57 protein-coding genes, 1 tRNA gene and 2 pseudogenes (2 of these 60 cut by a window edge) are annotated in these 57,671 nt (G+C 33.8%); 22 read left to right on the plus strand and 38 right to left on the minus strand.

The window, feature by feature from the left end; all coding sequences use genetic code 11:
* From IPN31_08300 to IPN31_08325, 6 genes are all read right to left on the minus strand, one after another.
* Positions 1-340 carry the 5' portion of a hypothetical protein gene (locus tag IPN31_08300; protein MBK8681890.1) on the minus strand. It extends 254 nt beyond the left edge of the window, so 340 of the gene's 594 nt are visible here — the first part of the coding sequence; the start codon lies at positions 338-340; its stop codon lies beyond the left edge, outside the window.
* A gap of 4 nt (positions 341-344) precedes the next feature.
* Positions 345-1,886 (minus strand): AAA family ATPase, encoded by a 1,542-nt coding sequence (locus IPN31_08305; protein MBK8681891.1) that lies wholly within the window; start codon positions 1,884-1,886, stop codon positions 345-347.
* Positions 1,873-3,255: a restriction endonuclease subunit S gene (locus tag IPN31_08310; GenBank protein MBK8681892.1), complete on the minus strand. Its 1,383-nt coding sequence runs from the start codon at positions 3,253-3,255 to the stop codon at positions 1,873-1,875. Before IPN31_08310 ends, IPN31_08305 begins: the two co-directional genes overlap by 14 nt.
* A 221-nt stretch (positions 3,256-3,476) precedes the next feature.
* The gene (locus IPN31_08315) at positions 3,477-4,928 is read right to left on the minus strand and encodes a putative DNA binding domain-containing protein (protein ID MBK8681893.1); all 1,452 of its coding nucleotides are present in this window, start codon (positions 4,926-4,928) and stop codon (positions 3,477-3,479) included.
* Between the two features lie 228 nt (positions 4,929-5,156).
* Positions 5,157-5,375 carry a hypothetical protein gene (locus IPN31_08320; GenBank protein MBK8681894.1) on the minus strand — a complete coding sequence of 73 codons (219 nt, stop codon included), beginning with the start codon at positions 5,373-5,375 and terminating at the stop codon, positions 5,157-5,159.
* A gap of 41 nt (positions 5,376-5,416) precedes the next feature.
* The gene (locus tag IPN31_08325) at positions 5,417-8,212 is read right to left on the minus strand and encodes a DEAD/DEAH box helicase family protein (GenBank protein MBK8681895.1); all 2,796 of its coding nucleotides are present in this window, start codon (positions 8,210-8,212) and stop codon (positions 5,417-5,419) included.
* A 415-nt stretch (positions 8,213-8,627) separates the two neighbouring features.
* On the opposite strand from IPN31_08325, the gene IPN31_08330 reads away from it, so the two are divergent.
* The 3 genes from IPN31_08330 (at position 8,628) to IPN31_08340 (ending at position 13,226) form a co-directional block, all read left to right on the plus strand.
* The gene (locus IPN31_08330; protein MBK8681896.1) at positions 8,628-11,066 is read left to right on the plus strand and encodes a ligase-associated DNA damage response DEXH box helicase; all 2,439 of its coding nucleotides are present in this window, start codon (positions 8,628-8,630) and stop codon (positions 11,064-11,066) included.
* A 58-nt stretch (positions 11,067-11,124) separates the two neighbouring features.
* Complete coding sequence (locus tag IPN31_08335; GenBank protein MBK8681897.1) at positions 11,125-11,289, plus strand: hypothetical protein; 165 nt, start codon at positions 11,125-11,127, stop codon at positions 11,287-11,289.
* Positions 11,290-11,354: 65 nt separating this feature from the next.
* Positions 11,355-13,226, plus strand: a complete 1,872-nt coding sequence (locus IPN31_08340) for a M1 family metallopeptidase (protein MBK8681898.1) — start codon at positions 11,355-11,357, stop codon at positions 13,224-13,226.
* 11 nt (positions 13,227-13,237) lie between these two features.
* Here IPN31_08340 and IPN31_08345 read toward each other — a convergent pair whose 3' ends face one another.
* A complete protein-coding gene (locus IPN31_08345; protein MBK8681899.1) occupies positions 13,238-13,426 on the minus strand; it encodes a hypothetical protein in 189 nt (62 codons plus the stop codon).
* A gap of 216 nt (positions 13,427-13,642) precedes the next feature.
* On the opposite strand from IPN31_08345, the gene IPN31_08350 reads away from it, so the two are divergent.
* The 3 genes from IPN31_08350 to IPN31_08360 are packed head-to-tail and all read left to right on the plus strand — an operon-like array spanning position 13,643 to position 16,640.
* Positions 13,643-14,677, plus strand: coding sequence for a sulfotransferase (locus IPN31_08350; GenBank protein MBK8681900.1), 1,035 nt, complete (start codon positions 13,643-13,645; stop codon positions 14,675-14,677).
* A complete protein-coding gene (locus tag IPN31_08355; GenBank protein MBK8681901.1) occupies positions 14,646-15,884 on the plus strand; it encodes a glycosyltransferase in 1,239 nt (412 codons plus the stop codon). The genes IPN31_08350 and IPN31_08355 overlap by 32 nt, the downstream gene beginning before the upstream one ends.
* A 27-nt stretch (positions 15,885-15,911) precedes the next feature.
* Positions 15,912-16,640 (plus strand): hypothetical protein, encoded by a 729-nt coding sequence (locus tag IPN31_08360; protein ID MBK8681902.1) that lies wholly within the window; start codon positions 15,912-15,914, stop codon positions 16,638-16,640.
* A gap of 626 nt (positions 16,641-17,266) precedes the next feature.
* Here IPN31_08360 and IPN31_08365 read toward each other — a convergent pair.
* From IPN31_08365 to IPN31_08375, 3 genes are read right to left on the minus strand one after another with little or no spacing between them, the layout of a single operon-like run.
* Complete coding sequence (locus IPN31_08365) at positions 17,267-19,195, minus strand: hypothetical protein (protein MBK8681903.1); 1,929 nt, start codon at positions 19,193-19,195, stop codon at positions 17,267-17,269.
* On the minus strand, positions 19,188-19,727 hold the full coding sequence (locus IPN31_08370; protein MBK8681904.1) for a sigma-70 family RNA polymerase sigma factor: 540 nt from the start codon (positions 19,725-19,727) through the stop codon (positions 19,188-19,190). Before IPN31_08370 ends, IPN31_08365 begins: the two co-directional genes overlap by 8 nt.
* A 20-nt stretch (positions 19,728-19,747) precedes the next feature.
* Complete coding sequence (locus IPN31_08375; GenBank protein ID MBK8681905.1) at positions 19,748-20,533, minus strand: DUF2807 domain-containing protein; 786 nt, start codon at positions 20,531-20,533, stop codon at positions 19,748-19,750.
* Positions 20,534-20,759: 226 nt separating this feature from the next.
* Between IPN31_08375 and IPN31_08380 the strand changes: the two genes are divergently transcribed.
* The 9 genes from IPN31_08380 to IPN31_08420 all read left to right on the plus strand — a co-directional run bounded on the left by IPN31_08380 (position 20,760) and on the right by IPN31_08420 (position 28,805).
* Complete coding sequence (locus tag IPN31_08380) at positions 20,760-21,716, plus strand: GDP-mannose 4,6-dehydratase (protein ID MBK8681906.1); 957 nt, start codon at positions 20,760-20,762, stop codon at positions 21,714-21,716.
* A 20-nt stretch (positions 21,717-21,736) separates the two neighbouring features.
* Positions 21,737-22,534: a WecB/TagA/CpsF family glycosyltransferase gene (locus IPN31_08385; GenBank protein MBK8681907.1), complete on the plus strand. Its 798-nt coding sequence runs from the start codon at positions 21,737-21,739 to the stop codon at positions 22,532-22,534.
* 149 nt (positions 22,535-22,683) lie between these two features.
* Positions 22,684-23,712 (plus strand): dehydrogenase, encoded by a 1,029-nt coding sequence (locus IPN31_08390; GenBank protein ID MBK8681908.1) that lies wholly within the window; start codon positions 22,684-22,686, stop codon positions 23,710-23,712.
* Positions 23,697-24,287: a D-sedoheptulose 7-phosphate isomerase gene (locus IPN31_08395; protein ID MBK8681909.1), complete on the plus strand. Its 591-nt coding sequence runs from the start codon at positions 23,697-23,699 to the stop codon at positions 24,285-24,287. The genes IPN31_08390 and IPN31_08395 overlap by 16 nt, the downstream gene beginning before the upstream one ends.
* A complete protein-coding gene (locus tag IPN31_08400) occupies positions 24,284-24,988 on the plus strand; it encodes a nucleotidyltransferase family protein (GenBank protein ID MBK8681910.1) in 705 nt (234 codons plus the stop codon). The genes IPN31_08395 and IPN31_08400 overlap by 4 nt, the downstream gene beginning before the upstream one ends.
* Positions 24,989-25,002: 14 nt before the next feature.
* A complete protein-coding gene (locus tag IPN31_08405; protein ID MBK8681911.1) occupies positions 25,003-25,557 on the plus strand; it encodes an HAD family hydrolase in 555 nt (184 codons plus the stop codon).
* A gap of 129 nt (positions 25,558-25,686) precedes the next feature.
* Entirely contained in the window at positions 25,687-27,087 is a 1,401-nt protein-coding gene (locus IPN31_08410; GenBank protein MBK8681912.1) for an undecaprenyl-phosphate glucose phosphotransferase, read from the plus strand.
* The gene (locus IPN31_08415; protein MBK8681913.1) at positions 27,077-28,699 is read left to right on the plus strand and encodes a hypothetical protein; all 1,623 of its coding nucleotides are present in this window, start codon (positions 27,077-27,079) and stop codon (positions 28,697-28,699) included. Before IPN31_08410 ends, IPN31_08415 begins: the two co-directional genes overlap by 11 nt.
* A 34-nt stretch (positions 28,700-28,733) precedes the next feature.
* Positions 28,734-28,805 (plus strand) — tRNA-Arg (locus tag IPN31_08420).
* A 150-nt stretch (positions 28,806-28,955) separates the two neighbouring features.
* Here IPN31_08420 and IPN31_08425 read toward each other — a convergent pair.
* Positions 28,956-30,046 (minus strand): annotated as a pseudogene (locus tag IPN31_08425) (Fic family protein).
* 182 nt (positions 30,047-30,228) lie between these two features.
* Between IPN31_08425 and IPN31_08430 the strand changes: the two are divergent.
* Together IPN31_08430 and IPN31_08435 are read left to right on the plus strand one after the other, a co-directional pair.
* Positions 30,229-30,735 carry a hypothetical protein gene (locus IPN31_08430; protein MBK8681914.1) on the plus strand — a complete coding sequence of 169 codons (507 nt, stop codon included), beginning with the start codon at positions 30,229-30,231 and terminating at the stop codon, positions 30,733-30,735.
* Between the two features lie 8 nt (positions 30,736-30,743).
* Positions 30,744-31,706 carry an RHS repeat-associated core domain-containing protein gene (locus IPN31_08435; protein ID MBK8681915.1) on the plus strand — a complete coding sequence of 321 codons (963 nt, stop codon included), beginning with the start codon at positions 30,744-30,746 and terminating at the stop codon, positions 31,704-31,706.
* Between the two features lie 737 nt (positions 31,707-32,443).
* Here IPN31_08435 and IPN31_08440 read toward each other — a convergent pair.
* The 26 genes from IPN31_08440 to IPN31_08565 all read right to left on the minus strand — a co-directional run bounded on the left by IPN31_08440 (position 32,444) and on the right by IPN31_08565 (position 52,440).
* Positions 32,444-32,842 (minus strand): hypothetical protein, encoded by a 399-nt coding sequence (locus tag IPN31_08440; GenBank protein ID MBK8681916.1) that lies wholly within the window; start codon positions 32,840-32,842, stop codon positions 32,444-32,446.
* Between the two features lie 68 nt (positions 32,843-32,910).
* Positions 32,911-33,963, minus strand: coding sequence for a hypothetical protein (locus tag IPN31_08445; GenBank protein MBK8681917.1), 1,053 nt, complete (start codon positions 33,961-33,963; stop codon positions 32,911-32,913).
* Positions 33,964-34,219: 256 nt separating this feature from the next.
* Positions 34,220-34,780, minus strand: a complete 561-nt coding sequence (locus IPN31_08450) for a hypothetical protein (protein MBK8681918.1) — start codon at positions 34,778-34,780, stop codon at positions 34,220-34,222.
* A gap of 10 nt (positions 34,781-34,790) precedes the next feature.
* Positions 34,791-35,777, minus strand: a complete 987-nt coding sequence (locus tag IPN31_08455; protein MBK8681919.1) for an RHS repeat-associated core domain-containing protein — start codon at positions 35,775-35,777, stop codon at positions 34,791-34,793.
* 173 nt (positions 35,778-35,950) lie between these two features.
* A complete protein-coding gene (locus IPN31_08460; protein ID MBK8681920.1) occupies positions 35,951-36,436 on the minus strand; it encodes a hypothetical protein in 486 nt (161 codons plus the stop codon).
* A 21-nt stretch (positions 36,437-36,457) separates the two neighbouring features.
* On the minus strand, positions 36,458-37,564 hold the full coding sequence (locus tag IPN31_08465; GenBank protein ID MBK8681921.1) for a hypothetical protein: 1,107 nt from the start codon (positions 37,562-37,564) through the stop codon (positions 36,458-36,460).
* A gap of 193 nt (positions 37,565-37,757) precedes the next feature.
* Positions 37,758-38,315: a hypothetical protein gene (locus tag IPN31_08470; protein ID MBK8681922.1), complete on the minus strand. Its 558-nt coding sequence runs from the start codon at positions 38,313-38,315 to the stop codon at positions 37,758-37,760.
* Between the two features lie 9 nt (positions 38,316-38,324).
* Positions 38,325-39,167, minus strand: a complete 843-nt coding sequence (locus tag IPN31_08475; GenBank protein ID MBK8681923.1) for a hypothetical protein — start codon at positions 39,165-39,167, stop codon at positions 38,325-38,327.
* A gap of 181 nt (positions 39,168-39,348) precedes the next feature.
* Positions 39,349-39,858 (minus strand): hypothetical protein, encoded by a 510-nt coding sequence (locus IPN31_08480; GenBank protein MBK8681924.1) that lies wholly within the window; start codon positions 39,856-39,858, stop codon positions 39,349-39,351.
* A gap of 38 nt (positions 39,859-39,896) precedes the next feature.
* Entirely contained in the window at positions 39,897-40,892 is a 996-nt protein-coding gene (locus tag IPN31_08485; GenBank protein ID MBK8681925.1) for an RHS repeat-associated core domain-containing protein, read from the minus strand.
* A 104-nt stretch (positions 40,893-40,996) separates the two neighbouring features.
* Entirely contained in the window at positions 40,997-41,410 is a 414-nt protein-coding gene (locus IPN31_08490; GenBank protein ID MBK8681926.1) for a hypothetical protein, read from the minus strand.
* A gap of 6 nt (positions 41,411-41,416) precedes the next feature.
* Positions 41,417-41,635, minus strand: coding sequence for a hypothetical protein (locus IPN31_08495; protein ID MBK8681927.1), 219 nt, complete (start codon positions 41,633-41,635; stop codon positions 41,417-41,419).
* Positions 41,636-41,645: 10 nt separating this feature from the next.
* Positions 41,646-42,398 (minus strand): hypothetical protein, encoded by a 753-nt coding sequence (locus IPN31_08500; GenBank protein MBK8681928.1) that lies wholly within the window; start codon positions 42,396-42,398, stop codon positions 41,646-41,648.
* 83 nt (positions 42,399-42,481) lie between these two features.
* Complete coding sequence (locus tag IPN31_08505; protein ID MBK8681929.1) at positions 42,482-42,679, minus strand: hypothetical protein; 198 nt, start codon at positions 42,677-42,679, stop codon at positions 42,482-42,484.
* Positions 42,669-42,941, minus strand: coding sequence for a hypothetical protein (locus IPN31_08510; GenBank protein MBK8681930.1), 273 nt, complete (start codon positions 42,939-42,941; stop codon positions 42,669-42,671). The genes IPN31_08505 and IPN31_08510 overlap by 11 nt, the downstream gene beginning before the upstream one ends.
* A complete protein-coding gene (locus IPN31_08515) occupies positions 42,938-43,888 on the minus strand; it encodes a hypothetical protein (protein ID MBK8681931.1) in 951 nt (316 codons plus the stop codon). Before IPN31_08515 ends, IPN31_08510 begins: the two co-directional genes overlap by 4 nt.
* Before the next feature lie 218 nt (positions 43,889-44,106).
* On the minus strand, positions 44,107-44,871 hold the full coding sequence (locus IPN31_08520) for a hypothetical protein (protein ID MBK8681932.1): 765 nt from the start codon (positions 44,869-44,871) through the stop codon (positions 44,107-44,109).
* A gap of 73 nt (positions 44,872-44,944) precedes the next feature.
* Positions 44,945-45,808 carry an RHS repeat-associated core domain-containing protein gene (locus IPN31_08525; GenBank protein MBK8681933.1) on the minus strand — a complete coding sequence of 288 codons (864 nt, stop codon included), beginning with the start codon at positions 45,806-45,808 and terminating at the stop codon, positions 44,945-44,947.
* A 199-nt stretch (positions 45,809-46,007) separates the two neighbouring features.
* Positions 46,008-46,430, minus strand: a complete 423-nt coding sequence (locus tag IPN31_08530; GenBank protein MBK8681934.1) for a hypothetical protein — start codon at positions 46,428-46,430, stop codon at positions 46,008-46,010.
* Positions 46,431-46,486: 56 nt separating this feature from the next.
* On the minus strand, positions 46,487-47,428 hold the full coding sequence (locus IPN31_08535) for a hypothetical protein (protein ID MBK8681935.1): 942 nt from the start codon (positions 47,426-47,428) through the stop codon (positions 46,487-46,489).
* A 141-nt stretch (positions 47,429-47,569) separates the two neighbouring features.
* Entirely contained in the window at positions 47,570-48,373 is an 804-nt protein-coding gene (locus tag IPN31_08540) for a hypothetical protein (protein MBK8681936.1), read from the minus strand.
* Positions 48,374-48,467: 94 nt separating this feature from the next.
* Entirely contained in the window at positions 48,468-49,430 is a 963-nt protein-coding gene (locus IPN31_08545) for an RHS repeat-associated core domain-containing protein (GenBank protein ID MBK8681937.1), read from the minus strand.
* 165 nt (positions 49,431-49,595) lie between these two features.
* On the minus strand, positions 49,596-50,168 hold the full coding sequence (locus IPN31_08550) for a hypothetical protein (protein MBK8681938.1): 573 nt from the start codon (positions 50,166-50,168) through the stop codon (positions 49,596-49,598).
* Positions 50,169-50,343: 175 nt separating this feature from the next.
* Positions 50,344-51,360: a hypothetical protein gene (locus IPN31_08555; GenBank protein ID MBK8681939.1), complete on the minus strand. Its 1,017-nt coding sequence runs from the start codon at positions 51,358-51,360 to the stop codon at positions 50,344-50,346.
* Between the two features lie 10 nt (positions 51,361-51,370).
* Complete coding sequence (locus tag IPN31_08560) at positions 51,371-52,234, minus strand: tyrosine-type recombinase/integrase (GenBank protein MBK8681940.1); 864 nt, start codon at positions 52,232-52,234, stop codon at positions 51,371-51,373.
* Positions 52,235-52,254: 20 nt separating this feature from the next.
* Complete coding sequence (locus IPN31_08565; protein ID MBK8681941.1) at positions 52,255-52,440, minus strand: hypothetical protein; 186 nt, start codon at positions 52,438-52,440, stop codon at positions 52,255-52,257.
* An 854-nt stretch (positions 52,441-53,294) separates the two neighbouring features.
* Between IPN31_08565 and IPN31_08570 the strand changes: the two genes are divergently transcribed.
* Genes IPN31_08570 through IPN31_08590 form a run of 5 tightly spaced genes read left to right on the plus strand, consistent with a single transcriptional unit; the run spans position 53,295 to position 57,000 of the window.
* On the plus strand, positions 53,295-55,322 hold the full coding sequence (locus IPN31_08570; GenBank protein ID MBK8681942.1) for a M13 family metallopeptidase: 2,028 nt from the start codon (positions 53,295-53,297) through the stop codon (positions 55,320-55,322).
* Positions 55,323-55,376: 54 nt separating this feature from the next.
* Positions 55,377-55,769, plus strand: a complete 393-nt coding sequence (locus tag IPN31_08575) for a hypothetical protein (protein MBK8681943.1) — start codon at positions 55,377-55,379, stop codon at positions 55,767-55,769.
* Positions 55,770-55,777: 8 nt separating this feature from the next.
* Positions 55,778-56,404 (plus strand): DUF481 domain-containing protein, encoded by a 627-nt coding sequence (locus IPN31_08580; GenBank protein ID MBK8681944.1) that lies wholly within the window; start codon positions 55,778-55,780, stop codon positions 56,402-56,404.
* A gap of 27 nt (positions 56,405-56,431) precedes the next feature.
* Positions 56,432-56,719: a hypothetical protein gene (locus IPN31_08585; GenBank protein MBK8681945.1), complete on the plus strand. Its 288-nt coding sequence runs from the start codon at positions 56,432-56,434 to the stop codon at positions 56,717-56,719.
* On the plus strand, positions 56,716-57,000 hold the full coding sequence (locus IPN31_08590; protein MBK8681946.1) for a hypothetical protein: 285 nt from the start codon (positions 56,716-56,718) through the stop codon (positions 56,998-57,000). The genes IPN31_08585 and IPN31_08590 overlap by 4 nt, the downstream gene beginning before the upstream one ends.
* 14 nt (positions 57,001-57,014) lie before the next feature.
* Here IPN31_08590 and IPN31_08595 read toward each other — a convergent pair.
* Positions 57,015-57,671, minus strand: a pseudogene (locus tag IPN31_08595) (arginine--tRNA ligase); it runs 1,115 nt beyond the window's last position.

Below are 57,671 nucleotides of genomic sequence, written 5' to 3' on the forward strand. Positions count from 1 at the left end.
GATTATAATTTTCCATTAAAACATTTATTGTATTCTGTTGTCCTTTTCTACCTGAAGAATTACAAAAGCTACAAGTGTAAAAAAGGTTAATAGGGATAAATGTAAATTGAGGATATTCACCCTTGTGTGCAAAGTGATCTATCTCCGGCTCATGTCCAATTAAATATCTTTCACAATAAACGCACTTGAATCCTTGATTTGCGAATAGCTTTTTTGATACCTCGTTCTTTACAGATTTACGAATCAATCCCCAAGATGAAGATGTAAAATTTCCGCCTTGCCTTAAACGCAAAGTATTAATAAAGCTTCGGCTTCTATGTGAAATTGATATTCGTGTCAAAATGTTAAGCATTATTCTTCTCTAAATATTTTTCTGCTTTCTCTTTTAAGATTTTTAATGGGTCGCTCTCGCTTAAAACAAGAGTAGATATTTTTTCTATGATTCTCTTTATTTCACCATACTCTTTGGAGTTCCTATTTACCAATGTTACCAATTTTGTCAAGTCGTATTCAAGGAATGAATTTCTTGTTGACCTTACATTGAAAACAGAATACAAAACTTCTTCTGCAGACCAGCCATAAGTATTTGCATCGATTGTTGTTGCTGAAATTTCTTCATCAAGTTTCAATGAAATGATTGTTGAGTTTTCAGGTTTTAAATCAGAAACCAAAAAATGAGAGTGAGAACAAATTACGAAGTGTACTGAATTGTATTTCTTAAAAACCTTATTTAAGAATGCAATATATTTCATTTGCCAATTCGGATGCAAACTGATTTCGGGTTCATCAATCAAAACAATGGAGTTGTCCTTGATAGTGGCTAATAATCCAACAATAGTTGAAATAAAATGATATTCTCCTGAACTGCTTTCTCCAATTCCGTAATATCTGCTTTTCTTTAAAGTGATTTCGGGGTAAGAAATAATATTCAGTCCATGCAAGTATGGAAGAAGCGTAAATAATTTTTTGAATCCGGGTTGAATGTCAAAAATGTTGAACTCAAAATATTGCGCTCGTGAATTTTCTAAATTTTCAAGTTTTCCTGACAAGTATTTTAAGAGTTCAACTAGCTGAGGAATAATTTCAGGTTCAGTCTTTTTCAGTTGTTTGAAAGCGGAAACACTCCAAGGTTCAGTTGTTCTATTCGGCAAATATTTTTTATTATCAAGGAAAAAATTCTCAAACTTTGTTAATGTTAAGTCTGGAAGGAAAAAATGTTGCTTGTATTTTGGTGAATAGCTAATACGAAAATCATTTTCTAATTCAAGAAAAGAAAGCATTTCACTTAAGCTATCTATAAATTCTTTTCTTTCAGATGCAGCGAATACATTTTCTATAGTTTTTCCGATTAAAGACCTTGTTCCTGCTGTATTACTGTCTCTTCTTACTCCAAGGTATTTGTAAATAGAATAGTTTGAAGGATTCCGCAGGAATAAATACTTATCGGTAAGCATAATTGATAATGCCAAAATAGAATCAGGAATTTTAATTTTCGAATCAGGAATTTCTTTACCGTCTTTAAAGAACCGAATTCCCTTTTCACTTTTTTTATCTCGCAAATATTTGGGTGGTTCGTTTGCGTATTCCCAACCAAGCGTATTCAATATAATGTAGTTTGAATTTCCAAGTTGATATTCCAAATAATACTTTCCATTAGGGTATGTAATACTTACTATTTCATTCAACTTGTCATACGCCAATCTGAATACATCAATGATGAATTTAAGCAAATTGCTTTTTCCTGTCCCATTTGCACCTAGGATTAAAGTTAAGTAAGGTGCATTAACGGAAAAGCTGTCTGACACCTGTGAAAGATTGAACTCTATTTCCTTTTGAAAAATATCATTGTCCTTAATTCTTAAAGTTTTTAATCTAAAAATTTCCATCGTATACTTTTTCTAATTTCAATTTAGTTTTCTTTTCCATCTCATTCTTTTTTTTCTCCGCTCTCATTCTCTCCAAAAGTTTTGTTGCAGGTTCGTCTTTCGGGTTTTGCTTTACCAACTTTCCTTCAAAAGCTTTTTTGATAATGCTTAATCGCAATGCTTCCGCTTGCAACAAACTGTTTTCAATTGTTTCTTCAATCTTATCGCAAACACTCAAACGGCTTTCTATTTCTTTCACTATTTCATTTTGCTTATCAAGTGGCGGAATTGGGATTTCAAGTAATTCAATATTTGGAACATTGAGATTTGGTCTTCCAACACCTGAACTAAATTTCTTAAAGTGTTTTTGTGCTGTATGAGATTTGATGAAATGAAAAATGAATTGAATGTTGAAAGGTTTTTTTAAACGATAATAAATTAAAAATGCTCCTGCAATTGCTCTCTTATCATCATTGAATATTGATGCAGTTCCTATACTACCCGTTCTTGTAATTAGCAAATCATCTTTAATCAATTTATATTTTTGATACTCGGGTTCTGTTAAATTGAGTTTTGGAGCATTTACCCAATCAACTTTTCCGTTTTCACTAATGTCAGTTGTCCTTAAAATTGCTACACCAGTTTCAGAATAATCCTGACTTGAAAACCTTGGTCCATAAAGTGAAAATTCTTTAAGCATTCCAAGATTACTTTTAATCCATCCAATAGGCAATTCACCATCAACAATTTTCTCATTTGTCAACCTTCCTTCAAAAGCCCATTTCAAAACTGCTTGTCTATAAACTTTTAATTGCTTCTGTGCTTTTTCTAAACTTTCAATTCCTTTATCAAGGTCGGAGAAAAGTTCTTCAAGTTTTGAAAATATTCTTTCTTGTTCTTTTGAAGGGGGAACAGGAAAATCTAAATCAAGAATGTGTTCTCGCTTTAAATTGTTGATGTTTGTTCCCTTTGCAATTGCACTAATTAATTTTTTGTAGTAAGGGCTTTGAAAAAAGCAAGCAACAAAATCTTTGTTGAAATATTCATTTGGTCTAAACACTGCACAAAAGGCACCAAAGCTACCATTGAAATTTTCTTTCGCCTTCGCTGACTTCCCAACAAGATGTTTGCTGCCGCTTGACATCGCAAAAACAATATCTCCTTTCTTCACTAACTGTTTTGCTGCAACATATTTCTTGCTTACAAAAACTAAATCTTCAAAATTTAATTCTCCATTTTGAATATTGTTTGCACGAAGAACCGGAAGATAATTTTCTTGTGATTGACTGCTTGAATTTTCCTTCTTGTAATTAACGCCTCTCAAAAGTTCACCAGCTTCTGATACTTTAATTATCTCCCAACTTTTTGGTATTTCGTTTTTGTCAATCATTTTTTGTGTTCAGTCAAATAACCATCAAATAAGTTATCGCCTGTTGGTCAAGGGTTTAAAAAATTTTGTGGTCATTTTCGGGTTTGCAGTCAAATAAGCCAAACCCTCCAATTGTTGAAAACTTTTGCTTTCAGTCAAATAACCGTCAAATAAAGGAAGCATTGAAAACCAAGTGTTTAGAGTCATTTTTGAGTTAATTGGGTTTTTCCAGTCAAATAAGATTAAGCCCAAATGGGAATGTATTTTACAAACTTTCGGGATGTATTATCAGGGTCAACTTCCTTAATCAATCCTGCATCAAAAGTGTCTTTAATAATTCTTGAAACCATTGCAGCATTTTCATCAGCAATTTTAAACCGCTGCCTCAAACTTTGGTTGGTCATAATTTCGTTGGTTACAAATTTTAAACAAGCATGTTGGTAGCAAGCTCTTATTCTGTCTTTCTTATCCATGTCGGCAAATTTTTGATAAGCATATAAAATAACCTTGGTATGTTTCTCCTGTATTTGTACATCATAAGCCGGCAACTGAAAAATTTCAATGTGTGCCACTACTTTATCAATCCCACTTCCTCGTTCTTCACAAACACCAAATCTTCGCATCATGGCAGCCAAATCTTCGTTGCGGCTTTGATATTCGTCAATAAATCTATTGGGAGTAATTAAAGGTAATCCTGGATTTAAAATTTCAATACGGTCAGAAAATATTTCAACAACCGGACTAGTTCCTCCTTCCTCAAAATCCTGATGTATGATAGCGTTGGCAACCAATTCACGAATGGCAATTTCGGGATACATGGTTACGGTGTCTCTAAAAGCTTGTCCTAAAATTTCGTTGGTAGGTAAAAGGTCGTTGATGTATTTTATCATTCCCTCAAAGCCCACTGCATAACCAAATTTGCCTTCATGCTCTTTAATGGTTTTCAATTTATCTTTTCCGGCATATTGTATTACTCGTACAGCCTTGCGTTTTACCGCATCAAAATCTCTAATATTTTTTGCAAAGAGCAAGGCTCCTAAATTTGTTATAGCATAACCATTCTGTGTTGGGTTAATAAATTTTTCGCTTATAAACTTTTCAATTACAGCCTCACGGTTTGACGGGTATGGAATTTTTGACAAGTCAAAATAGCATTGGGTATCAAGCATGGCAATTACATCTGCATTTGATTCTACCTGTAATGCAATTCCTTTTTCAAAAATTTGTTTTGGTCCATTTATCCATATCTTTTTTTCCTTCTCTGGAAAATCCTTTAATGACCTGGTAATACTTCCAATTCTTATATAATCATGTTGAGAAAAGCAAGTAGGTTGGCTATGTGCCGCCTGAATTTGAAATAGTGTAATTGGGTTATTATTGTAAACGGTTTCGTAAATAGCAATTTCTATTCTCGGTGAAAGCCGCTGCAAAAGCCAGTGTTCCAATTCTTCATTGCCAACTTTATGCATCGTTGCTTTGAACTTTGTTCCTTCCGGTAATAGTGTTACATCATTAATTCCAAAAACCAAATAGCCGAACGGTTCATTTTGTAAACAAGCACCGTTGCTTAATGCAGAAATATATTTCCCAATTTCTTCTTCAGTTTTAAGATTGAGTTTAAACTCTATCCACTCACATTCTTTGGGGAGTTTTAAAAGTCGGGCAATGATTTTATTTAATTCTTTTTCGGTCATTTTTTATGCTGCTAACACTTCGTTTAATTCATCAATCATATTATTCATTTTTTCTGAATTACTATTTTTAGGGGTTATTGGATTTAGTGATTAAAAACTATCGAAGTTAAATAACCATCAAATAAGAAATTTCCCCTAATTCTGTTATTAACCGTTGATTTGAATTTATTATTGTTATTCATTTGTTTTTACATTTGTTATTGAGTTCACCCTGCATGAATGTCGGCTTCAAACCGTTTCCCGCTGTAAAAGTGGGATTAGTGCAATGGTGGACTTATTTTTTTTGTCTTCATCAGCAACCATTAAATTTTGTACTCTATCTCTAACACCTTGCAGGGGCTCTTTAAATTTTACCATTCCAATCATAAAACAGTTTGAAACTCCCTCATTGCCAATTATTGCTTTTTTTCCTTTACCATAAAATGCAGTATCACCGGCTTCATCCAAAAACCGGTGATTCGTTTTTATTCCTTTCTTGAGTGGTTTCATTATGCTGCCAACACTTCATTAAGCTCGTTAATAATGTCATTCATGCTTTCGCCAAACAACTGAAACATTTTCCCTTTTCCACCTTGTGCATCAAAAGGAGTATAGTCCAAATCATCAGCATCTAAATGAATGCTTGTTGCAATGTGATCTTTAATCATGTTGAGCCATTGCATTTGTTCTTTATTAAAAAGATTGTGTTGTCCGGCATTCTTTTTTAATATCCATTGCTGAAAATTTCTGTCAACTGTTTTATCATAACTTGTTAGTGCTGTGTCAATGTCTGTAATTCTTCTAAGTAAAGAAACCAAAGCAATCAATTCTGTTTTCGGACTGCCTGTAACTTTTTCTAATTGCTCATAAGCCCGCCACACTTGGATAGGAGCAAGCAAAGGTTTTTCTAATTTCAATTTTTCAAGAACCTGCTGAATCATTTTGTAAGTGAGTTCACGTCTGCGGAAAGGTTGTGAATAAAAAATCTGCAATGCTATAATTTCATCTTTGTGTTGTTCAATCCATGCTTTGAAATCAGCCAATAAATTTTCTGCTTTCTGTTTGCTGTCTGTTGCCCAACCTTTGTTTAATAGTGCATCAGGATTTGTAATATCAATAGTTTGTTCGTGTGCTCTGCGAACATTATCAATATAGTTGCTTAGTTCTCCTGTAAAAACTTCTGCTGCCTTTTCTTTTATTTCATCATGCAGTTTGTAGAATGCTTCCTCTTTTTTATTTGGTGATTCTTTTGGAAGTTCTTTTTCAATTTTTTCTTTTAAATTCTCAATTGTGTCAGGATTGTAAGCATTCAATAATTCTTTCACTACCTGATTTAAACTTTTACCGTTTGCCATTTCACTGAACTGTTCTTTCTCTTGTTCAGTAATTTGTTTTTCTAATCGTATCAAACGATTTGCAAGTGAAGAAAACAAATCTTCGTCTCTTGCTCCAACAGTAATTGCATTCAATAAATCTTTTAAAGGAATGCCAGGTTTCTTTTCTAAAGGTCTGCTATCGGTTTTGCAACTCTTTGTAACACCAACTGCATCCACAATTACAAAATGGTCTTTGGTAAATTTTGCAGAGGGAGAAACTTTTTTCAAATCATCCAACGGAATTACTCTTGTGCCTCTGCCTTTCATTTGTTCAAAATAATTTCTGCTCCGCACATCACGCATAAAAAGCAAACACTCCAAGGGCTTTACATCCGTGCCTGTTGCAATCATGTCAACCGTAACTGCAAGCCGTGGGAAATAATCATTTCTGAATTGAGCCAAAACAGATTTCGGATCTTCGTCTTTGTTCTTGTAAGTAATTTTTTTGCAGAAATTATTTCCTTCTCCAAATTCTTCTCTCACAATATTTATAATGTCGTCAGCGTGTGAATCTGTTTTAGCGAAGATTAAAGTTTTAGGAACTTCAAAGTTTCCGCTTTCATCAAATCGTTTTTCATTTTTAAAAATATCCGGCAACATTTCTTTAAATGTTTTTACAATCAAACGAATTTGATTTGGATTTACCACATCTTTATCTAATTGATTTGCTCCGTATGTTTCATTATCGTCCTGCATCTCCCAATGCTTTTTCCTTGAGAGTTTTTCTCTTCGTTCTACATACTCGCCTTTTTCAATCGTTGCTCCTTGTGCTGTTATTTTTGTTTCAATCAAATACACATCATGGCCCACATTCACACCATCTGCAACTGCCTGTTCGTGGTTGTATTCACTCACAATATTTTGTTTGAAGAAACCAAAAGTTCTGTTGTCAGGCGTTGCCGTTAAACCAATTTGAAACGCATCAAAATATTCAATCACCTGCATCCACAAATTATAAATGCTGCGATGACATTCATCAATCACAATAAAATCAAAAAATTCAATCGGAAGTTTTTCACTGTAAACAACAGGCAACGGTTCTTTCGGTTGCCATCTTTCGTTTGGATTTTCTTCTTCGGCTGCTTCGTCTAATTCAGTTCCTTTTAGAATAGAATACAAACGCTGAATTGTGCTGATGTAAACATGATTGTCAGTCGGGATGAAACTTGATTTCAACCGATGCACTCCGTAAAGTTTTGTGAAAAGTTGGTTGTCGTCATTCGGCAAAAAACTCATGAACTCTTGCTCTGCTTGCTCACCAAGATTTTTGGTGTCAACCAAAAATAAAATCCGTTTTGCATTAGTGAATTTCAACAAGCGATAAATAAAAGTAATAGCTGTAAAAGTTTTTCCCGAACCTGTCGCCATTTGAATTAATGCTTTTGGTTTGTTTTCCTTGAATGATTTGTCAAGTTCAGTGATTGCTTTTATTTGGCAATCACGCAAACCTTCGGTTAGCAATTCAGGCAAATCACGTAAACTATTACGAAGTGATTTTTCTTGCTTCAACCACTTGCGAAAAGTTTCCGGTCTGTGAAAAGTAAATGTTGGTCGTGAACGGGGCTTTGGGTCACGAAAATCAGTGAACCGTGTAACCTCTCCTGTACTTTCATACACGAAAGGTAAAGGGTCGTTGTTTAAATATTTAAGTTTACTATCAGCATATTCTTTAGATTGTTCCTCTACATTTATTAATCGAAAACCTTCTTCTTCTCTTTTTGCTTCAATAACTCCAACAGGTTTTTTGTCAACGAATAGTACATAGTCCGTTTCTTTTCCATCTTGTGTCAAATAGTAGCGCACAACAATTCCGCTTGAAGCATTCAGGTTTATTTTGTCTTTGTCCTGAATAGTCCAGCCACAAGCGATTAATTGAGCATCAATTTTATCTCTTGCTAATTGTTCAGGATCTTGATTTAGTTCTGGCATTTATATTTTGAAAGTATTCAAAGATAGTATTCTGTCCTTGTTGTTTTTATAATGCGTTTGAGTAAATATTCTTTAATTTTTTTTCAAATTTAGTTTGTGCAGTTGCAAAAAGAAAATAAGTATGTTTTGTTCTCACACATTATATAGTTTATTGTTAAAAAATATTTTTTTCATTGAATGATGTTTTAGTGTCTGCATAAGCTAGCCTAAAACTTATAATAATTCTTTAAGATTGTTTTCCTAAAAATCTAATTTTCGATTCCCATTATTTCTGCTATTTAATAATTGTCTAATAATTATTCTTTTCCCCCACTACCTTCAAACTTTCCGAAGTTATACTATTTTATGAAAGTAAAAAATGATGTTCTTTAATTCGGGAATAAAAATTCAATTGCAACTGCGTATCATTGCTTCCATGCACCCCCACCTCCAACAATGGTACACTCGCAAAAAATGGAAGCCTTATCCATTTCAATTGCAATTGGCGGAAGCGTATGATGCGGGTATGCATGGGTTGTTGAATGCGCCTACGGGAAGTGGAAAAACGTATGCGATGTTTATTCCTATTATTTGTGCGGAATTAGAAAAAATAAAGAATGGCGAAACTGTAAATCCGGGATTAAAAGTATTATGGATTACTCCGCTTCGTGCATTGGCAAAAGATATTTGCAGAGCATTGCAAGAGGCTTGTGTAATTATGGAATTGGATTGGAAAGTAGAACTGCGCACAGGTGATACGCAAACTTCTGTGAAGCAGCGACAGAAAAAACAAATGCCTGATTGTTTAATTATTACTCCGGAAAGTATTCATGTATTATTTTGTTCGCCGGGGTATTCTTTATTGTTTAAAAATGTGGAAGCAATTGTGGTGGATGAATGGCATGAGTTGCTGGGAAGTAAAAGAGGTGTGCAAACGGAACTTGCTATTTCCCGCATTAAACATATTTCTCCGCAACTGCGCATCTGGGGAATTTCTGCTACTATAGGAAATTTAATTGAAGCAATGGAAGTGTTGCTTGGTAATGATATTCCTGAAGAAAAAACTTCTATCATTCGCAGTAATATTAAAAAAGAAATTTCTGTACAAACTGTATTTCCTGAAAGCATAGAAGTGTTGCCTTGGGCTGGACATATCGGATTAAAATTGTTACCACAAATTGTAGATATTATTTATTCTGCACACACTGCTTTAATTTTTACAAACACCAGAGCAATGGCAGAAATATGGTATCATCAATTGTTGGAATTTGATGAAGAACTTGCAGGGCAAATTGCATTGCATCATGGTTCCTTAAGCAGGGAAGTGCGTGATTGGGTGGAGGAGAGTTTACATGCAGGTTCATTGAAAGCAGTGATTGCAACAAGCAGTTTGGATCTGGGTGTTGACTTTCGTCCTGTAGATACTGTAATACAAATCGGTTCGCCGAAAGGTGTTGCAAGATTTACTCAACGGGCAGGAAGAAGTGGTCATCAGCCGGGTGCTGTTTCAAAAATATTTTTTGTACCGACACATGCTTTGGAGTTGGTAGAAATTGCCGCAATAAAACAAGCATTAAAAGAAGAGATTGTAGAAAAGCGAGAACCCTTTGTGCAATGCTTTGATGTATTAATTCAATACTTGGTTTCGCTTTCTATTGGTGAAGGATTTAAAGAAAAAGAATTGTTACAAGAAATTCGCAACACGCATGCATTTCATTTAATGAGTGATGATGAATGGCAATGGTGTTTAAAAACTATTACTCAAGGCGGTGATGCATTTAGTGCGTATGATGAATTTATAAGGGTGGGAATTGTGCATGATGTATATCGCATTATGAATAAAACTGCTGCTACCCGACATCGTTTGCAAATTGGTACAATCGTAAGTGAACCGGTTGTAAAAATTCAATTGATGAAAGGTGGTTTTCTCGGTACGATAGAAGAGTATTTTGTTTCCCGATTAAATCCCGGAGATGTGTTTTGGTTTGCAGGTCATTGTTTGGAATTTATTTTATTTAAAGAGATGACTGCATTCGTGAAAAAAACAAAAGAACAAAAAGCATTCACTGCTTCTTATCTTGGTGGACGCATGCCGTTGTCTTCTTACATGTCGGAATTAATGCGCAAACAATTGGAATCTCCGGGTGCATTTAATGAAAGCAAACAAGAATTTAAAATATTGCAATCGTTGCTCGATTTACAACAATTGCGTTCTGCAATTCCAACTACAAAACAATTGCTTGTTGAAGTAACACATTCAGATGATGGAATGCATATTTTCTTTTATCCATTTGAAGGAAGATTAGTGCATGAAGTGATGGCAAGTTTAACTGCATTTCGTTTGAGTAAAATAAAACCGATGAGTATTTCTGTTGCAATGAATGATTATGGTTTTGAATTATTATGCAATGAAACAATTGAAATTACAGAAGCTGTTGTGCGTATGTTATTTGAAATTAAAAATCTGGAAACAGAAGTAATGAATAGTGTGAATGCTATGGAAATGGCAAAGAGAAAATTCAGAGACATAAGTATTATTTCCGGAATGGTGTTCACCGGTTTTCCGGGTAAAATGAAAAAGAGTCGTCACCTGCAATCGGGCTCTCAATTAATATTTGATGTGTTGCTGCAATACGATCCGAATAATCTGTTATTAAAACAAGCGTATGATGAAATTGTGAATGATCATTTTGAACATGCCCGCTTGCGAAAAGCATACATGAGAATTGATACTTCAGAAATCCTCATTAAATATTCAGCAAGGTTTACACCCTTTGCTTTTCCGATAGTGGTGGATAGTTTGCGGGAGAAACTGAGTTCCGAGCGGCTGAGCGATCGTATTGCCCGTTTACTTGCTGATAATAGCGCTGTGTAATTCTTCATTTTTACAACAGCAATTTTTGCCCTACATTTGCCGGCGTAAACTTTTAACAATGGAAAAAACAGAAAATAAAAGAAAAGGTCGCCTGAAGTATGTGTTAATGGGTATATTTTTTACTGCCGTATTTATTTATATGGTTATTTTCATGAGCCATTTTTTCTGGCTCTCTTTGCCATTCATGTTTACATCCTGGGCCTTAGCTGCGGATTACATTTAAGAAAAAATTTCTTCAATAAGTTTAGTGCCTACAATTGTAGTTGCACCATTCATAAATATTTTATCATGCGCTACGTATTTTTAATTGCCTTACCTCTCTTTTTATTTTCATGTAAGAATGAAGAAAAGGAAGTTCCACGCAACTCAACTCAAATATTAGAAATGTCTACCGACAAACATTCTTTCGCAAACTCCAACGAAGTGATGTTAACGCATCTGGATTGGAATGCAAATATTGATTTCGATAAGCAGATAATTTCTGCAACGGCAGTGTGGCAATTAAGTGAGCATACTACCCAATCAATAATTCTAGATACCAAAGGATTAACCATTTTAAAAATAACTTTAGATGGCGATAAAGAAACTACCTGGAGTTTTGGAGACACTATTTCAGAAAAAGAATATTTAGGTGTACCCTTAATAATTGCAATAGAACCTACAACTAAAACTGTACATATTGATTACATGAGCGCACCCGATGCAGCAGCAGTGCAATGGTTAAATACCGCACAAACCCGTGATAAGAAATTCCCTTTTATGTTCACACAATCTCAAGCTATACTTGCCCGCACTTGGTTGCCTTGTATGGATGGACCGGGAGTAAGATTTACTTATAATGCAGAGGTGCAAGTACCTGTAGGAATGCTGGCTTTAATGAGTGCAGAAAATCCGCAGGAAAAAAATAACACAGGAAAATATTCCTTTAAAATGGAAACACCTATTCCTTCATATCTGATGGCAATAGCCGCCGGTGATTTGGAATTTAAAGCTATCGGAGCGCAGACAGGTGTATATGCGGAACCTTCCTTTGTGGAAGCCGTAGCCTGGGAATTTGCCGATATGCAAACTATGGTGGATAAGGCGGGTGAATTATATGGTGCTTATAGTTGGGGAAGATATGATGTGCTGGTATTGCCTCCGAGTTTCCCTTTTGGTGGAATGGAAAATCCACGTTTGACTTTTGCAACACCAACGGTTATTGCGGGTGATAGATCTTTAGTCGCACTTGTTGCACATGAATTGGCGCATAGCTGGAGTGGCAATACAGTTACCAATTCAAATTGGAATGACTTCTGGCTGAATGAGGGATTCACCGTGTATTTTGAAGGCAGGATTATGGAAGCGGTTTACGGAAAAGATTATTCTGATATGCTGGCTGTTTTAGAATATTCTGAATTGCAGGCTACCGTCGCAGAATTAGGTGCTGATTCTCCGGATACACATTTACAATTGGAATTGACTGGTCGTGATCCCGATGCAGGCATGACTGATATCGCTTATAATAAAGGTGCTTATTTCTTGCGCTTGTTGGAGAAAACAGCAGGACGAGAAACCTTTGATGCATTTCTGAAAAGTTATTTTGCTGATAATGCGTATAAGCCAATGACCACTGAAAAGTTTATTGATTATTTGAATACAAATCTTATCAGCAAGTATCCTGAAAAATTTGAAGGTGTAAATATCAATGCATGGATTTTTGGTCCGGGAATTCCTGCCAACTGTCCAATAGTAGTTTCTGAAAGATTTAATTTGGTGGATTCTGCTGCTGCAAAATATGCAAAAGGTGCTGATCCAAAATCATTGCAAACTAAAGATTGGTCAACACATGAATGGCTGCGTTTTCTTTCTAAGCTACCAGAGGATATTGATACTACGCAAATGGCTGCATTGGATAATGCTTTTGGATTTACAAAATCAGGTAATAGTGAAATAGCCGACAAATGGTTTGAACTTGCAATACAGAAAAAATACACACCTGCCTATAATGCAATGGAAAATTTCTTAATCTCTGTTGGCCGCAGAAAGTTTTTAATGCCATTATATAAAGCAATGGCTCAAACACCTGAGGGAATGGAAATGGCGAAAAGCATTTATACCAAAGCACGGCCGGGCTATCATTATCTGTCATTAACTTCTATAGATGAATTACTGAATTAGGGTAAGTAAAATTATTGTTCCTTCTTGCGAAGAACAATTCTCACCATGCCTGCAATGAGTAAAGTGCCAAATACAGAACATACTAAAATGAAAGGCATCCAGCTACCATTTTGTGCATGGATGTTCATCAAGCCAATGATTACTGTTAATAAGGTAAAGGCTTGTGATTTGTTGAGTTGAAGTTTGCTAAGTTGATTCATGACTGTAGGTTTTAAACAAAGCAATCCATAATCAGATATCAAACAAAATAAACCTTTACACAAAAATTATTATAAATACAGATTTTCATAAGAATATTACAAGATATTGGACAATCAATATGAATTTAATGAGATGATGCAAATAAAGAATATGATATTGGCAACCATTACCCCTAAATATCAATCGGTAGTAATGTTAGTTTTTCTATTTAGATATTGACAGGTTTGGAAGTGAGTGTAATTAAAAATCAAATACTTTTTATAGTTGGAAATTCCCGAAGTGGAACCACAATGATGCGCCGTGTACTCGGCAATCATCCGGATATATTTATGTTGGAAGAAATGCACTTCTTCGAGCAATTATGGAGCTCATCCGATGCCGATAAAATTTTAAATACATCCGAAGCAATTACGCTTGCATCCAGATTATTCTTTATTCAACGCAATGGTTATTTAAGTGAGATAGATTTTAATTTACATAAAGCCGATGCCGAAAAAGTGGTGAATGCGATGCAGGGAAAATTATTTCCGCATGAAATTTTTAAAGCGTTTATGTTTTTTGAAACACACTTGCACAACAAAACTATTCCTTGTCAGAAGACACCGCAAGATGTGTTTTATATCAAAGAGATTTTAGAATTATTTCCTGAAGCTTCCATTATTAATATGGTGCGTGATCCGAGAGGTATATTGCTTTCTCAAAAAAGAAAATGGCAACGTCGTAATATGGGCGCATCATTTATGACGAAGAAAGAGCAACGCAGATTGAAGATTAATTATCATCCGATTACCATTTCAAAATTGTGGAATTCATCACAACAAGCAGCATTACAATTTGCAGATAATGAAAATGTGCGCACAGTAATTTTTGAAAAACTTGTTGAAACTCCTGACTCGGAAGTGCGTGCTTTATGTACATTTTTAAAAATGGATTTTCGGGAGACAATGTTGAATATTCCGCAGGTGGGTTCCAGTAATGAAGCAGATGCACCCAATAGTTTTGGAATCAAATCAGCACGGGCAGGCAATTGGGAAAAGGGCGGGTTGAATAATGCGGAAGTGCAGATATGTCAGAATATTTGTAAGAAATTTATGTTGCAATACGGTTATACAATTGCAGATGTAAAAGCAAATATATTTCAGCTCACCTATTATTACATTTCATTTCCTTTCAAAATAATACTCGCATTATTATTTAATCTGCATCGTATGAAAAATATTGGAGAAGCAATTAAAAGAAGATTGGGATAATTATTACAACGAAATTATGAGCAGAAAAAAAGTATTGCATATTACTATTCATTTACCATTTCCGGCCACGCATGGTGCAAGTTTGTTTAACAGTTATAAGCTTGCAACGTATCTGCATAAACATCACGATTTATTTTTTGCATGTTTTTTAAAAGGTGAAGATGTGCAATATAAAGATGCATTTATTGCAGATACCGGAATCACACAATATTATTTTGAAGAGTTGAATATTCCTCGCACTCCAATGAATTTAATGCGCAGTTACTTGCAGGGAATTACAATTAATATGTTGCGCAGTTATTCAAAAAGTTTTGAAGAAAAAATTGCCGCAATAGCCAATGATTTTGATGTGATAATTGTGGAGCATTATGAAGCGATGCAATACGTTCCCAAACATTTTAAAGGCAAAGTAATTTTCCGTACACACAATGCGGAATATTTAATATGGAGTCGTTATGCAGAAGTAGAAACAAGTCCGATAAAGAAGATGGTAATTCGTTCGGAAGCAAAACGCATTAAACATTGGGAAGTGAAATTTTGCAAGCAAGCGGATATCATTCTTGGCGCACCCAATGATAATGAACATCTGGAACCGGATGCAAAGAAACGAGCAGCAAAATTTATTGAATATCTGCATATCGGTGATGATGATCAAATCACTATTCCGGTACCTGATTATACAACATTGAAAAATGCATTGGTATATGTGGGTACATTAACATGGGAAGCAAATATTGATGGATTAATTTGGTTTGTGGATGGCTGTTGGGAAAAACTAAAACAACAATTTCCCGAATTAAAATTATATATCGTTGGAAAAAATCCAGATAATAGATTAGTGGAACTTGCTGCAAAAAATCCGGATATCATTATCACAGGTTTTGTAATTGATTTGGAAGAATATTTTACCACATGCAAAGTGAATGTAATACCCTTGCGATTTGGCAGTGGTATGAAAGTGAAAACGATAAATGGATTATGCAGAGGTATTCCGATTGTTACAACTACCATTGGTGCAGAAGCATTAAAGGTGACGCATGGTGAAGATATTTTTATTGATGATACACATGCAGGATTTATTAAATACATCACACTTTTATTAACCGATAAAAATGTTTGGGAAAAAATTGCAAACAATTCCAAACAAACCGCATCTGCAAATTATACCTGGGATAGTTTATACAAAATTTTAGATAAAGTAATTTAGTTTACTTTGCGCAAATAGAATACAATCATGGTTATAGATCACAGATATAAATTTGTTTTTATTGAATTGCCATTAACGGCAACATCCGCTATTTCAAAAGAGATTCGTGAGCAATATGGTTGTGAGCCAATCATGAATAAGCATGCTACTTACGGCGATTTTTTAAAGAAGGCGACAGCAGAAGAAAAAGAATATGCGGTGATTGGGAGTATTCGCAATCCATTGGATCAAACAGTGAGTATGTATTTTAAATACAAAACAGATTTGGATGAGCGATTTTCTTCCGGCAGAAAAAGACCGGGGAAATGGTTGCGAAAAAAATTGGCTCGTAACAGAGATGCAGATCGTTATAACTATATTCAAAAACATAATGCATCTTTTGAAACCTATTTTTTAAAATTTTTTCATTGGCCATATAGTAACTGGAGTGTAGTAGCACATAAAAAATTTGACTTTGTAATTCGTTTTGAAAACCTCGGTTCTGATTACAGAAAAATTTTTACTGCAGCCGGATTACCTGTCACCAGAGATTTACCCCAAGCGAATAAAACGCCGGAAAAAAATATGGATTTCTGGAGCTATTATCACACCGATAAAATGAAACGTAGAGCAAAGCAAGTGTTTGGTCCGTTCATGCGATATTGGGGTTATGAATTCCCCCCATCCTGGAATAATATTCAAGAGCCTTGGTATGCTCAACCTCTATATGAGTTCCTGAATATTTTCAGAATTTTTTATTGGAAACGATTGCGATAAAATATTTCGTGACTTCCTCATTTTTCAATGAAACTTTCAATGAATTGAATTTATTTAGGCTTGTTTTTAATTTGGCTATTAAAATGCAATATAATTCCTAAAGAAAAATATGTTGTGATCTTTCTTGTCTTGAAACAAGAAAGAACCAAAGAAGTACTGTAAGGTGGATCAACAGCCTACTTCTATATGAAGTTGTTATGTTATAAAAAATGTTTAGTCGAAGCGAAAATGACCTTATAAAAGCTTGCTTGCAAAATAAGGAATGCTTCTGTGCGCAGGGGAATGAGCGAGAAAAGAATACAGTCAGCCTAATGATAGAATTTTTGCATTTCGATTAAACACAATTTTCGCATAATATAATTAATTTGAAATTAATCGGCTGACCTTATTGTTTTCTGCAGGAAGTATTTCGTAAATTTTGCTGCTTGTTTTTATACAGTCTTGATCTTTTTGTTTCTTTTTGCATCAAGGCAAAAAGAAAATAAATAAAATTTGATTTCAAAATGCAGTATTTATGAATTATCCTGGTATGCTCAACCTCTATATAAGTTCCTGAATATTTTCAGAATTTTTTATTGGAAACGATTGCGATAAAATATTTTTATAAATAATAATTGCATTGCAAATTATTCTTGTTTTTTATATTTAAAATTATATCGCACACCTGCAGTATAACCAATTGAGAGAGCCGTATTATAATCACTGCCATAATAAGTGGTGATATCATTTTTCGTAATTGGTGTATAGTCGTTTTCATACACTTCTACATTAAAAACAGGTCCGGCAAAAACACTGAATCCAGAAGCAATAAAAGTATAAGCAGGCAACAATCGCAATTGATTATAGATTCTAAAATTATTCCGAGAGAATTCAATAGTATTTTCGAAAGGTGTCCAGGCAATTGCATCAATATCTAAAATAACAGATGGATTAAATGGAATGCGACCACCAATACCAAAACCGAATCCATACAAAGTAGAATTATTGAATGGAGAAATTCCAAAAGCTATTGTGTTGAAAATATGTTTTGTTCCGATACGGATTCCTGCAGACATAGTGAATAATTCAGAATTAAATATTTCAGTTTCTAAAATGCCATTATTACTATAACTAATCAGACCTATTGCAACACCGTTTAATGTATCTGAAAAATTAAGCAAGCCAATTTGAACACCATCTATTTTCTTACTCAAATTAATTAAGCCGAGTTGTCCGCCATTATGCTTATTTGAAATATTTAAAATGCCGGACAATTGCCAGTTTGAAATTGTATCTGCTGCACCCATCGTAATATTTGAAATTCCGGCTAATTGAAAACCATTAAATGTATTACCGGTTAAATTTAATATCCCGGCAGTTTGAAAACCTGTACCGCTTTTGCGAGTTGAATTTATAAGTCCGGCTAATTGAAAACCTTGCATTGAATTTCCATGATTATAAATCCCTGAAATTTGACACCCTTTAATGTCACCTTGAGTTAAATTACTCAATCCTGCCAACTGAAAACCATGTACATATTGTTTATCCATATTTACCAATCCACCAATTTCAACTCCATTTAATGCACCGCTATACCCTTGTAATATATTGAATGAAAATTTGTGTACGAAGTCAGTACCGTCATAGCCATTCGTGCTTAAAGGTGTAATGAAAGAAACTTGTACTGCTCTGTGAATTAATGTATCTGTTGTTGCAATTTCATCTGTATTTTTTAACCCGGCATTATCTAAATCGGTGTTTGCTTTGTTCTTTGAAAGTGAATTGCCATTGAAAATTTTATCTATAAGAGTTATTGTATCTTTTGTGGGTTTCTGCTTTTCAATTTTTGTAGTTTGATTTTTTTGTTTTGAATTATCAGAGATTGGCATATCTGCTTTCTCTTGTTGTTTTTCATTTTTTTCTTTGCCGGAAACAGATTGTTTCTTTTCTGAATTATTATCTATAATTTCTTTGTCTAAATTTTCTGTTGCTATTTCAGCTACTGTTTCAGTTAATGCAATTTCGAATTCAGAAACTGTTGTCACTTCTTTAGTTTCATTATTCTCTAAAGCATTTTCCTCAACAATTATATTCTGAGATTGTACATTCAGTTCTCTTTTGGAAACTGAAACAGGATTGCTGCTTCTGTTGTTTGGATTTATATGCTGTTTACCTGCGATTTTTGGTTGTTTGTTTTTGGATTCCGTAATTTCTGAATAAGCAACTTCAGTATTTTCTTTTTTAATAGTATCAGTAACAATTACATTCTTCTGAATATTAGTATTGTTGTTTTTAATTTCTGTTGCTTCTTCAATTGGTGAATTTTTACTTATGTTATTGGATGGTGTTGTTGAATTAAATGTATTAAATATATCCGACACTAATAATGCTGTAATTGCTGTTCCTAAAATTATTCCTCCAAGAAAGGTGAACCATTTGTTTTGCAATAATTTTTGGAACCAGTTCATACTTGTTGTTGCAGAATACATTGCCATTAAGCCATCAAAATTTTTATGACTATTTACAGTGGTATCATCGGGCTCCTGATATACTATTTTAAATTTAATCTTATTCATAATCGTGAAAATGTTTTGCGGGTATTAATTTTCGAATGCTGTTTAATATCCTGTGTACTTTAACTTTTGCGTTGTTTTCCGAAATATTTTTTATTTCTGCTATTTCGCTGAAAGAGCGTTTTTCGAAAAAGCGCATTTCAATAAATTCAAGTTCTTTTTGTGGTAACTGTTTCAAAATTTTGAATACAATTGTATTTCTTTCAAAAGCAATGGAATCATCTTCTATTAACTCCGCAATATCTTTACTCTCCAGACTTACTACCCGGATCTTTTTATTATCCCGATAATATTTTGCCAGTTCACTCAATGCAATGCGATAGAGCCAGGAAGAAAATTTTATTCCTCTGTATTCAAATTTTTTAATATTCTGTAATGCAATTAAAAAAACCTGTTGGGTAATATCTTCACTTAATGCTTCATCATCAGTCCTTCGGAAGATAAACAGGAAGATGCTTTTAAAATAGAGATCATAAAAGTATTTGAATGCCTTTGGATCCTTTACAGAAGCTTTTAAATAATATTCTTCATTCATAACTAACTAATCAGAAATATTTAATCTACATGAATTATTTCGCCGCTGCCTGTTATTACTATATTAAAACTAGGAGTATTCATGTAATATATATCTCCGCTGCCAGATACATCACCTTCTATTTTATCTGTAACATTTAAATACATATTTCCTGAACCTGAAATATCCAGCGTACAATATTTAGCTAAATATTCAAACGCATGTATCTCACCGGACCCGTAAATTTCTAATTTCATGTCTGTTCCTTTTCCTGCCAATATTACTTCACCTGAACCTGATATTTCTGTTTCCAGATAATTTGCTGCAGCAAGAATTTGCATTTCGCCTGAACCACTATTATATAATTCAATAGTGTTTGCAATAATTGAATCCTGAGCGATTACTTTTCCTGACCCACTAATATCAATTGCAATTAAATCGGAGATGATTTTATTCAAAGTTATTATTGATCCCGAACCGCTTACTTCTAAACTATTTATTTCCGGCATCGCAATATATATTTTGACATTATTCTCTGAATTTAAACAATGTTCAGAATACACTTCAATAATTCCATTAGAAATTTTTGTTTTGATTTCAGGAAAAATATTTGCCGGCGCCTCAATTCTAAATTGATATGCTGTATCCTGTGTAATATAGATATTGGCATCTAATTCATTGTAAACGCCTGTGAATCCGGAAATGGTCCTGTATTCATTGGTAATTGTACCGTTGGCATCCACACAAGGAAATTTATTCTTGGTGCATGAATTACATAATAATAATAGTGTAATTGGGAGTAAAATAGAAATTGTTGGTTTTTTCATAATATTGAATTTACTATATAATCCATGTTGGTATAAAAGGTTACAGATTTCTGCAATCTTTTTTAATAAGCTTATCAATTCTTAGTTATAAGGAATAATTACCAAATGAAATTGAAATGGTATCGTATAGATTTATCCCTAAGCTATAAAGTTAATTGGCGCATTCTTTTCCGATATTTGCAACCGTTATTTATTTTACTTGTCTATTTTATATTAACAAATAATAATGCAGATTTATATTACAGGAGTAGGAGGGATGGTAGGTTCACATATGGTGGATTACCTGTTTGGCGAAGGCGGTCATAAGATTATTGGCTCCTATTACAAACCCACAACAGATTTAAATGATATCAGAAGCAAATGCACATTAATTGAATGTGATGTGAGATATTATCAACGTGTTCAGGAAATTATTTCAACACATAAGCCGGATAAAATATTTCATCTTGCGGCACAGAGTTATCCAACAGTTTCCTGGGAAAGACCACAGGAAACAATGGACACAAATGTGAATGGAACAGTAAATGTGTTTGAAGCAGTGAAGTCTGTTCAGAAAAGTGATGCTAATTATAATCCTGTTGTAGTTGTTGCATGTTCAAGTGCAGAATATGGTGCATCACTTACTCCGGAAAATACACCGATAACAGAAGATGTTGCACTGCTTCCTTTGCATCCTTATGGTGTGAGCAAAGTTGCGCAGGATTTATTGAGTTATCAATATTTCAGAAATGATAATATCCGTTCAATTCGTGCGAGAATATTTAATACAACCGGTCCGAGAAAAACAAATGATGTTACTTCCGATTTTACTATGCGGGCAGTAAACATGGAACGAGGTAAAGAACAATTTTTAAGAGTTGGAAATCTTGAAACAAAAAGAGCGATAACCGATGTGCGTGATTTAGTGAGTGCTTTAATTTTATTAAGTGAAAAAGGAACCTGGGGTGAAGTATATAATATCAGTGGAGAAAAAGCTTATATGATTCAGGATATTATTCCAATCATTGAAAAATATATGGGAATTACATTGCCTTATGAAATTGATTCTACATTATTGCGACCAACAGATGAACCGATTATTTATGGTGATTCATCCCGTTTGAAAAAAGATACCGGTTGGAAGCAATCCTATACATTGGAAACTACTATAAAAGATATGATAGATTATTTGCGCAGCAGATAATTATAAATGCATAGAATATCATGTTAAAACGTACCCGCATTTTTGATCTTGAACTGATAAATGATAATTCATTTGATGCCGTATTAAATTCGATGCTGCATTTTCATGAAGAGTTTCCGCAATCAGAAAATAAATTGCCGTTGTTGTTTACACCAAATGTAGATGATGTTGTAAAACTCAATCAAAAAAAATATGCAGATGTTGCAAAGCGATTGCAGCAATCGTATTATATCCTCCCCGATGGACAACCTATTATTTGGGCTTCAAAAATTTTGAATAAAACACTTGTAAAACGATTGCCCGGCAGCGAATTATTTCCTTTGCTTTGGAAGCTATTGACACAACATAATAAACGCATTTTATTAGTAGCGCCATCTGAAAAAGTAGGGCAGATGTTGAAACAAGAATATCCCACTTTAGAATATTATGTGCCTCCATTTTTTGAAGCAGAAGATACTGTTGCATTGCAAAAAATAACTTCTGATTTGTTGATGCTTTGCAATACGTTTAAACCCGAATATATTTTTATCGGTATTCGTTTTCCAAAACAGAATTATATCGCATTTGAATTATTGGACAACTTGCAAAAACAAGGATATTCAAAAAGTGAAATGCCTTTGTGTTTGTTGTTGGGAGCCAGTTATGAATTTTATCTCGACATAAAAAAACGAGCGCCTGCAATCTGGCAAAAAACAGGTATGGAATGGTTCTATCGTTTTACTCAGGAGCCGGGCCGACTTTTTAAACGTTACTTTATTGACGACATGCAATTCGTGAGTATTTTCATGAAAGAATATTTTAAAAAAGAATCCAAGTAAATGCTTTTGATTAATTATTGATACTAAAAGAAAATATCAAATTATAATTTTCCAGAACCAACGTGTGGAAACTCTTTCACGTCTTTTTCGCATCTTTGCAACATCAACACACAATACATTCATTACACATTTACATTGAATAATAAATTATGATTTTAAGAAGTAAATCTCCTCTGCGTATAGGATTGGCTGGTGGCGGAACTGATGTAAGTCCTTACAGTGATATCTATGGCGGCTGTATTTTAAATGCAACAATTCAGAAATATGCTTATGCTACAATTATGCCTCGTAAGGATAATAAAATTGTGCTGCATGCAGTGGATCAAGACATACGAGTTGAATTAGAAGCGGACTCTAAATTAGAAATTGATGGTACTCTCGATTTGCTGAAAGGCGTATATAATCGTGTGGTAAAAGATTTTAATCATGGAGCACCATTAGCATTCGAATTAAATACTTATGTGGATGCACCTGCCGGCTCCGGTTTGGGTTCTTCATCTACTTTGGTAGTTACAATTTTGGGTGCATTTACGGAGTGGCTTAAATTGCCTTTGGGTGAATATGATATGGCGCATCTTGCTTATGATATTGAAAGAAAAGACTTGGCTTTTGCTGGTGGAAAACAAGATCAATATGCGGCTACTTTCGGTGGATGGAATTTTATGGAGTTTTATAAAGACGATAAAGTAATTGTAAACCCATTAAGAATTCGCAGTCAATATATGGAAGAATTGCAATTCAATATGTTGATGTATTATACAGGCACAAGTCGTTTATCATCGGATATTATTGAAGCACAATCTTCAAACGTGCAAAAGAAAAGCGAAAAATCAATTGAGGCTATGCATAATTTAAAAGAGCAGGCTTACATGATGAAAGAAGCAATTCTGAAAGGCGAATTAAATCGCATTGGTGATATATTAGATTATGGTTGGAAGAATAAAAAAGCAACAGCTCTGGGAGTTTCCAGCGATAATATTGATGAAATTTATGAAGCCGCTATGAAGTCAGGAGCAACGGGTGGAAAAATATCCGGTGCAGGCGGTGGTGGATTTATGACGTTTTATTGTCCGGGTAATACCAGATATAAAGTGATAAATACATTGAAAAAATTTGGGGGAGAAATACATAATTTAACTTTTAGTAAATACGGATTAACAACATGGGAAGCAAAATAGCAAGAATTAAAGAAGTGATCGCTGAGAGCGTGAGCGTAAAAAATAAATTATTACAGAACGAAGAATTAATAGCGAACTGTGAAAGGATAGCTGATCAAGTGGCTGAAGCATTTCGCAATGATAAGAAAGTATTGTTCTGCGGAAATGGTGGTTCAGCAGCAGATGCACAACATCTTGCAGCAGAATTTTCAGGTAGATTTTATTTCGACAGAGATCCATTGGATGCAGAAGCATTGCACGTAAATACTTCTTATATCACTGCTGTAGGTAACGATTATTCTTACGATGAAATTTATAGTCGTGTGCTGAAAGCCAAAGGACGCAAAGGAGATTTTTTGTTTGGAATTTCTACTTCCGGTAATTCAAAAAATATTTTAAGAGCATTTGAAGTAGCTCGTGCAAACGGAATGATAATCGTAGCCATGACAGGAGAATCCGGTGGTAAAATGAAAGACAATTGTGATTTTTTATTGAACGTACCCTCATCAGATACACCTCGTATTCAGGAAAGTCATATTATGTTAGGACATATCATTTGCGAGTTGGTGGAAGATGCACTTTTCCAAAAACCATGACCGATCAGGCAATTGTATTAGCAGGCGGTTTGGGAACACGATTACAACATGTAATTGCAGATGTTCCAAAGCCAATGGCTGAAGTAGCAGGAAAACCATTTTTGGAATTTATAATGCTTTACCTTGCTCATCAGGGCATTCATCATGTAATTCTTGCTGTAGGGCATAAGCGGGAAGTGATAATGGATTATTTCGGAAATAATTTTTTGGGAATCGAAGTTTCTTATTCCATAGAAGAAGAACCATTGGGGACCGGCGGCGCAATTTTTAAAGCAAGTACATTATTAGATAAAGACCCGGCATTTATTATCAATGGCGATACTTTTTTTAATGTGGATTTGCGTGCCTTATTTAAATTTCATAAAAAAAATAAATCTTCACTCACGCTTGCTTTAAAGCCTATGCAAAAGTTTGAAAGATATGGCACAGTGGAATTACAACCTTCAGGAATTATTTCTGCTTTCAAAGAGAAAAAGTATGTTGAGGATGGATTAATAAACGGTGGTGTGTATTGTATTGAAAAAGAAATTTTTAATCAGATTACTTCAGAAAAGTTTTCTTTTGAAACTGAAATTCTTGAAAAGGGAGTAAACACAAATTCAATATACGGTTTGGAATTCGATACTTACTTTATTGATATCGGTATTCCCGAAGATTATGAAAAAGCACAAGTGGACTTTACAAATAACAGACATATTTAATTGAAATACTTTGGATGTCTGACCTTATAATTTCAAATATTATTGCGGATAAAAACTGGACTTTATTTCTGGATAGAGATGGTGTAATAAATAAACATCTTCCCGATGACTATGTAAAATCTCCTGAGGATTTTATTTGGTTGCCAAATGTATTGGATGCATTAAAAACATTATCCGGTATATTTTCAAAAATCATAGTGGTCACAAACCAAAGAGGCATTGCCAAAGGATTATATAGCGAAGCAGATTTATTAAATATTCATAATGTAATGCTGAATGAAGTTAGAAATGCAGGGGCGAGGATAGATGCTATTTATTATTGTCCGCATTTTGGTAATGAAGCAGAATGTAATTGTCGCAAACCTAATTCAGGTATGGCTTTAAAAGCACAAAGTCAATTTCCGGAAATTGATTTTAATCATGCAATAATGGTTGGCGATTCTAAGTCAGATATTGATTTTGGTAAAAACCTGAAAATGTGGACAGTCACCGTTACAAAAGACTTATCGGAATTTGCAGATATGTATGTAAAGTCACTGTATTACTTTTCAACAATGTTTCAAGGATAAGAATAAGTGCATTTGATAGGAAGGCCAAAGTTTTCAAAATATGTTTGCACATCTCGGATTAAGAGTGTATGCTTCTGGATTCGTGCAACCTAACACAATAGTAAAACATCTTGATTTTGAACTCAAATTATGGTTCGTAGATACTCCCAATTTTTAGAATTAGTATATTTTCTGGTAGATATTCTTCTATTAGTGGTTTCTTATTTTTTGGCTTTATGGATCACTTATGATCGCCTCTCGAAAATTCAGGACAGGAAATTTTTTCTGCTTTTAATTGCAATTGGTTTTATCTGGTTTTTCGTAACCACTGTTGCCAATTATTACAAGGTGAACAGGTTGAGTAAGTATGAAATCATAATACTCAAATTTACTCGTGTATTAGTTTTTCAGATACTTTTCACCTTTGCTTATATCGTTGTACTAAAAGGATATAGTGTCTCCCGGGAATTGTTGATGTACACTTACGCCATTTTCTTTGTATTGGATATTGTTTGGCGGGTGGGTTTCGAAACTTTTCTGAAACGCTACCGTGCGAAAGGGGGAAATTATCGCCGCATCATTGTGATTGGTGCCAACAGATCTGCAATACAATTTGTGAATGAAATTAATGAACATAATGAATTTGGCTATAGGTTTATGGGGTATTTTGCCAATAAAGCCTCTTCCGGTTTTAATGAAAAAATCTCCGGTACTTTTGATGATGTAAAATGGTTTTGTTTCAGCAATCATATTGATGAAGTGTATTGTGCAGTAAATCCAAATAGCCATACAGATTATATGAACGACCTGATGTCGTTTTGTGATGATAACCTGATTCGTTTCCGCATTATTCCTGAATTCACTGAATACCTTACTCGCAGATTTAAAAGATTAAATGTGGAATACTATGGTAATATGCCTGTAATTACCACACGGCCTGAACCATTGGATAATTTTTATAACAGAATTATGAAGCGTTGTTTTGATATTGCATTTGCAATTCTGTTTATGTTATTAATCGGTATATGGTTATTTCCCATTATTGGATTATTGGTAAAGCTTACTTCAAAGGGCCCTGTATTCTTTATGCAAAAAAGATCAGGCGAACGCAATCGTGAATTCTTATGCTTTAAATTCCGCACTATGTATGTAAATAAAGAAGCGGATACAAAGCAGGCAACTAAAGATGATCCACGAATTACAGCTATTGGTAAATTTCTGCGCAAAACCAATTTAGATGAGCTTCCACAATTCCTAAATGTACTGAAGGGCGACATGTCTGTTGTAGGTCCTCGTCCACACATGTTGAAACATACAGAGGAATATTCAAAAATCGTGAATAGCTTTATGGTGCGCCATTTTGTAAAACCCGGTATTACCGGTGCAGCACAAGCCAAAGGTTACAGAGGCGATACCACCGATCCTGAAATGATGCGCAAGCGAGTTCAGTATGATGTTTGGTATCTCGAAAACTGGAGCTTCTGGTTAGATGTGAAAATTGTATTTCTTACAGTTTGGAGCATGCTTAAAGGAAACGAAAATGCGGTTTAATCTACTATTAACTCTATTACTTTTTATCTCTTCTTATTCTTATTCACAGCAAAGCAATTTGCCTCTCAACAGGAATATCTATAACTTTTATGAATCTGCTTTAAATCAAAAAGGTGTGCAATTTCATACAGCAATGCGGCCGTATAGAATTGCAGAAGTAGATTCTATAATAAGTTATGAAGAAGTATTTCCATTGCAGAAATTAGAAGGTAAAAATGTGTTTGAAAAACTCTGGAACTGGACCGCTTATGATGATTGGGTGAAAGTGAATACAGAAGATTTTCATCTGGCAATAAATCCATTAATTAATTTCTCCGGAGGTATGGAAACAGAGTCCGGAAAAGGTATCTGGACAAATACAAGAGGCATCTCTTTATATGGCGATATCGGCCCGAACAGAAAATTTAGTTTCGCTACTACCATTCGTGAAAATCAATCGAAGTTTCCTGATTATGTTACTGCATTTGTTAAAGAATATAATGTAGTGCCCGGACAAGGTAAAGTGCGCAATTTTAAATCCGCTGCATTTGATTATGCAAACGCAACCGGTTATGTAAGTTATACTCCAAACAAATATTTAAATCTGCAATTAGGTACGGATAAAAATTTTATTGGCGATGGTTATCGTTCCATGCTATTAAGTGATAACAGTTTGTATTACCCTTATTTTAAAATTAGTACACAAGTATGGAAAATAAAATACACCAATATCTGGAATGAATATGTGGATGCCATGGGCAGTGTGGATTCGCTGATGGGTGTTACAAGAAAATGGGGCTCCTATCATTATTTAAGTTATGATGTAGCTGACTGGTTACAGATTGGTTTATTTGAAGGTATCATTTGGATGGCAAATGACTCAAGTCGTTACAGAGGATTAGATGTAAATTATTTAAACCCGATTATATTTTTCCGACCCATAGAATTTGGATTAGGTTCGCCGGATAACGCATTGATAGGTTTGAATTTAAAATTGAAACCGGTGAATAATGTAATTCTATACGGACAATTTTTATTAGATGATTTAGATATAGCTGCGGCAAGAGCAGGTGAAGGATTTTATCGAACAAAAATCGGATTACAAGCAGGTGTAAAATATTATTTGAATTCAGATGACTATAAACATGCAGCTATATTTCAATTAGAAATGAATCAGGCGAGTCCATACACTTATGCACATAAAGATCCCGAACAAAATTATGCGCATTACAATCAGCCGATAGCACATCCGCTTGGTGCAAATTTCAGAGAGTGGATTGGAATAATTGAATACAGATTTCACTATCGCTATTATGTGAATTTAAAATTACAGTTTGCAATGATTGGTTTAGATACGGGTAAAGATTCAAATGTGGGAAGCGATATTTACATCAGTGATTATGAAATTCCAAACTTCCCGGATTCTTACGGCAATTATATCGGTCAAGGATTAAAAACAAATATTAATAGTGCCGATATTCGCATCGGTTATTTATTAAATCCAAAAATAAATATGAATATAGAAGTGCAGTATTACAATCGCTCCTATAAAAATGAACAAGTGGATTTGCCTACACAAACACTTTCACTCGCATTTAAAACTGATCTGTTTAATTCCTATTACGACTTCTAACTACAGATACCGAATATTTATCTTTGCCACACTTGGTCCCGTAGTTCAACGGATAGAATAGAAGTTTCCTAAACTTTAGATACAGGTTCGATTCCTGTCGGGACTACAACATTTGCAAGTAGGTATTTGAAATCAATACATCAACATTTAAAATAGAATTTGGGGGACGGAGAGGGAGACGAAATTTATTTAGGGTTAATATAGTTTACTTAAACCATTTCTTGTTTTAACTCGATGTAAATTTTTAAATATTAAATTAATTGGTTGCTATTATTTCAATCAATTTATAATTGATATAGTAAGTTGTTCTTCCAATTTTTTGTGGTTTTAAAATATTGGCTTCTGATAATTTTTTTAACCAGGATGATGCCGTTTGCCTATGTGCTATTCCTCTTTTTTCAAGCAATTCTATTTTCAGGTAAGGCAATGTAAACATCAATTGTAATAATTCGTAATTGAATGATGGCCCAAGTATTTCTTTCATTTGTTTTTCATATTCATCTTTTAATAAGAGCATTGCTTTTATTTTTTTAGTAGTAAGTTGGGCTGTTTCAATTAATGCAGTGAGAATAAACATAATCCAATTATGCCAGTTATTTTTTTCTGTAACCTCTCTCAATAATTGATAGTATTCGGTTTTATATTTTACTATATAAGAACTAAGATAAAGTACGGGTTGTGATAATAATTCCTGTTGCACAAGATATAAGGCATTTATAATTCGCCCTGTCCTACCGTTGCCATCAGCAAAAGGATGAATTGCTTCAAATTGATAATGGATCATCGCCATTTTAATTAATGGATCTAAAGTGGATAATGCAGAGTTATTGATAAATTGTTCTAATGTTTTTAGTTTTTCTCGCAACACATCTTCGCAACACGGTGGCGTATAAATTACCTCTCCATTAATAGCATTTTTCAATGCTGTTCCTGCCGAATTCCTAATTCCAGAATTGTTCTGCATAATGGTTTGAACTATCTCCACCATAGTATTAGTAACAAGTAAATTCTTTTGCGCTTTCATTTTTCAAGACCTACATAAAGCGCTTTTCTATAGCTTAATACTTCTTTAGCTGCAAGATTTGTTGTGCCTTCTTCTGTTGCAGCTTTATATAATTCGTCCTGTGTTGTTACAATATTTTCGATGGCGGAACTGTCTTTACTCTCTTGTAGAACAATTGTATTAATAAGCAAATGAGGATTGGGTAAGGAGGCACATAAACCATTGAGTTCACCCAAATACCTGGCAGCTTTGGCTAAATGTTTTAACATTTCAGGTGACTCTGAAAAACTGCTCGGAGGCAAATTTGGTAAATCGTTGAAAGCAGAATTTCTACTATAAGACATGGTGGTAAATTTTGTAATCAGGTTCACTATTTCCTGTTCTTCATGTTGGGCAATTCTACATCAAATTTTATTGATGGTGAAATTATGCTTATTTTTCGACATAAAAATAAATTAATGGAAATGGTAATATTATATCTTTAGAGAGGGGAGGAAATAGTGCAACAGCAATAGACCCTTATGATATGGATGATTTAACTTATAATTATATAACTGGTACCAACCAATTAGATTACGTAACAGATGCTGCCACTGGCACCTATAGCGATGATATATCAGGCGGACAATCCACCGGAAATTATACTTATGATCTTATTGGAAATCTGATTTCTGATAATGCAGAAGGAATAAATAATATTACCTGGAATGTGTATGGAAAAATCAGCAGTATTGATAAAGTAAGTGGTCCTGATCTTACATTTGCTTATGACCCGATGGGAAATCGAATAATGAAATTGGTTGATGATGGTAGTGCATTAATATACACCTATTATCTGAGGGATGCACAGGGGAATGTGCTTTCCACTTATTCAAGAATAGATGATGCAACCGAAGATATTATAACTTTAAGTGAGCTACACATTTATGGTTCCAGTAGATTAGGAATAATGGTTGAGGAATTGGATATGTCAACCACTATAACTTCAGACGGACATTCACAAAGAAATCTTGGGAAAAGAGATATGAATTAAATAATCATTTGGGTAATGTATTAACTGTAATTACAGACAGGAGATTTGGTACAGAGCAAGGTACTACCGGACTAATAAAGTATTACGAAGCTGATGTTTTACAAGCTCAGGATTACTATCCCTTTGGGATGTTAACGCCGGGTAGAAATTGGAGTACCGGAAGTGAATACAGGTTTGGGTTTAACGGGCAGGAGCAGGATGATGAAATAAAAGGTATTGGAAATAGCTATAACTTTTTGTTTAGAGTTTATGATCCACGTTTAGGTCGCTTCCTCTCTACAGATCCGTTGGAAAAAGAATTTGCTTGGAACTCTCCTTATGCTTTTGCTGAAAATAGACCTATAGATGGCAGAGATTTAGAAGGTAAAGAATGGGAGAATATTAAAGCGAGTAACAAGAAGCCAGGGGAGTTATTTATAAAGTTGCCAAATAAAGAAACCGCACAGATCCAGCAATATAGTATATCAATTCAGGATTCGAAAAAGACATATGCAAGCTTAGCATCTGATTTTAAAAATTCACCTGCGCAACTTCTTTCAAATTCTAAAGCAACATTCCATTCCCCTGTTGATGCAGAAGGAAAGCCTTCTCAATTTAAAGTCGGTAGCTATATTAAAGTCGATATTGATGCTCCTTTTGCAAGTGGTTATATTAAAGTTATAGAGATGGCAGAAAAAGATGGTTCAATGTCCGCCACTTTTGTTACTATGGAAGGTCATATTGAAAAGGGGTTGATTAGGTTTACTCTAACAGATAAATATGATGGGAAAATCAACTTCAATATAAACAGTATGTCAGAAGTTGATATGGGTTTAGCCAAAACTTTTGCAGAAGGGATAGCAAGAGAAAAACAATCAGAATCTTGGCAAGAGGTACTTACTAATTTTGTAAAAACCACAGGAGGGACTGAAGTAAAAAGGAATCTGAAAGTCGTAGACACCAAAACATCAGACAAGAAGGAGGAAAAATAATGTATTTCGTTTATATCTATCTCATACCTATTTTAATATTGGGAATTAATTATTATGCGACTAATCCCAAACCTAAAAGGGCATCTGAGTATGTGAATTTAGTATTAAAGACATTGCCTTATGAGTTTGGATATATGTTTTTTGTATATTATATAGATAGGGAGCAACATTTTGATACAGGCTGGTCTTTTTTGTGGTTAATAACAATTTTAATACCGATAACAGTCCTTGTATTGATTTTGAAAATCTTTTATTGGATTAAAAACAAGAGGCTATTTCATTAGTATTTGCTTTCCGTCTACTAATGATTGATTAGTGCAATAAACCTGATATAAAGATGACCAGGGTTGAAACAGTTTTAGTAAAGTCGTAGCAGGTGCCGAATATGTTTCAATAGTAAACACTGTAATGTTTTTTTGAGAACTTATCTTAAACGTTGAAATCCCTTTTTTCCAAGTGTCCACTTAGTATCTCGTACAAAAATTATTTTTTATAGTGATTCTAGTATTTTGCTAAGCTGTAGGTATTTCTTCCAGGCGTTAACATCCCAAAGGGATGTGGATGTGGGGGTGAAAAACTGGAGGGGTTCATTTTATAAATGTTAAGTTTGATTTGGGATTATTGAGAATATAATTTTGGCAAATGAATTAACATAAATTCGAAGTAAAATTTACGCAGGGTTATGTTCGTATTATATTTTTTTGAGCCCCATCTCCACAAAAATATTTTAGATTCATTTAATTTGGTTGTGGCATTTTAGGTGTATCAACCGTCTTGCCTTTCTCAAAATATTCCTTTTTAATTAGACTACCATTTCGATCAAATGAATTCCAAACTAAATCCTTTTCCCAACAATAACCATACTCCCAATTTATATAACATAGGCGGTAATATCCTTGTTGAAAAATTTCTACATGAGTTGAATCATAATAAGATTCAAAATATACTAAATCAGATTGTTGACTAATTGTATAGATCAAATTTCTTTCCCCTAAATTAGGACTACAAATAAATTCTTCAAAGCTAGATGTTAATCCAATTTTATTTAAATGATTAAATACTCCTGACCCACCTCCTGTAGAACCCACATCTTCTTTTAAGATGTTAGTATTAACAATTAAATCTTGCGCATTCAAATTTGAATTAAAAGAAAGTAGAAATATTAAAATGAATGTAGAAATGAAACTTATCATTATTAAAATTTTTATTTAGTTATATTAATATTTACTGTTCTATTGGCCTTATCTGATTTACCTGAATTATTTACAATACCAGTTCGAATAGCCCTTCCATTTAAACTACCAATTGCTGAAGCCACTGCATTCGCTCTATCTTGAGCCAATGCGGGATTCCCATTGCCTTGGGAATTAGGAGTAGTTTGAGCTATATGATTAGAAGGGGCTCCATCTGTTTGACCAATAACTGTTATATTTTGAAAGACAGATAAATCAAGTGTACCAGGAATACCATTAATACCAACTACAGGAATATTTGTGCTTGTTAGAGTTGATCTTGCCATTGCTATTTGGTTTTGAACATCCGCTGGTGTATTAGAAGATGCAAGATCTTTATTATTTAATTGGTAGCCATCTGCATTATAATGAATATTTAATGAATATTGAAATCCGTTAAGAGAGGTAGTCGTTCCCGGATCATTTACGGCGTTTTGATCTTGAATTGCATTTGAAGAGAAACTTCGCTGCCCACCGGATTTAGTTATCCAACTCCCTGCCTCAATGCGATCGAGTGGGTTAACACCTGGGCTGGTCGAAGTTGCAAGTTGAGCTTCAACTGATCCTGGAACAAAACCGGTCCCCGTGGTCGAATTAAGCAAATTACCAGATGCATCATAGAGATTATAAGTTACAGTTAAGTTAGGCTGTTCTGCTCTTGAGACAATCTTAGAAACATTGACTTGAGTCAAGGCTGGATCAGCGGAGGTTGCTGGACGAATTGAAACTACGACGGCTTCCAATCCATCCAAATCTATCGCCATTATAGGAGTATTACTTGCAAATTGGTAAGAAGATAAATATGCATATAGCTTTGTTAATGGATCAACACTCAAAAACTTACCAAGCCGTGAATTATATATTCTAAAACCATAATCATAAGCATTTCCTTCTCCGTACGTTTCTGAATCACTCTCTTTGCCGTTAAACCCAAACCTGTATTCACTTCCGGCGCTCCAGTTTCTTCCTGGCGTTAACATCCCAATGGGATTGTGAGGTGAGGGTGAAAAACTGGATGGTTTCATCTTATAAATTTAAAGATAGAATTTGAATTATTAAATTGAAAATTATGGCAAATGAATTTATAATAATTAGTAATGAAAATTACGCAAGGTTCAAACAGTATTATTTATTTTTTTTTGAGTTTAGAACTCTGCGAAACTGGAAAACAAAAAAATGCTGCGAAGAGGCACGCAAAAAAAAAAGGGCGAAAAATCAAGAAAATAAGTTTTTATTGAAAGAGTGGTATTCAACCACAAGGAAAGGAAAAAATTACTCTTCTCATCTATGTTCTGCCCCGTCCAAACCATTATCATACTCCCCTTTGTATTTTGAACAAGGTATCATAGATATTGGCTGGCTTATACTTAGCCCGTTTCTTGTGTAAGATAGTTTACTCGCCAACTCTTTTGATTTTAAGCTAACGGTAAATAACCCTATTATGCGTTTATCCTTAGGAATTCTATAAATGATTAAATTTCTAATTGTACTCGAATTAAAAAAATTAGTAGAAAGTAGAGAATAAAAACAGTGCCTTTTGTTTTGAAGTTTAACTAAAGGGAATTTCTGACTTTTAATTCTTTCCAATTGTTCAACGGATATATTTTCAATTATCAAAAGACTGTCCTTGTTGTAACTACTTTTTATTTGTTCATCATCAGAAAGAACAAAATAAATATCGTACTTGCTAAGTATTTTTTTTGTTTCATTTACTTGATTTTGATCGCCTGAAAACTCAATTTTAAGCGTTATTTGGTTTTGACTGAAAACAAGATTATTTGAACTTGTTATCAGTAAACCGAGTAAAACAATAAACAATAATCTTATCGTATGAAAGAACATAAAGTTGTTTTTATGGGGATTGTTTTTTATCAAATTTTTTACCCAAACTTCCCCTATCTCCCTCAATCATTTTATCTGCTTCTCCTCCGCCAATTGTACCTACCTTATTTGTGTTTTTATCAAAAACGATAATAGCAGAGTAACGACCACTTTCATCAAAATAAGTTCTTTGAGTATTTGGGTCTTTCCTTTTGACCACATCTCCATTTTTCCCCACAATAATATTAGTTTCAAAATTTTTAAAAGCACTTTCATCTTGGGGTCTTCCTGGTTCATCCATTGATGGTTCACTTGCAGAAGAATAATAATCTATTCCTGCGTCAGTTTTGAACATTCTTGTTGGGTGCGAATGAAGGGAAACATCACCTCTTAATGGTATTGTTGTACTTCCTCCTTCATCATAACTTATCTCTCCTGTTGGGGTGTAGTTATCTCCGTCTTTTGCCATTGTGTTTCCAAATTCACCAACTTGGCCTTTTTCGGTTAAGGATAGTTTCAGCATTTTATTAGAGTAACTTAAAACGTCTTTATTCAAAAGCAACATACCGTTTTTAAACTCGGCTGCTTTATTTATTGATTGTGTTTCATTGTTTAACCCTTGTTTGGTAGATTTAATTATGGCACGTTTTACTTTGAGGTCTGTTACTTTTGCAACTAAATTATTATCTACACCGTCTGTTCCTATCCACTTTCCATTAAAATAAAACTCTGTTTCTCCTTCGGGGTCAATAAATATTATAGGATTATTTAACCCAAACTTATAAGACGACCAACCCGGTTGTAGTGCAAATTTTGGGTCAATTGACCACCATTGCCCTATGCGTGGGTCATATCCACGTTCGCCAAAATCAAAATGTTTTCCGCTTCCACTTATCTCATCTACTTTCTCTTTGCCATTAAACCCAAACCTGTATTCACTTCCAGCGCTCCAATTTCTCCCTGGCGTTAACATCCCAAAGGGATAGTGATGTGAGGGTGAAAATTTAGATGGGTTCATTATATAAATTTAAAAATAATATTGAATCATATATTAATTAAATCCCCACGAGAATTCATAATATTCAAAATTAAATACCCACGACCAGGAATATATTTTTTATACCATTGATGGGTTGATTTAAGCGGCGAAGCTGAAGGGGATTTGAAATGAGTTAATATAATTATATCAACTCATTCCTTTACCTTTAAATAAACCAAGTGCTGTTTAACATTATTAATCCTAAAAAAAACCAGCGAGTCTTCATAAATCTTCCCCTTCCAATAATCAAAACCATTCATTCCATCAGCGTATATTTCTAATTTCAAAATTCCATCTTCTATTTTGTAATAATGGTATTCTGCATACGCACTGGTCATTGCTTCTGAATAAGAGGGCTTGTGGTCTAAATTTAACCATCGTAATTGACCATTAATTAAAAACAGAAGAATATGATATACTGAATCTTCAACAATACTGACTGATGTCTTACCATCACTACCTACAATTAACCATGAAACATTATAATAATATGAATTAGTATCTATCGTGTTATTTTGTAATTGATTGTAATCATAAAGACTAATTGGATCTTTTGCATATGTATAATCTCTCGGTTGATTTAATATACTGCATGCAGCGAATGAAGATAATATTAATAAAATAATTACAAGTCTCATACCTTTTATGTTTAATTATAGTTACCATCTTTGACCTAAACCAAGGTTTAACTGAAGGGTTGATCCTGATGTGTTTAAAAATCTTGGAATAGGATCTGAACATTTACAACCTGCATCCTCACCTTTCCAGTTATCATGTATTAAATTCTGTAACCATTGCCCATTAATTGCACCATTACCAACATGATTAATACCTATAACATAAGATTGAGTTGTTAAACGAATCGAGGTTTGGCCATTATTGTATTGCTGCTCGGTGGTAGGCTGTGAATAATATAAATTTTTATCACCTCCTATATATGATTTTTTACCATCAGGTCTTAACCCGGTAAACGCATCATAGCCAACAGTTAATTTATTAAATTCATTGAACTGACCTTGTATTTCAAATCCTCCGGTATAATATGAATCGTTTTGGGGCGAGCCTGCATATTCAGAAAATAGATCATTATAGGTGCCTAAACTAACTGGCCCTCCCCTTACATAAGCATATCCTGTTGTTTGATTTCTGCCGGGCTGGCTTCCACCCATTGAACTAAATGTTTGTGTTATACCTACACTCGCTGAAGCCGCATAACTTGATGTAACATTATTACCAGATAGATTATGAAAGATGTTCATCGTCAGCCCGGGTGCACTTCCGAGACCTCCTGTTATTCCGCCACTTACATTAAAATCCATGATAGGTTGCGGATTACCTGTATTCCCCTGATTAGAGCCTATACCGCCTAAATTAAAATTGAGCGATGCACTAAAATCACCTTGTATTCCACCGAATGTAGCATTGCCTCCCACTGATGCACTAACTCGCATATTCGACGAGGATTTTCCTCCTAAATTAAGTTGTAAGCCAACTTGCCCATATACGCCGCTTCCATCACTACCCGGTGGCCAGTCACCTTTTGGATCACTATATTTAATTGGATTATTATGATTTGTTGCGTAAGGACTTTCGCTTGCAGATTTTTTTGAGTCAATACTCCACCATCTGGAAATTCTTGCATCTAATTCACGATAAAAAGTGCTGTAATTATTATCGTTTATTTCTCCATCTCTTAAACTTCCTTGATACCCAAAGCTATACCCATCACCACTTCCCGCATTCCAATTTCTTCCCGGCGTTAACATCCCAAAGGGATGTGGATGCTGAGGTGATAAAGTGGTTGGTTCATTTTATAAATGTAAAAATAGAATTGAAATTATATAATTGAAAATTTCAAAAAGTAGGCAACTAAAAATAGTACTGAAAATTACGCAGGGTTTAAACTGTTTTATTATTTTTTATTTGTGTTTAGAACCCTGCTGGAACAAAAAAAGTCATTTAATCAAAAATCTCTGGGTTAATTTCGGACAATATTTCATCAAGGAGCTTTCTCTTCTCTACAGAAAGTTCTGTCTCTCCTGCATGGTTTTTTATCATATCCATAGTTTTGTTTCCGCCAACGGATACTTCCATGCTTAAACCTAGTACTACATGTTGTCGAAAACAGCTATCTTGATAAACATAGGATAGTAAGCGGTTCAAGTTATAATAATATTGCTTCACTGCTATAGTCATTAAATGCTCTGATACATAACCATCACTAATACGGCATATGGCACCTAATGCTATAAAATATCGTTCATCTGTATGTCTGATTGATTGAGAGCAAAGGCTATCCATCAAGGCAAGGACACATGTATCAGCAACCCCCATTACAAATTTGTTAGGATTACTAATAATATCAGTTAAGTAGTCTTCAACATTCTTAGACTCTTCGCAAGCTATAAAATCGTTGTTATTATGGATTATAGCTACCTCATTTGATTGATCTATTATGCCTTTGTTAACACAAAGTGTAATTAGCAAAATGACGGCTAAAAGATTTATTAGATTCATATCCATTATTTATTCATTGTGTAAATCATCTCCGGGAGTAGCTGTATCTTTTTGTTTTTCCTCAATTGAATTAGTGGATGAATTAGTCTTTGCAGGTATTAAATACTCTCCATCTTTTTCTTCCAAATCATCCACTATCTTTAATTTGCCGCCAAATTCATTTGCATCATTAGCTTCTAACTGGTCTGTTACTTCTTTCAGAGTCTTAATATCATCATCATAGCAACGCATGCATCCATGAGTCTTTTTCAAGGTTGGATCGTCCACTGGTTCCCATTCTCCGGTTTCCCTATTATAGGTTTCTTGACGGCCACCGTGTATTCGTATTAAATCTCTATTGCTATCTTTAATTTCACCTGATTCAGGAATTAGAGCAAGCCGGGGATTAGGACCATAAGAGTTCCTATCACCCCCTGAAATCCATGGATTATTATCAGGAATGTCATAAGTGCCTAGAGGAGTATCGGAGTTTTTAACCATTCTATCACTACCTGCTGTTCCCTCTAATCGAACTTTGAATCGCATAACCTCATTTCCATGTCTATCAGTTACAATTGCAATACCATATCCGTACTTTGTTCTATCCTTATAAGCATGAACAGTAATATCCCATTTACCTGAGGGGTCAATTCTTAAAATCGGGTTATTTCTAACAAAGTGATAAGAACTAAAGCCTGGATATAAAACTGCTTCCGGGTCAACACTCATCCACCTCCCTAACCTTGAATCATATATCCTTGCACCAAAGTCATAAGCATTTCCTTCTCCATACGTTTCTGCATCACTCTCTTTTCCATTAAACCCAAACCTGTACTCACTTCCGGCACTCCAATTTCTCCCCGGCGTTAACATCCCAAAGGGATTGTGATGTGATGTGTAAAAATGGATGGGTTCATTTATTAAATCTACTATATATTTTGGATAAAGAATAGAATTATTTAAATCCGCATTGTTTCACCTTTCTTTTATTTTTTTAAGGAGGTAAGAGCTCTGCGGAAACAAAAATTTTATTCGAGCAATAAAAAATTGAAACTCAATTACAAAGAATTGGAAATACAATTCTAATAAATTTCATATCTCCACCGATTAATGTAATATCAGAATTTACCCTTCTATTATAATAATGTTGGCTAATTAAAGCGATTAAATAGCAATTACATTTAAATGCCAACACTTGAATTCTATTTCCTTGTTCCAAAACCTCCTTCACTATCTCAAACTCATAAGCTTCATTTGAATTAGTATAATATTTTTCTAAATTTATTTGTTTGTCTAAATTAGAAGAATTCGAAATAAAAGACCAAAGCTCTCCCGTTAACTTTACATAATATCCATCATCTATTAATTTATTGAAATCCCAATCATGACTTTCTAAAATGCTGTCAATATCCTCCAACGAACTGTCGAAAATGTAAATGTTGCCACTGCCTTCAGGTGTTGAAAATTTAATAAGATAAGTATTGTCAACTCTCAAAGTATCAAGTATATAAAAGACGTCTTTCCCTCCCTGCGCATCAACTTGGCTCCAAATTTGAAAGTTCATTAGAATCAAATGAAATAGAAATATACCTTTCATGTTTCCTATTTATTTACAACTTTGCCGTGTTTGAAATTATCAGGGGCATCTCCTTCAGTTGCCATTATAGAATGGTCACCTCTGGAATATCCTCTTTCTGACATAATTTCACCGCCCTCATTTTCAGAAGGAGAAGTGCCCAGCCCAACGTTAAATAATATTTGTTGAATTATAGCATCAGTATATTCAGGTAATCTGTCTAAGCCTGTTTGTTTCGCAACATCCAGCTGTTGCATAGCTCCAAAAGTTGTATGTTGAACTCCGAAAGCATGTCCCATTTCATGTATAGTGGTACTAAGGCCAATTCTGTCACTAACATGAACTTCAGAATTTACATCAGTATGTCCATACCAAATTACTCCAATGGGTGCTTCCAATTGAATAGCTTCATGAGGCTCAACTATTAACGTATTTGCGTATGAACGTTCACCTGTAAACGAAATTTCTCCTGTTTCAGAGTTATAATCATCACCATATGTCCCACTATAATCAATTCGATTAGAAGGCTTGGCTTGTAGATCAAATTCAATATCGTAGTCAATTACCGTCCCATCAGCCTGTTCAACTTCATATATAAATTTACCATTGACTTGCCTCTTAATAGCAATTACCGCTTGGGTAGCAGTTTGTTGTGATTTAAGGTCCGATTCAGGATAGTAAAATGTGGCTTTTACAATAATAGTACGAGCGTTATGGTCCACATAAACCTCGTAATCTTTGCCGTTTCTGTCAATATACAGTATTGGGTTATTAGCAGTATATACATAGGGGGATAAATTTGCGTACTTTCCAGACATAGGATCTACACTCATCCACCTTCCCAATCTCGCATCATAAATCCTCTCTCCAAAATCATAAGAATTTCCATCTCCATACGTTTCTGTATCGCTTTCTTTGCCGTTAAACCCAAACCTGTATTCACTTCCGCTGCTCCAATTTCTTCCTGGCGTTAACATCCCAAAGGGATAGGGATGTGGAAGTGTAAAAATGTATGGTTTCATAATCTAAAATTACCATTTAGGAAAGTATGTTTAATGATGGATATTTTAGTTAGTTAGATTCCAGTCAATTGTTAAAAACACTATTCATTATTTGACCTTTTAATTTATTCTTGCTTTCGATAACAATTTTGATTCGGTAAATCTGCTGAATAATATCCTACACAAAACTCTATCTTTCCCTTACTTCGTTCTATCGTATGAGACCAACTACCAATTGTGTCTATAGCAAGTTCAGGAAACTTGATCAAATCCCTATCCAAATTATGAAAATATGAACTAAACTCAATTACATTACTTTGTCCCTTTTTAAAATTCCACTTACCACTCATATCCAAAACTAAATGTTTTTTTATGTCATAAACTTTTCTATCGTACACACCATTTTCTTTAAGCACTATCGTATCGAAGCAATTTTTATAATCAACAGGGGTATAAATTCCTAGTATTTCTTGTTCTGTAAATCTATATACACAAGATATCAGAAATAGTACTGTAAAAATGGAATAAACTGATTTCATCTTTTATTATTCAGGTCCTGTTAAATTTTGTGATTCTCTCAATATTTTTTGATATTGGTTATGGATATAATTTGATTTTTGTGTGGCTTTATTTTCAACTTCTATATTTGTTTCTGTCCATATATAAGTCTGATGGGTAGTTCCGTTTAATTTAAATGTTGACCTATTCCAACTTGGTAATGACCTATATGCAAAAGATGTCATAGATTTAGAATCGTTCATCATAAAGAGTGTTTTATCTCTCTAATTTATAATAAGATAAATTAGCCCTTCCAATAAATTGTTCCCATCCATTAAATCCTGCTGTAAATGGATTTATCTCATTATAATTAAAATCCACAGGTCCCTTGGCTTTGCCTTCAGACACAACCGCAGCCCTAGCTTTGGATGTGTATGTCGAAAAAGGATTATCAAAGGAACCAAAAACTCCCGTAGTAGAATTATCAAAATCCGAGAGCAAACTGTTTTCTGATCCGGTTCCAGAATCCCATTCTTTAAATAGTGTTCCCCAACTTGTATTTTTATCCCTTTGAGTATATCCTTTAATTAAAGACTCACCTCCCCTAATAGTGTTTGAACTTCCTGATGCTCTATCTACAATTTTAGTATCTCCATTTTCTTGATGGAAAAAATCAATTTTATCTCCCCCTAAATCACTTATCTTATTTCTATTCTTTTCAAATTCATCAGGCTGTTTAGCAGCTCTACCATCAGGATCAATAAAAAATATAGGGTTATTATTAAAAGCATTATATGTAGATTGAAAAGGAAAATGGTCGGCCAATGGATCCACACTTAAAAACTTTCCTAGCCTTGGATTATAAATTCTAAAACTATAATCATAAGCATTTCCTTCCCCATACGTTTCGATATCACTTTCTTTACCGTTAAACCCAAACCTGTATTCACTTCCAGCGCTCCAATTTCTGCCTGGCGTTAACATCCCAAAGGGATGATGATGTGAGGGTGAAATATTGGTTGGGTTCATCTAATAAATTTAAAGATGGATTTGAATTTAATTATGAAAATTATGCAGTGTTTAAACAATCTCGCCCCTTTAAGTGCCTTTGCTTAAAGTTCTAATGTTTGCCAATCGTCAATCTCTATCCCATAATTAAACTTAGCTTGTCGTTTTGCTCCTTCAATATCTGCAAACCATAAATCTGCTTCACATGGCTCATCTAATGATTTATGCAGAAAAAGAAAAACGCCTTTTGTGTCGCTTTCATCTAATTCAATAACGAGATATTGTTTCTCGTCATCTATCATTTCTTCCTATATTTTCGCTGTTAGCTTCATCTTTTATCCAGTCAGATTCTACAATGCCATAGTCTTCTAAAGCAGCTTGTTTAGCATGTTCTAATTCTTTAAACCATGTGTCAGAAGTTGAGTCCTGACTTAAATCTATATAAGTGTTTAAATAGTATCCTACTATTTCACCTTTATGAATGTGAGGATAGATTTCAAGCCAGACCTGCTCGTCTGAGGCGCATTCGTATGGTATTTTTGCTATGTATTTTTCTTTTATCATCTTATTGGCATGTGATAATTTTTAATTGGTTTATTGAAATTATTTGGAGAAAATATTTCAAAATTAAAATGTGGTGATGAATGTAATATATCAGCATCGGTCATTCTAAATTGACGTAACCCATCTGAAGACCTAAAAACACCTGGGACAATTTCCTTATAGCCAGTACCTAAAAATCTTCCTCCTATTTCAAGTCCTTTTTCTGCCGTTCGAGCTTTAGAAGTTAGTTGTAGTGTCTTCGCTCCTAATCTTTCAGCTTTCCCTAAATCACCAATATAGGGTATGATGGCTAACGCACTAATCCCCGCATTGCTCCATTGTCCCCTGCTTGCATAAATTAAAGCATTTACACCATCTACAACGCCCGTTGGGTCTGCAATTCCTGCAACGTCCAATCCTGTTTGAACATTGTCTCTCCAAGAACCCCCGCTACTTTGCGCATTTTTCGATTTGGAGTGCTTATCAAAATTTTCAATAGAAAGTGTCTTCAGAATCATTTCACCATCCCCTAAGTCAACCATTTCTCCTTCGGTATAACTAACATTCCAACCACCTTCTTCATTTTTATAAGCCTGTGCATCACCCCCAATTTTTGCAGCTTTATTCTCTGCATCTATCTTATCGTCAGAGTTAAAAAGGTTTCTGAAAAATCCCGCACCCTTAACCCAATCACCATTGGGGTCGGAATAATAAATTGGGTTGTTTCTAAAGGAAGCATATACGCTCTCCCATGCTACTGATTTAGGCTCGGGAGACATCCAACGTGCAAGTCGAGTATCATACTGTCTCCAAAATGTAGAAATATGATTTCCATTGCCTTTAATGTTTGAATCGTTCTCTACACCGTTAAACCCAAACCTGTACTCACTTTCGGCGCTCCAATTTCTCCCCGGCGTTAACATCCCAAAGGGATAGTGAGGTGAGGGTGAAAAAGTGGTTGGCTTCATTCTATAAATTTAAAGATAGAATTGGAATATTTAATTGAAATTACAGCCAATGAACTAACAATAATTAGTGAGGAAAATTACGCAGGGTTTAAACACTATAATTTATTTTTTATTTGTGGTTAGAACTCTGCTGAAACATAAAGCTGGTTTAGATTAAGTTAGCCTAAACTGATTATCATTATATTTTTTAAGTCAAATACAAACAGATACTTTACTAATCATAATTTATCAATAATTTTTTCGAATATATTTTTTTTGCCATTTTTTTCTCCGATAATTTCATACTTTCTGTTAATGACTCCATTATCATAAATTGTATAGATAGTATTACCATTGTATTTCTTATCATCAAATGATTGAATTGAAAATCCAAACCATTTTTGAGCGTTTCTTAATCTGCTAAACTCATATCCATTCTCAACTTCTTCGATTCCTTGAATGATACCCATTCCATCCATTTTATAGACATCAACAGAGTAATTAGAGTAATACAATTCAATTTTCTCTATATAATAAAGTGTATCATTAATCTTATTAATTAAAATTGGTTGACCATGTATAGATTGCAAGAATCCTTCAGCATTAAATGTCATTTCAAATTCTGGTTCACCATTTAAAAATAGTGTATGTCTTTTTGGTCTAAGAACCTTATATACAGAACCACTATCGAGATTCTTAGCCCATTCAGGTTCTTGATTCAATATTAAATCAGGATATTCCCATAAGTTTTCGAAGTACTCTATTTCTTCAACTGACTTTTTACCTAATTCAAAATAACTTGATTGCATAAGGTAGCCACTATTATAATAGTATTCTTGTAATCCATGTAGTTTACCCATAAAATATCTTGTGGTACTTTCTAGTTTTCTATCAGAGGAATATACCTGAACTACACTATCAGGTATTGAATCAAAATAGTTAGTTGTTATCATCATTAGTTGATCGTTACAAAACAATGAATCAATTTTATATGAATTATCCATTGCAGAAATATGAAAACAATTTTCCTTGACTCTACAACTTATAAATAAAATAATGAAGAGAATATAATATCTATTATTCATTTACTTCATTTTTGGCCTTGTATTTATATTCCATAAAAGCTCCTTCACTTCGACTTCCTTTTTTTCCTGGCACCCGGAAGTTTGTAGTATCACCTTTATCGTTTGTGGAATATGTAGTATCCTTACTACCGATAAAACTAATATCCCTATCAAATACTCCTGATGAATGTTTTTTATTCGATTCTTCCTGTCGATTTGACCAGGCACTTTGAGGACCACTAAATGCTTCCGCCAATTCTACGAGTTGTGGTTGATCAGAATTAACTACTAACCACTCTTCAATGAGGCTCATATTGTCTAAATCCAAATTGTTATAATTGCGAAAGTTTTTTAAAAACTCTCTGAAAGCTAATGCTTCATCTTTATTCACGTTAAATTCAAAATAATTAAGAATTTGAAAACTTTCAAACTGATCTTTTGTATTAACTTCAGCATATGAATGCACAATGGAAATACTAAATTGATTTTCTCCTTGTTGAATAAAATTAGCATCAACAAAAAGTGTCCCTGATCCTAAAAATCCCTCATTTTTAAATTTATGATTATACTGATCTTTTTTTATTTGTGTATTTCCTTTCAGTAAATCATAATTTAATGATATTTGAATATTTTCTTCCAAACCATCTAAATCTATGGCGGCAATAGGTTTATTCCCCGCAAACTGATAAGGAGTATACCAAGGGTATGATTGTGTTAATGGATCAACACTCAAAAATTTTCCTAACCGTGGATTATAAATCCTAAAACCATAATCATAAATATTTCCTTCTCCAGACGTTTCTGAATCACTCTCTTTGCCGTTAAAACCAAACCTATACTCACTTCCAGCACTCCAATTTCTTCCCGGCGTTAACATCCCAAATGGATGTGGATGTGTGGGTAAAATATTGGATGGGTTCATCTTATAAATGTAATGTTTGATTTGGAATTATTTAATTTGAAAATTATGGCAAATGAATTTAAAATAATTAGTGAGGAAAATTACGCAGGGGTTCAATAGTATTATTTATTTTTTGTATTAGTTAGAACATTCCCGAAACTGAATAATTTCTATACTAAAAGGTTTCTTTAAACCATTTTCGTATTCTTCCTTCTAAAGAATTTGGTTTCTCATCTTTTTGCTTCTGTACCTTTTCCGTCTTAAGTGGAATTGCTAATCGTTCATCTTCTAATTTTGCTCGGTTTAGATTAGCTACAGTTATTGTTAAAGTAGCCGTAATTAAAATGTACATTATCACAGTCAAGCCCCCGCCTATAGACTTTTTAAAACCACATTTTAGGAACTTTTCTTTCCTCACAATTAGGAAGTGATTCAATACTCCTAATAATAAACCTACTGATAAAACTATAAACTCATTTCGTATTGTTTCTACTAAATCATAATAATTTATTAATGTATATATTGCCAAAAGATTAAAGCCAATTAAAACTGAACTAACCACCGAAGTATAATACAATAGTAATTGAGTCTCTTTCATTCGATCCTTATAAAACCGATAAATTGTAAAGAGTAAATAATAATAAACCTTCATAACTAATAACCTTCCGGTTTATCAAACACTGGTTCACCGGAAAAATATTCATATGCTGCTTTTCCTCCAAAATACGCAACACTAATTGCTGCGCCAGGTAATCCAAAGAAACCTATTACACCAAAAACAACATCCACTTTCGCTTGTGTTCCTGAAATTTCACCACTGCCATATTGATCATAAGTCAAATATAGTCCAGCAGCTCCTGCTAAAGGTCCTGCAACTTTTAAAACGCTAGATGTAGTTTTAAGTGTAGAAGTTGACACACGTAAATTCGGAAAGGGTTTAAGAGTTCTTATAATAGATTTTTGATTGTACCCGTGATAATTTCTTACAAGAATCTTATCGGCTTGATTAGCTGCTGCCCCAGTTACAAAACTTCCTGAGGCTAACCAATTCCCAGCTTCGCCAGAGAATACACCCCCATTTTGCGCATTTTTCGATTTGGAGTGCTTATCAAAATTTTCAATAGAAAGTGTCTTCAGAAGCATTTCACCATCCCCTAAGTCAACCATTTCTCCTTCGGTATAACTAACATTCCAACCACCTTCTTCATTTTTATAAGCCTGTGCATCACCCCCAATTTTTGCAGCTTTATTCTCTGCATCTATCTTATCGTCAGAGTTAAAAAGGTTTCTGAAAAATCCCGCACCCTTAACCCAATCACCATTGGGGTCGGAATAATAAATTGGGTTGTTTCTAAAGGAAGCATATAGACTTTCCCATGCCACGGGCTTAGGTTCGGTGGACATCCAACACCCAAGCCGAGGATCGTACTGTCTCCATAATGTAGTATAATGATTGCCACTACTTGTAAGATCGGGATCACCTTCCATTCCGTTAAACCCAAACCTGTATTCACTTCCAGCACTCCAATCTCTTCCCGGCGTTAACATCCCAAAGGGATCATAGCGTTTTATATCATTTTGTATTACCGATTTCACTGTATAAATGTATTAAAATTCTCAAAAGGTTTTAACTGTTATGTTATTGCGCAGATACTCTTAGGAAAACCCATAAGGTTCATAAGATAAACCTGCAGAATGGGGACTGTGAGGAAACAGAAGTGAAGTTATTTTTCAAGGTTATATTTTTTTTACTGCAAAGCCTTGCTTAATAACTTCTGTTATACCACTATCAGGTTTTACAGTTATGGTTATTCTTTTTATCAATCTTCCTTTATCATATTCATACTGTCTTGTTACAATATACCCATCTAATATAAATTTGTCCATTATCAATCTGTTCTCAAATAAACATATACTCATCGATTTAAATTTTGTGTTTTGAGGAATATTGTATTGAGTTAAAATAGATGACACAAAATCTCCTTCATATCTTTTTATTAAAACTTTTTTCCCCATTATTGTTTTGAATTCATTTTCAGAGATATTAGCATTTTTTATTACAGTATTAATATCCACTAATTCTAAATTCAATAAATTCAATGAGTCCTGAATGTCGACTTCTAAATAATACCTTTTATATACTTGAAAAGTTTCAAATGTACCACTCATATCTACAAGGTCTCCTTCATCGTTATAGACATATTGTATAATATTTTGTTCCCTTAATAACGTGCGACAAACACTTACACCAATGGTATCTGGCAAGTATTCAATTTGCTTTATACAATTTCCCATGTAATCATTAATAAAAACTATAGAATCAATCAAATTGCAATTAATTTTGTATGGATCTATGCTTACATATGAAATGAGATAATTATTATTATCAAAATAGTATTTATCAAAAACTTTTACTTTATTATTAATTTCTTCCCAAAATTCAATAATAATATTTGGTTCATGTTTAGTTGGCGTTTGCCCATCAACAAATTTGATAGAAAAGGCACATGTTATCAAACAGATTAAAATCTTACTGAACATAATTATTCCTGTTTTTCAGGTTTATTAATTCTCTGATTACCCTCAAGAGTCTTCCAATAAATTGTTTTGCCATATTGTGCGGTGGATATTAAACTTATCTTATCCTTATTTGTATATCCTTTATAATTACCTGTAGCATATTTTCTTGCGGTGCTTTGAATTTATTCCCCACTGCTGCTTTCCATGAAGCATAATGCTCATCTGAAATTCGCCAACCCTGTGTATTCATATGAAGCTCAATTGATATTTGTCTTTTTCCATAAAGCACAGAACCTCTATTTTCACTTTCATCAAATTCAGATTGCTCTTGACCGTCCCATTGAGTTGCACCATAGCTATAATCAAAACCGCCAGTTAAGGAATTTATTACAGCAGAATTAGCTGTTTGCATAAATGTTCCATTTCTACCTTCATTGGATGTATTTCTAAAAATTTCGGCTTGCTCACTGCTTGCACCATAAGCAAGGCTATTTCTTTCATGAACACTTGCTATTGCAAATACTTCTTCTCTACTGTTAATTCCGAATACATGAGAACTTTCTCCATATACTGTAGAAGATTTTTTAATAAATCCACTATGATCAATTCCTAAACTTTTAGTATCACTGGAAATCTTTTCATACCAAACGTTTTCATCTATTTGTCCAGAGTTAAAATTTTTAATACCCTGAATTGCTACATCATTACTTACATCATTATTATTTAAAATACGAACTTCTTGGTTTGTTCCTGTTCTACCTAAAAATATACCATCAGCAGCATAAAAGAATTCTAATCCATCTAAATCAACTCCACTAATAGGTGTGTTGCTTGCAAATTGATAAGGAGTTAAATAAGCATATTTTTTTGTCAAAGGATCAACACTTAAAAACTTACCTAACCTAGGGTTATATATCCTAAAACCATAATCATAAATATTCCCTTCACCATACGTTTCTTCATCGCTCTCTTTGCCGTTAAACCCAAACCTGCATTCACTTCCGGCACTCCAATTTCTTCCCGGCGTTAACATCCCAAAGGGATGTGGATGTTGTGATGGAGAAATGGATTGTTTCATTTTATAAATTTAAAGATAGAATTGGTATTATTTATTTTGAAAATTATGGTAAATAAATTTATAATAATTAGTAATGAAATTTACGCAGGGTTTAAACAATAGTATTAATTTTTTATTTGAGTTTAGAACCCTTAGAAACTAAGAAAATTCTCTGAAGATACATAGTTAAAATAAACCTAAAGCACGAGTTTTAATCACCACTTCACCGTCATTATTATTCTCAAATAAAGTATAAACTGCAGTATACCTAAATTCTTCCATACTATCGAAGTTACAGCCCACGGCATCCCACGCAGAATACATAGGTTTCAGGTTTTCTATATATTGGGTTTCAAAGATAATTTTATCTTTATTAACGTCTAAGGAATAATATGTTTCCTCAGTATCAAATAGAATTATTATTTGATAATAATCGAAATTAGAGCTACCTTTTTCTACTATGAGCACCTTGTGAGGCTTACGAAAATCTACTAACAAGCATAGAACAGGCCAGACGCTTTCACGAACATGATCATGAAATATTTGATTATATATTGGATACATTATATAATCATTTGCATGGCATTCATCAATTATATCTCTATATGAGGATTTTGTTTCTTTATTCCACAATTCAACATTTATAGCTCGGAAATTCACAAAATTTATAGATCTATTATTGCAACCATAAAAAAATATACATATAAAAATTATATAAAATTTAGATCCCTTTAATTGTAGAATTATAAAATTTTTCAACTTTAATTAATTTATATTGTGAATTATAAGATATAATTTAAATTGCGGGGAATAACAAAGTATACTTATCAGATGATTCTAATTTTAATATATAACTTATACATAGTTAATTTTATTTAAGATGATATACTCCTTACCTAAATAAAATAAATGCCGTTTAAACATTTATTTTATATCATTCTTTCTCTTCTATAGTTAATACTTGGTTACTGCCCTTATGATTAAACTGATCTTCAAAATCATTTAATTCCTCATTATTTAATGTGGTATTTGATTTAGAATGCTTATTATAATCAGTAGGATTAACTTTATCAATTAAATAATAACCTTGAAACTTTATACCATTGATATCATATTGTTTGGGATTTTTAGAAATTTCTTTATTAAAAACTTCCATTCCATTATAGAGATACCGAAGTCCATAACCCATTTCTGCCCGAACAATATTTTCAAAATCTACAGCACCAACCTCGCCGTCAGGAATTGTATTTGGTAGATAAAAATCTTGCCCATATTCATTCTTTACAAGTATTAATGGATTATTTTCATCAATGAATGAGTTAGTGGAATTATTATTTGTCCAACTAACAAAATGAAATAATTCATGAGCCATAGTAATTGCAGCAGGACTTTCTAATGGATTCTTACCGTCAGAATCTTTAGATGGCAAGGGGTTATCCGCTACTTTAGGGTTCCAATTTAATTTAGCAATGTGACCTCCTTTGTTAAACACCTCAATTCCTCGTTCTGAAGAATAAAGAGAAATTACCAAAGTTTGATCAGCTTTAATTGCTTGCTTAATCATTTCCCGCCCAGAATTGGAATTAGCTGCTAATTGCTTTAATGCAGCTTTCACTTGCTTGCGATAATCTTTGTCCCCTATGATTTGAATTTTTCTTCCATCCATATCATAAAAAATTAGAGGTGAATTAGCAGAAAAATTGTATGGGCTTATAAATGGAAAAATAAACTGTAAAGGATCCACCTTCATCCACCTGCCCAATCTCGCATCATAAATCCTTGCTCCAAAGTCATAAGCATTTCCATCTCCATAAGTTTCTGCATCACTCTCTTTGCCGTTAAACCCAAACCTGTATTCACTTCCAGCGCTCCAATTTCTTCCCGGCGTTAACATCCCAAAGGGATAAGGAGGTAAACCATCTAAAAGCCTTATGTGTCCTAATTGTTTCAAGGAAATAAAATTAGTTAGAATGTGTCGTTTTTGCAATTTCAGGGCTATTTTTAGAAGGTAAAATTTCTTGATAAATGCGGTCTAGCTCAGCATCAATAAATTGTTGCGCATAATTAACATAGCGATAAAACTCGGGACTGTTTGCAGCATGCCCTGATATTTTTCTTACCATTGTTTCCGGCATACCTAAACTTAAAAGCGTAGTTATCGCTGTTCGTCTCATGGTGTGGGTGGATACAAGATCGCAGAAGCGATATGCCTTTCCATTTTTGTTCAAGTTCTTTATGATTCCATGTTTTTCCCTTTTCTTGCCTACTTCTTGGCACCAACCTGCTTTCAAACATAATTCTTTAATATTCTCATTCAGGCGGTTGTTACTTACTTGAGGTAATAGTTGTTTTCTACCTCTGTACTTTTTTAAAATTGCCACAGCATATTCTGGTAATTTAATACGAGTATCAACGGAAGTTTTACCGGATCGGACATTCAAATAATAAGATAGTGAAGTGCCTTCAACATTTGTTTTGGTGAGCGACATTAAATCAGAAAATCTTAATCCTACTGTACAACCAAACACAAAAGTGTCTTTGGTATATTGTAAATACACAGGAAGGGATTTTTCAAATTCAATATCGTTAATTAGAAATTGTAATTGTTCAGGTGATACTACAATTATGGGCACACTCTCTTTTCGTACATAAAAGTTTTTTTGGAAATTTCCTGTAAAAATTAATTTTTCAGTATTCAGATAATTAAAAAAAGTTTTAATGATTTTAAAATGAAGTCCGACATAATTATCAAAACAACCTGAAGAATAAAGATGAGTTGAATATTTTTTATAGAAACGATTCCAATACAATCGCTCAGATTTCAATACTCTTTTATTGCTTCGGATCAGACTAAAATTCGTAAACGAATCCCTTCCTTTTCTTGAAACCTGATTGTTTCTCCAAGTACAACTTTATATTGATCAATTGTTCCTTTACGAATTTTTGATCCATCTTTTTTTAATCGTTTACCCGTTTCAGAATCGGAAATAAATTGTTTGAATAGTTGTATTAATTCAAATTCATTTTTCATTGCATTAATATTTGTTTAGGAAAATTTAATAAGGAAATGAAATTAAAAATATTTGAGAATGGGAATGGTGAATGTTGAATGAAATGATCAGTAATGAGTTTTTTAGTGAATAGTGAATAGTGAATGGTGAATAAAAAAAATCAGTGATGAATGATCAATGATGAATAATTAATAAGGAGTTTTTTAGTGAATAGTGAATAGTGAATGGTGAATAAAAAAAATCAATAATGAGTAATCAGTAACTAAAAGTCGAACGATAATTTTTTAACCTGAAACTCGAAACCCGAAACTTTTTTGTCAAAGTCAAAGTCAATAGTCTAAGTGAATAGTCAGTGGTTCTTTTCGCCAATCGCTAAAGGCCAATAGCTAATAGCCGAATAGTGAATAGTGAATAGTGAATGGTGAATAAAAAAAATCAATAATGAGTAATCAGTAACTAAAAGCCGAACGATAATTTTTTAACCTGAAACTAGAAACCCGAAACTTTTTTTGTCAAAGTCAAAGTCAATAGTCTAAGTGAATAGTCAGTGGTTCTTTTCGCCAATCGCTAAAGGCCAATAGCTAATAGCCGAATAGTGAATAGTGAATAGTGAATGGTGAATAAAAAAAATCAATAATGAGTAATCAGTAACTAAAAGCCGAACGATAATTTTTTAACCTGAAACTCGAAACCCGAAACTTTTTTTGTCAAAGTCAATAGTCAATAGTCAATGGTCAATGGTCAATAGTCAATAGTCAATAGTCAATGGTCCTTGCTCAAAGTCCACTGTCAATTGTCAACTGCATTTAACAACCCTTAACCAATGTTCTCTATCTTGAGGGTTAACTTTGCAGACCAAAAAAAAATTATAGTAATGCAAAAAAGTATTTTTCTGTTGGCAATAGTTGCCAGTATTTTAACCTCTTGTAAAAATGAAAAGGAAACTGTTTATACAGCCTTTGATCCGGGTTCACTCGACACTACATTTAATCCGGGTGATGATTTCTATGAATATGTAAATGCAAAATGGATTGCATCGCATCCTATTCCTGCGGATAAAAGTCGCTTTGCTTCGTTTGATGCATTAGATGAATTGAGTAATACTACCTTACATAAAGTGATGGAAGATGCTGCCGCTGCAAAAAGTGAAAAGGGTAGCAATGCTCAAAAAGTAGGTGACTTTTGGTTTAGCGGAATGGATACTGTTGCAATTGAACAGGCAGGTATGGAACCATTGAAACCCTATATTGCTAAAATTGATGCAATTGAAACTTCTGATGATTTAATTAAAGTTGCTGCTGAAATGCATGGCATGTATAACTTTCCAATTTTCAGCAATTGGGTAAGTCAGGATGCAATGAATAGCTCTGAACAAATTTTGGAATTATGGCAAGGTGGATTAGGCATGCCCGACCGTGATTATTATGTGCGCCCTGATGCGAAAAGCGAACAACTGCGCAAAGATTATGTGCAGCATATTGCAAATCTCTTTAAACTTTCAGGAGTGGATAGTGAAGTTGCAAAGAAAAATGCAGAAATGATTATGCAGTTGGAAACACAACTTGCTGAAGCTTCAATGCGCCGTGTTGATATGCGTGATCCTTATGCGATTTATAATAAAATGACGAAGGAAGATTTAAATGTATTAGCACCTGCTATTAATTGGAATTTATATTTCACTGAAATAAAAGCACCTGAATTTACTTCATTAAATGTTGCGCAACCTGCATTTTTTACTCAGGTAAATGCATTGATGAAATCGGTTCCGCTAAATGATTGGAAAACTTATATGCAATTTCATTTATTGAATTTTGCAGCCGGTTATTTAAGCGGCGATTTCGTTGCCGAAAATTTTGATTTCTATCAGAAAAAATTAGGTGGTGTACAGGAAATGAAACCGAGATGGAAACGTGTTGTTCAAGAAGCAAATAATGGATTAGGAGAAGCTTTAGGTCAGGAATATGTGAAAGTAGCTTTTAGTCCGGAGAGTAAAGAACGCATGAAAGTAATGATTGAAGATTTGCGTGCTTCATTAAGCGAACGTATTGATCAATTGGAATGGATGAGCGATAGTACCAAACTGATGGCTCACCAAAAATTAGATGCGATTGCAATTAAAATTGGTTATCCTGATAAGTGGAGAGATTATTCCACATTGGAAATTGACAGAGGTCCTTATGTATTAAATGTAATTCGTGCTAACCAATTTGAATCGAAACGCAATATGGATAAAATTGGAAAACCGGTAGATAAAACAGAGTGGGGTATGAGTCCGCAAACGGTGAATGCATATTACAATCCATCCAATAATGAAATTGTTTTTCCTGCGGCAATATTGCAACCACCATTCTTTGATCCGAATGCAGATGATGCTTTAAATTATGGTGGCATCGGTGCAGTAATAGGTCATGAAATAACACATGGTTTTGATGATCAAGGTCGTCAGTTTGATGCAGAAGGAAATTTAAAACAATGGTGGACTAGTGATGATGATTCTCGTTTTAAAGACAGAGCGAATGTTGTGGTAACGCAATTCAATTCTTATTGTCCATTAGATAGTGTTTGCATTGATGGTATGTTGACTTTGGGTGAAAATATTGCAGACTTCGGTGGACTCACTGTTGCTTATAATGCATTTAAAAGAACAGACGAATATAAATCAGAAACATCTATAGATGGATTCACACCATCACAACGATTTTTTATTGGCTTTGCAAGAATTTGGGCGGGTGCATACAGAGAAGAATCAATGCGCACACAATTGCTTACAAATCCACATAGCCCAGGCAAATGGCGAGTAAATGGTACCTTAACCAATATGCCTGAATGGTATGCTGCATTTGGAATTAAAGAAGGTGATAAGCTTTATAAACCGGAAGATCAAAGAGCAATGATCTGGTAAATTATTCTCATCCCGCTTTCGAGCGGGATTTTTTTTTACTATTACATTTGTGCCATGCGCATACTTCTTTGTTTTTGTTTCTTCACCGGATTATTTTTTTCGCATTTGAATACATGTCTTGCGCAAGATGTCTTGTATTTATTTAATGGTGATATCTACAATGGAAAAGTAATTCATGTGGAAGCAGCCCGCTTGCGCTTTGATGGAAAAAAAACAGGCATCATCAATATTAAATTGAAAGATATTAAAAGCATTAAGTCGGATGTGAATGCTATTTCAATGGAATTATTAAACAGTGAAAGTTATTATGGTTGGTTAGATACACTTGCCCCTCCGGGTTACAGCAGGTTTTATAATCTGGATGATACATTCGCTATCAGAATAGATAGTATTTCTCAACTCACTTCTATTCGTACTTCTTTTTCAATAGATTTCGTGGAAGTATAACTGCCGGTATGAGTTATACCAAAGCGAATAATTATTTGAGTGGAAATGGAAATGTTGACCTGACATATTATGCTCGTAATTATTTTATCTCCAATAAATTTTCTGCAAATGGCTCTAATAATGATGGAGATTATATTACTGAACGTGCATCCAATAATTTAACAGGATTGTACGAAGCGAATAAGCATATAAACTATATCGCTATGTTCACTTTTTATAAATCTGTTGAGTTGGGATTGGATCATCGTTATACTTTAGGATTTGGTGTTGGGAATTATTTATATAAATCAAGAATTCAAAATTTACAAGCGTATGTATTAATTAATGCATTAAAAGAAAAAGATTTGGAAGGAACAGTTTCTGATTTTTTAATGCAGTATCCGGTTGGCTTAAGTTATAATTTATACTTATACAATAAGCATACTTTGCAATTATCTATTGATAATGTTTTTACAACGATTCCAAGTCAAAGTTGGAGAATGCGATTTGATCAAAACATTACATTCAGATACGAACTTATTAAAGATTTGTATTTATCCCTTTCAGGATATCTCAATTATGACTCCGATCCTTCTTCTGCTGCAACCAGTAAAACTGACTATGGTATAAACACTGGTGTGAGTATTAGTTTTTAGTATTTAAATTTGTCGAAATTATAAGTTATGAATATTTTAAAAGTAAGTCTAGTAGTGCTTTTTGTAAGTACACTGTTTTCCTGTTCCACCGTGTATGTAGATTCCATGAAACCTAAAGGAGTTGATTATAGTGGAATTAAATCTTTCGCTTGGGTAAACCCGGTAGATGCTGACGGAGCACACAGATATGATGATAAAATTTATGCACCTGTTATATTAAAAACTGCAACAAATGCATTACTCACAAAAGGGATGGTATTAGATACATTAAATCCTCAAGTAGTGTTTGTTTTGATACACAAATTACGCAAGTGAAAGAATATGTTCAGGATGGTCCTGATGTATATGCTGGTGTGGGTTTTGGCGGTCCTTATTATTATGGCGGTTTTTCTGCGCCTATTTATCAGAGTGATGTACGTGAAGTAACCAGTAATGAAGGTATGCTTGTTATCGAAATGTGGGATCCTATAAATTCAAAATTACTATGGCGTGGATGGGCTTCTCAAACAGTTTCTATGAGTACTGATATGGATACGGATGTAGAACGTGCCTCGAAATTTATTATTGATAAACTTCCTATTTCTGTAAAGAAGTAAACACTCATTGAAGCTTACATTTTTTCGGGAGCTTCTATTCCCAATAATTTCAGACCGTGTTGTAAAATTTCGCTTGTAATTTTTATAAGCGAAATTCGAAGTGAAGCTTTATCTGTAGTTTCTGCTTTTAATACTGAATGCTCTGCATAAAATTTATTGAATGTTTTTGCCAGCGCATATAAATAATTTGCAATGTCTGCTGGCGAATATGCTTCGGCAGCTTTTTCAATCACAGACGTATATTGATCGTGTAACACTATTAATTCTTTTTCTAAAGGCAATAGATTTTTTTCTGTAATTGTAATTGGAGCATTTCCATATTTTCTTAAAATACTTTTAATACGTGCGTAGGTATATTGAATAAATGGACCTGTGTTTCCTTGAAGGTCAATTGATTCTTTGGGATTAAATAAAATTCTTTTTTTAGGATCTACTTTCAGAATAAAATATTTTAATGCACCCAATCCTATTTGATTTGCTACGGCTATTTTTTCTTCCGCATCGAAGTCAAAACCTTTTTCTGATTGATCAATAAATTCTACTGCATTCTTTGTTATTTCGTCAATAAGTTCATCTGCATCTACCACTGTTCCTTCTCGACTTTTCATTTTCCCTTCCGGTAAATCTACCATACCATAATTCAAATGATATATTCCATTGGCATAAGGTTC

It is taken from the genome of Bacteroidota bacterium (genome assembly GCA_016715425.1).
Classification (GTDB): Bacteria; Bacteroidota; Bacteroidia; order Chitinophagales; family BACL12; genus JADKAC01.

Coding starts and splice junctions, on each gene's coding strand:
- IPN31_08305 (MBK8681891.1), bottom strand. CDS start 1,886: ATGGAAATTTTTAGATTAAAAACTTTAAGAATTAAGGACAATGATATT.
- IPN31_08310 (MBK8681892.1), bottom strand. CDS start 3,255: ATGATTGACAAAAACGAAATACCAAAAAGTTGGGAGATAATTAAAGTA.
- IPN31_08315 (MBK8681893.1), bottom strand. CDS start 4,928: ATGACCGAAAAAGAATTAAATAAAATCATTGCCCGACTTTTAAAACTC.
- IPN31_08325 (MBK8681895.1), bottom strand. CDS start 8,212: ATGCCAGAACTAAATCAAGATCCTGAACAATTAGCAAGAGATAAAATT.
- IPN31_08330 (MBK8681896.1), top strand. CDS start 8,628: ATGCACCCCCACCTCCAACAATGGTACACTCGCAAAAAATGGAAGCCT.
- IPN31_08335 (MBK8681897.1), top strand. CDS start 11,125: ATGGAAAAAACAGAAAATAAAAGAAAAGGTCGCCTGAAGTATGTGTTA.
- IPN31_08340 (MBK8681898.1), top strand. CDS start 11,355: ATGCGCTACGTATTTTTAATTGCCTTACCTCTCTTTTTATTTTCATGT.
- IPN31_08345 (MBK8681899.1), bottom strand. CDS start 13,426: ATGAATCAACTTAGCAAACTTCAACTCAACAAATCACAAGCCTTTACC.
- IPN31_08360 (MBK8681902.1), top strand. CDS start 15,912: ATGGTTATAGATCACAGATATAAATTTGTTTTTATTGAATTGCCATTA.
- IPN31_08365 (MBK8681903.1), bottom strand. CDS start 19,195: ATGAATAAGATTAAATTTAAAATAGTATATCAGGAGCCCGATGATACC.
- IPN31_08370 (MBK8681904.1), bottom strand. CDS start 19,727: ATGAATGAAGAATATTATTTAAAAGCTTCTGTAAAGGATCCAAAGGCA.
- IPN31_08375 (MBK8681905.1), bottom strand. CDS start 20,533: ATGAAAAAACCAACAATTTCTATTTTACTCCCAATTACACTATTATTA.
- IPN31_08380 (MBK8681906.1), top strand. CDS start 20,760: ATGCAGATTTATATTACAGGAGTAGGAGGGATGGTAGGTTCACATATG.
- IPN31_08385 (MBK8681907.1), top strand. CDS start 21,737: ATGTTAAAACGTACCCGCATTTTTGATCTTGAACTGATAAATGATAAT.
- IPN31_08390 (MBK8681908.1), top strand. CDS start 22,684: ATGATTTTAAGAAGTAAATCTCCTCTGCGTATAGGATTGGCTGGTGGC.
- IPN31_08395 (MBK8681909.1), top strand. CDS start 23,697: ATGGGAAGCAAAATAGCAAGAATTAAAGAAGTGATCGCTGAGAGCGTG.
- IPN31_08400 (MBK8681910.1), top strand. CDS start 24,284: ATGACCGATCAGGCAATTGTATTAGCAGGCGGTTTGGGAACACGATTA.
- IPN31_08405 (MBK8681911.1), top strand. CDS start 25,003: ATGTCTGACCTTATAATTTCAAATATTATTGCGGATAAAAACTGGACT.
- IPN31_08410 (MBK8681912.1), top strand. CDS start 25,687: ATGGTTCGTAGATACTCCCAATTTTTAGAATTAGTATATTTTCTGGTA.
- IPN31_08415 (MBK8681913.1), top strand. CDS start 27,077: ATGCGGTTTAATCTACTATTAACTCTATTACTTTTTATCTCTTCTTAT.
- IPN31_08430 (MBK8681914.1), top strand. CDS start 30,229: ATGGATGATTTAACTTATAATTATATAACTGGTACCAACCAATTAGAT.
- IPN31_08445 (MBK8681917.1), bottom strand. CDS start 33,963: ATGAAACCATCCAGTTTTTCACCCTCACCTCACAATCCCATTGGGATG.
- IPN31_08450 (MBK8681918.1), bottom strand. CDS start 34,780: ATGTTCTTTCATACGATAAGATTATTGTTTATTGTTTTACTCGGTTTA.
- IPN31_08455 (MBK8681919.1), bottom strand. CDS start 35,777: ATGAACCCATCTAAATTTTCACCCTCACATCACTATCCCTTTGGGATG.
- IPN31_08460 (MBK8681920.1), bottom strand. CDS start 36,436: ATGAGACTTGTAATTATTTTATTAATATTATCTTCATTCGCTGCATGC.
- IPN31_08465 (MBK8681921.1), bottom strand. CDS start 37,564: ATGTTAACGCCGGGAAGAAATTGGAATGCGGGAAGTGGTGATGGGTAT.
- IPN31_08470 (MBK8681922.1), bottom strand. CDS start 38,315: ATGAATCTAATAAATCTTTTAGCCGTCATTTTGCTAATTACACTTTGT.
- IPN31_08475 (MBK8681923.1), bottom strand. CDS start 39,167: ATGTTAACGCCGGGGAGAAATTGGAGTGCCGGAAGTGAGTACAGGTTT.
- IPN31_08480 (MBK8681924.1), bottom strand. CDS start 39,858: ATGAACTTTCAAATTTGGAGCCAAGTTGATGCGCAGGGAGGGAAAGAC.
- IPN31_08485 (MBK8681925.1), bottom strand. CDS start 40,892: ATGAAACCATACATTTTTACACTTCCACATCCCTATCCCTTTGGGATG.
- IPN31_08490 (MBK8681926.1), bottom strand. CDS start 41,410: ATGAAATCAGTTTATTCCATTTTTACAGTACTATTTCTGATATCTTGT.
- IPN31_08495 (MBK8681927.1), bottom strand. CDS start 41,635: ATGATGAACGATTCTAAATCTATGACATCTTTTGCATATAGGTCATTA.
- IPN31_08500 (MBK8681928.1), bottom strand. CDS start 42,398: ATGAACCCAACCAATATTTCACCCTCACATCATCATCCCTTTGGGATG.
- IPN31_08505 (MBK8681929.1), bottom strand. CDS start 42,679: ATGATAGATGACGAGAAACAATATCTCGTTATTGAATTAGATGAAAGC.
- IPN31_08510 (MBK8681930.1), bottom strand. CDS start 42,941: ATGATAAAAGAAAAATACATAGCAAAAATACCATACGAATGCGCCTCA.
- IPN31_08515 (MBK8681931.1), bottom strand. CDS start 43,888: ATGAAGCCAACCACTTTTTCACCCTCACCTCACTATCCCTTTGGGATG.
- IPN31_08520 (MBK8681932.1), bottom strand. CDS start 44,871: ATGGATAATTCATATAAAATTGATTCATTGTTTTGTAACGATCAACTA.
- IPN31_08525 (MBK8681933.1), bottom strand. CDS start 45,808: ATGTTAACGCCGGGAAGAAATTGGAGTGCTGGAAGTGAGTATAGGTTT.
- IPN31_08530 (MBK8681934.1), bottom strand. CDS start 46,430: ATGAAAGAGACTCAATTACTATTGTATTATACTTCGGTGGTTAGTTCA.
- IPN31_08540 (MBK8681936.1), bottom strand. CDS start 48,373: ATGTTCAGTAAGATTTTAATCTGTTTGATAACATGTGCCTTTTCTATC.
- IPN31_08545 (MBK8681937.1), bottom strand. CDS start 49,430: ATGAAACAATCCATTTCTCCATCACAACATCCACATCCCTTTGGGATG.
- IPN31_08565 (MBK8681941.1), bottom strand. CDS start 52,440: ATGAAAAATGAATTTGAATTAATACAACTATTCAAACAATTTATTTCC.
- IPN31_08570 (MBK8681942.1), top strand. CDS start 53,295: ATGCAAAAAAGTATTTTTCTGTTGGCAATAGTTGCCAGTATTTTAACC.
- IPN31_08575 (MBK8681943.1), top strand. CDS start 55,377: ATGCGCATACTTCTTTGTTTTTGTTTCTTCACCGGATTATTTTTTTCG.
- IPN31_08580 (MBK8681944.1), top strand. CDS start 55,778: ATGAGTTATACCAAAGCGAATAATTATTTGAGTGGAAATGGAAATGTT.
- IPN31_08585 (MBK8681945.1), top strand. CDS start 56,432: ATGAATATTTTAAAAGTAAGTCTAGTAGTGCTTTTTGTAAGTACACTG.